This window comes from Butyricimonas sp. DFI.6.44, assembly GCF_022132345.1.
In the GTDB taxonomy this organism is placed as follows: domain Bacteria; phylum Bacteroidota; class Bacteroidia; order Bacteroidales; family Marinifilaceae; genus Butyricimonas; species Butyricimonas muris.
This window is the reverse complement of record NZ_JAKNJD010000011.1, coordinates 1-57,671: the sequence shown is the minus strand read 5'-3', so window position 1 is coordinate 57,671 and position 57,671 is coordinate 1. Positions and strand designations below refer to the sequence as shown.

At 43.1% G+C, this 57,671-nt stretch carries 41 protein-coding genes (1 of these 41 running past the window's edge); 7 read left to right on the top strand and 34 right to left on the bottom strand.

Annotated features, from left to right (window positions below):
- Positions 1-60 carry the end of an HAD family hydrolase gene (locus L0M98_RS15480; RefSeq protein ID WP_227216910.1) on the top strand. Its footprint begins 576 nt before the window's first position, so only the last 60 of its 636 coding nucleotides appear in the window; the start codon falls outside the window, past its left edge; it ends in the stop codon at positions 58-60.
- Between the two features lie 66 nt (positions 61-126).
- Here the strand turns inward: L0M98_RS15480 and L0M98_RS15475 are convergent, their stop codons facing one another.
- From L0M98_RS15475 to rimP, 27 genes are all read right to left on the bottom strand, one after another.
- Positions 127-2,739: a zinc-dependent metalloprotease gene (locus tag L0M98_RS15475; RefSeq protein ID WP_227216911.1), complete on the bottom strand. Its 2,613-nt coding sequence runs from the start codon at positions 2,737-2,739 to the stop codon at positions 127-129.
- Positions 2,740-2,777: 38 nt separating this feature from the next.
- Positions 2,778-4,022 carry a Calx-beta domain-containing protein gene (locus L0M98_RS15470; RefSeq protein ID WP_186974680.1) on the bottom strand — a complete coding sequence of 415 codons (1,245 nt, stop codon included), beginning with the start codon at positions 4,020-4,022 and terminating at the stop codon, positions 2,778-2,780.
- 24 nt (positions 4,023-4,046) lie between these two features.
- Positions 4,047-4,241: a hypothetical protein gene (locus L0M98_RS15465; protein WP_186974679.1), complete on the bottom strand. Its 195-nt coding sequence runs from the start codon at positions 4,239-4,241 to the stop codon at positions 4,047-4,049.
- Positions 4,242-4,266: 25 nt separating this feature from the next.
- Positions 4,267-5,655, bottom strand: a complete 1,389-nt coding sequence (locus L0M98_RS15460; RefSeq protein ID WP_186974678.1) for a RagB/SusD family nutrient uptake outer membrane protein — start codon at positions 5,653-5,655, stop codon at positions 4,267-4,269.
- 33 nt (positions 5,656-5,688) lie between these two features.
- The gene (locus L0M98_RS15455) at positions 5,689-9,282 is read right to left on the bottom strand and encodes a SusC/RagA family TonB-linked outer membrane protein (protein WP_227216912.1); all 3,594 of its coding nucleotides are present in this window, start codon (positions 9,280-9,282) and stop codon (positions 5,689-5,691) included.
- Positions 9,283-9,377: 95 nt separating this feature from the next.
- A complete protein-coding gene (locus L0M98_RS15450) occupies positions 9,378-10,520 on the bottom strand; it encodes a FecR family protein (RefSeq protein WP_227216913.1) in 1,143 nt (380 codons plus the stop codon).
- 531 nt (positions 10,521-11,051) lie between these two features.
- Positions 11,052-11,612: an RNA polymerase sigma-70 factor gene (locus L0M98_RS15445; RefSeq protein ID WP_099291086.1), complete on the bottom strand. Its 561-nt coding sequence runs from the start codon at positions 11,610-11,612 to the stop codon at positions 11,052-11,054.
- 450 nt (positions 11,613-12,062) lie between these two features.
- Positions 12,063-13,343 (bottom strand): thioredoxin family protein, encoded by a 1,281-nt coding sequence (locus tag L0M98_RS15440; RefSeq protein ID WP_227216914.1) that lies wholly within the window; start codon positions 13,341-13,343, stop codon positions 12,063-12,065.
- A 15-nt stretch (positions 13,344-13,358) separates the two neighbouring features.
- Positions 13,359-13,787, bottom strand: a complete 429-nt coding sequence (locus tag L0M98_RS15435) for a hypothetical protein (RefSeq protein ID WP_227216915.1) — start codon at positions 13,785-13,787, stop codon at positions 13,359-13,361.
- A 21-nt stretch (positions 13,788-13,808) separates the two neighbouring features.
- Positions 13,809-14,438 carry a fasciclin domain-containing protein gene (locus L0M98_RS15430; RefSeq protein WP_099291084.1) on the bottom strand — a complete coding sequence of 210 codons (630 nt, stop codon included), beginning with the start codon at positions 14,436-14,438 and terminating at the stop codon, positions 13,809-13,811.
- Between the two features lie 10 nt (positions 14,439-14,448).
- Entirely contained in the window at positions 14,449-16,077 is a 1,629-nt protein-coding gene (locus tag L0M98_RS15425) for a RagB/SusD family nutrient uptake outer membrane protein (protein WP_227216916.1), read from the bottom strand.
- A gap of 4 nt (positions 16,078-16,081) precedes the next feature.
- The gene (locus L0M98_RS15420; RefSeq protein ID WP_237961756.1) at positions 16,082-19,525 is read right to left on the bottom strand and encodes a SusC/RagA family TonB-linked outer membrane protein; all 3,444 of its coding nucleotides are present in this window, start codon (positions 19,523-19,525) and stop codon (positions 16,082-16,084) included.
- Between the two features lie 119 nt (positions 19,526-19,644).
- On the bottom strand, positions 19,645-20,808 hold the full coding sequence (locus L0M98_RS15415; protein ID WP_227216918.1) for a FecR family protein: 1,164 nt from the start codon (positions 20,806-20,808) through the stop codon (positions 19,645-19,647).
- 90 nt (positions 20,809-20,898) lie between these two features.
- Positions 20,899-21,465 carry a sigma-70 family RNA polymerase sigma factor gene (locus L0M98_RS15410; protein WP_186974674.1) on the bottom strand — a complete coding sequence of 189 codons (567 nt, stop codon included), beginning with the start codon at positions 21,463-21,465 and terminating at the stop codon, positions 20,899-20,901.
- 112 nt (positions 21,466-21,577) lie between these two features.
- Positions 21,578-22,765, bottom strand: a complete 1,188-nt coding sequence (locus L0M98_RS15405; protein WP_227216919.1) for a TolC family protein — start codon at positions 22,763-22,765, stop codon at positions 21,578-21,580.
- A 17-nt stretch (positions 22,766-22,782) separates the two neighbouring features.
- Positions 22,783-25,887, bottom strand: a complete 3,105-nt coding sequence (locus L0M98_RS15400) for an efflux RND transporter permease subunit (protein WP_227216920.1) — start codon at positions 25,885-25,887, stop codon at positions 22,783-22,785.
- A 131-nt stretch (positions 25,888-26,018) separates the two neighbouring features.
- On the bottom strand, positions 26,019-27,287 hold the full coding sequence (locus L0M98_RS15395) for an efflux RND transporter periplasmic adaptor subunit (protein ID WP_227216921.1): 1,269 nt from the start codon (positions 27,285-27,287) through the stop codon (positions 26,019-26,021).
- Between the two features lie 102 nt (positions 27,288-27,389).
- Complete coding sequence (locus tag L0M98_RS15390; protein WP_227216922.1) at positions 27,390-27,818, bottom strand: DUF6769 family protein; 429 nt, start codon at positions 27,816-27,818, stop codon at positions 27,390-27,392.
- Between the two features lie 86 nt (positions 27,819-27,904).
- Positions 27,905-28,282, bottom strand: a complete 378-nt coding sequence (locus L0M98_RS15385) for a methylglyoxal synthase (protein ID WP_099291077.1) — start codon at positions 28,280-28,282, stop codon at positions 27,905-27,907.
- A gap of 93 nt (positions 28,283-28,375) precedes the next feature.
- Positions 28,376-31,633, bottom strand: a complete 3,258-nt coding sequence (locus tag L0M98_RS15380; RefSeq protein ID WP_227216923.1) for a hypothetical protein — start codon at positions 31,631-31,633, stop codon at positions 28,376-28,378.
- Between the two features lie 18 nt (positions 31,634-31,651).
- Positions 31,652-31,990: a hypothetical protein gene (locus L0M98_RS15375; protein WP_227216924.1), complete on the bottom strand. Its 339-nt coding sequence runs from the start codon at positions 31,988-31,990 to the stop codon at positions 31,652-31,654.
- A gap of 47 nt (positions 31,991-32,037) precedes the next feature.
- Positions 32,038-32,664: a carboxypeptidase-like regulatory domain-containing protein gene (locus L0M98_RS15370; protein WP_227216925.1), complete on the bottom strand. Its 627-nt coding sequence runs from the start codon at positions 32,662-32,664 to the stop codon at positions 32,038-32,040.
- 177 nt (positions 32,665-32,841) lie between these two features.
- Positions 32,842-33,972 carry a CapA family protein gene (locus L0M98_RS15365; protein WP_227216926.1) on the bottom strand — a complete coding sequence of 377 codons (1,131 nt, stop codon included), beginning with the start codon at positions 33,970-33,972 and terminating at the stop codon, positions 32,842-32,844.
- A gap of 43 nt (positions 33,973-34,015) precedes the next feature.
- On the bottom strand, positions 34,016-34,477 hold the full coding sequence (locus tag L0M98_RS15360) for a protein-disulfide reductase DsbD domain-containing protein (protein WP_227216927.1): 462 nt from the start codon (positions 34,475-34,477) through the stop codon (positions 34,016-34,018).
- Between the two features lie 100 nt (positions 34,478-34,577).
- Positions 34,578-37,466 (bottom strand): translation initiation factor IF-2, encoded by a 2,889-nt coding sequence (gene infB / locus L0M98_RS15355; protein WP_227216928.1) that lies wholly within the window; start codon positions 37,464-37,466, stop codon positions 34,578-34,580.
- Between the two features lie 41 nt (positions 37,467-37,507).
- A complete protein-coding gene (gene nusA / locus L0M98_RS15350; RefSeq protein ID WP_099291075.1) occupies positions 37,508-38,746 on the bottom strand; it encodes a transcription termination factor NusA in 1,239 nt (412 codons plus the stop codon).
- 15 nt (positions 38,747-38,761) lie between these two features.
- Positions 38,762-39,226, bottom strand: coding sequence for a ribosome assembly cofactor RimP (rimP, locus tag L0M98_RS15345; RefSeq protein ID WP_099291074.1), 465 nt, complete (start codon positions 39,224-39,226; stop codon positions 38,762-38,764).
- Positions 39,227-39,502: 276 nt separating this feature from the next.
- On the opposite strand from rimP, the gene lpxD reads away from it, so the two are divergent.
- The 3 genes from lpxD to lpxA are packed head-to-tail and all read left to right on the top strand — an operon-like array spanning position 39,503 to position 42,773.
- A complete protein-coding gene (gene lpxD, locus L0M98_RS15340) occupies positions 39,503-40,534 on the top strand; it encodes a UDP-3-O-(3-hydroxymyristoyl)glucosamine N-acyltransferase (protein WP_227216929.1) in 1,032 nt (343 codons plus the stop codon).
- Positions 40,535-40,536: 2 nt separating this feature from the next.
- Positions 40,537-41,940, top strand: a complete 1,404-nt coding sequence (locus L0M98_RS15335) for a bifunctional UDP-3-O-[3-hydroxymyristoyl] N-acetylglucosamine deacetylase/3-hydroxyacyl-ACP dehydratase (protein ID WP_099291072.1) — start codon at positions 40,537-40,539, stop codon at positions 41,938-41,940.
- Between the two features lie 53 nt (positions 41,941-41,993).
- Positions 41,994-42,773 (top strand): acyl-ACP--UDP-N-acetylglucosamine O-acyltransferase, encoded by a 780-nt coding sequence (lpxA, locus tag L0M98_RS15330; protein WP_099291071.1) that lies wholly within the window; start codon positions 41,994-41,996, stop codon positions 42,771-42,773.
- 75 nt (positions 42,774-42,848) lie between these two features.
- On the opposite strand, the gene pckA is transcribed toward lpxA, so the two are convergent.
- Both pckA and L0M98_RS15320 read right to left on the bottom strand, forming a co-directional pair.
- The gene (pckA, locus tag L0M98_RS15325) at positions 42,849-44,456 is read right to left on the bottom strand and encodes a phosphoenolpyruvate carboxykinase (ATP) (RefSeq protein WP_099291070.1); all 1,608 of its coding nucleotides are present in this window, start codon (positions 44,454-44,456) and stop codon (positions 42,849-42,851) included.
- Positions 44,457-44,589: 133 nt separating this feature from the next.
- Positions 44,590-45,162: a DNA alkylation repair protein gene (locus L0M98_RS15320; RefSeq protein WP_099291069.1), complete on the bottom strand. Its 573-nt coding sequence runs from the start codon at positions 45,160-45,162 to the stop codon at positions 44,590-44,592.
- Positions 45,163-45,408: 246 nt separating this feature from the next.
- Between L0M98_RS15320 and L0M98_RS15315 the strand changes: the two genes are divergently transcribed.
- On the top strand, positions 45,409-47,760 hold the full coding sequence (locus L0M98_RS15315) for a S9 family peptidase (RefSeq protein ID WP_227216937.1): 2,352 nt from the start codon (positions 45,409-45,411) through the stop codon (positions 47,758-47,760).
- Positions 47,761-47,781: 21 nt separating this feature from the next.
- Here L0M98_RS15315 and L0M98_RS15310 read toward each other — a convergent pair whose 3' ends face one another.
- On the bottom strand, positions 47,782-48,309 hold the full coding sequence (locus L0M98_RS15310; protein ID WP_227216930.1) for a TlpA family protein disulfide reductase: 528 nt from the start codon (positions 48,307-48,309) through the stop codon (positions 47,782-47,784).
- A 154-nt stretch (positions 48,310-48,463) separates the two neighbouring features.
- Between L0M98_RS15310 and L0M98_RS15305 the strand changes: the two genes are divergently transcribed.
- Positions 48,464-49,027, top strand: coding sequence for a cysteine dioxygenase (locus L0M98_RS15305; protein ID WP_227216931.1), 564 nt, complete (start codon positions 48,464-48,466; stop codon positions 49,025-49,027).
- Positions 49,028-49,042: 15 nt separating this feature from the next.
- Here the strand turns inward: L0M98_RS15305 and L0M98_RS15300 are convergent, their stop codons facing one another.
- From L0M98_RS15300 to L0M98_RS15285, 4 genes are all read right to left on the bottom strand, one after another.
- Entirely contained in the window at positions 49,043-50,749 is a 1,707-nt protein-coding gene (locus L0M98_RS15300; RefSeq protein WP_227216932.1) for an O-antigen ligase family protein, read from the bottom strand.
- Positions 50,750-50,849: 100 nt separating this feature from the next.
- Complete coding sequence (locus tag L0M98_RS15295) at positions 50,850-51,740, bottom strand: hypothetical protein (protein ID WP_227216933.1); 891 nt, start codon at positions 51,738-51,740, stop codon at positions 50,850-50,852.
- 20 nt (positions 51,741-51,760) lie between these two features.
- Entirely contained in the window at positions 51,761-52,660 is a 900-nt protein-coding gene (locus L0M98_RS15290) for a hypothetical protein (protein ID WP_227216934.1), read from the bottom strand.
- A gap of 103 nt (positions 52,661-52,763) precedes the next feature.
- On the bottom strand, positions 52,764-54,755 hold the full coding sequence (locus L0M98_RS15285; protein ID WP_237961749.1) for a hypothetical protein: 1,992 nt from the start codon (positions 54,753-54,755) through the stop codon (positions 52,764-52,766).
- 489 nt (positions 54,756-55,244) lie between these two features.
- Here L0M98_RS15285 and L0M98_RS15280 point away from each other — a divergent pair, with 489 nt between their 5' ends.
- The gene (locus L0M98_RS15280; RefSeq protein ID WP_227216938.1) at positions 55,245-56,627 is read left to right on the top strand and encodes an MFS transporter; all 1,383 of its coding nucleotides are present in this window, start codon (positions 55,245-55,247) and stop codon (positions 56,625-56,627) included.
- The last annotated feature ends 1,044 nt before the right edge of the window (positions 56,628-57,671 follow it).

Here is a 57,671-nt window from a genome sequence, read left to right as displayed (position 1 = left end):
TTGCGAGAAAAAGGAATTGTATTGGAACGGATGGATATGTTGTTACACGAAGTTCGATAATTGAAATGAAAAAGCCTATAAAGTCAGACTGAGTTCTTTTGACTTTATAGGCTTTTAATCTGTTTTTTATTTCCCCTCTAATGCTCTGTTCAGAGAGAACAACAACATCCGGTAATGTTCCCGTGTTTCTCCTGTCGATGTGGGGATCTTACTTTCAAGTAGCGTTTTCACTTTATTTGCCATGGTAAACAAATACTGCTTGGAATTGTCAATCGCTTCTACATCCACCTCGTCTTGCCAGTTATAGCCATAACCAATGCCGTGCAGGCGTAGCTGTTCGGCAACGAAGCTGTCCCCGTGCTCCCGTTCCATAGACTTCAACGTTTTGTAGAATTTCCGAACCATACCCGATTCGTCCAGCCCATAGTTCTTCAACTCGTCCAGAGAGGTCAGGAAAAATTTCCCTTTCTTTTTCATGCTATTCCCGACAACATCATTGATCATCACGATAGCGTTCGTTTGCAGCAATTTATCCCCGTTCGTCAACGCTTTTTCCCGGATGGTATTTTCCCATATCCCGTTATACAAGTCGTCGAAATACGCTTTCAACGTGTAAGGATCGTCCGACACGTGGGCAGAAAGAATTACCCGTTGATAAGAGGACAGCAGACTTTGAGCAAGCACCGATCTCACGACATCCGCCTCGCTGATCCGAAGGGTCAACTTCTTGCTCAACGGTTTATTGTACAGCCAGTCGCAATCCCGGAATTGTTTCAACGCCCATTGTAAAGAAGCTTTTTGCACTTCTTTCGGCACGGAACGGTAACGGTCACCCGGGGTTCCCTCTTTCACGTCAGTCAAGTAAATACCACCCACGTTATACATCACGTTCGTGATATACCGGTAATATTGTTCCATCAACTGTTCCAACAATTGTTGCTTGTGCGAGCCGTCCGGGTCATCTGCGATCCACTCGTCCATGTGGGATAAAATATATTTCAGGTTACGGATGCCGTAATCTCCCGCCTTCATCGGGTCATCGCCCAAATCTTCCTCGATAGCACTCGGGTCATAGCGTTCCAGTAATTGTTGCCGTCCGTAACGGTAGCACGGGTCTCCGGCTTTCTCGTCGAGCCATGATTCGAGTACGGGGACTTCCTCCTGTGCCGTGCGGGCTTCCGGTATCGGTTGGTATGCCCAGCGGATTAGGAATTCGTCATAAATTCCCAAGTCGGGAGGTGTAAGTTTCACGCCTTTATCCCCCGGTTGTGCCACGTAATTGTAACGCGCGTAGTCCATGATGGAAGGAGTGGTCCCGTATTTTTGCGTGAACGTGACGGAACGCAACGAGTCCACCGGATAGGCAGCCGATGCGGCCATGTTGTGCATGAACCCGAGGCAGTGTCCCACCTCGTGTGCTACCACGTAAGCGATAGACTCTTTCACGATCTCATCCGGCATCTTCTTGTCGCGTACGGACGGGTCTATTTGTGCTGTCTGGATAAAACGCCATTGGTTGATCAATTGAATCACGTTGTTGTACACCAGTACCGATGCGTTCACGATCTCTCCGGTTGTCGGGTCTATCCACGAGGGGCCCATGGCATTGGCTGTGGTTGACGGTATATACCGGATACAGGAATATTTCAAGTTATCCGGATCGAAATTCGGGTCATCTTTCGGGAAGTCCAATGCCCGCACTGCGTTCTTGAACCCGATTTTCTCGAAAGCCTTATTCCAGCGTTCCGTTCCTTCCTTTATCGGCTGTTTCCACAATTCGGGAAACGCATCATCCACGTAAAACACGATCGGTTTCACGGGTTCAACCAATTCTCCCCTTGCATACGCTTCAGCATCTTTCGGTTCCAATCGCCAGCGGTGGATCATGGAATAAATCCCCACTTCGTCTTGTTCCGTCGAGAAATGTTGTTTGTCTGTCAGGAATATCCCGATACGGGTATCGGCGATACGGGGACGCATTTTCTCTTCCGGCAACAATAGCAGGGTACGGGTAACTTGTATACTCGTGGGCTCGTCCGCGCGTATCGTGAAAATACCGAATACCGTCATGGTCACCTTGTAGGCTAAGTCCGTCTTTATCGTGGCGTTATCCTCGAAAGCTTTGATTTCCCGCAGGGCTTCTCCCTCGCTGTTAGGACTGGATTTGATAGAGATAAATCCACCGTAACTCTTGGGTAAAGAGGGTAACATATCATTATGGCGGGCAAAGAAATCCGTCACGTCGAACACCACGGCGGTGCTGTCGTTATTATACGTTTCGATTTTAAATCTTTTCAATACCGGATCGGTAAGACTCCGCTCCAACGCGATCTTCATCCCCTCTTCCCGCTCATTATAGGTTGCCTTGGTATTAACCCTCCTCAGGTAGATAGAGCTGTCTGTTCGCGTAAATTTCACGTGCAGCGGGTCTTCCGGCTTGTAACCGACTTCACAAAGCAGGTTGTCGCTGGCACTGGTTAACGTGGAGGCCAGTAACATATCCCGTCCAAGGTACACCACGGGTAACTCGATATAGAGTTTTCCCCCTACCTTATGCAGGGAGATAAAATCTCCTTTTGCCGTTACGCGCCCGGCTTTCTGTACCAGTTTGTCATATTTACTGGTTTTTACTACTTCTTTTTCTTTCTTTTTCCTGTCTGCTGCGTTCATCTCTCCAAAAGAAAGTAAGAATAAACCGGAGAGTAGCGCCGAAACAATCTGTGTTGTTATTTGTTTCATATTATTCAATATAATCTAAAATATTTGTTTGTCTTGCGTTATTCTTTCACTTTTGCAAAACGGAATACTAGAGGGAACATTTCCATATCACCTTCAAACATTTCGTAGGTATCATACAAAAATTCGATAGGCTCATATTGCAGTATTCTGATCTCCAATACCTCACCGCCTTCCACGAGACGCATACCTATGGTGGTTTCTTCTTCTTTTACTTGGTTGGGTGAGAAATGAAGATTCACCTTATCACATCTGACAGAAGTAACTAAAGCTAGATCGGTAAGTGTTTCCCATAAATATTCCTCCCCTGTGGAACCGATATGGATTTCTGTGTCCCTGAAATAATTCCGTAAATCACCTGTCATGTGTACTTTTATCATATCCATTCCGTCTTCCGTAACAAATTCCAGAATATCCGTCGCAGAATTATTGGTGGGTAGGGCAGTCAGGTCGTCCGGGAAATCTCCTCCAACGAGCATTTCCATATAATCTTGACACATGAAAGCGGAATAAGTCCATTTCCCGGCTAATTTATTCATGGAGAGCGGGCCTACTATGGGAATTTCCATTTCGTTATAATTCCCGAAGTAGAAACTTTCGTCCGGTAGGGTCAGAGCTAACTCGAGTCGGTCGTGCCCTTCTTCTACCAGTAGATAACGGACTTTGATCTCTGCTTTGTCTTCGCCCGGCTTTATCACGAATGCATGCACGTCACCCTCTATCTCGTAATGGACTCCTGCTTCCGCCGTGGTCCCGTTGCCAATCACGAACGGGATTGAAAGAGGTTCGGTAGAATTGTATTTACCCGTGACGGCTCCGGCCACGGTTACTTTCACGATAAGTTCGTCTTCTAATTCCCGCCAATCTCTCTCGAATGAAATAATCATTTGTTCTTTGGTTTCAATCGGGATAATGACAACTCTTTTATCGCCCAATTGAAATCCCGCCACGGGTTCCAGTTCTAAACGGATTTCCCTGTCCTCGTTGTAATTTTCTTTCGGCTGGATTTGTATTTTTGCTCTATCTTGTCCGGCTTCCAGTACAAACTCGTCTGCGCTCAGTTCGTAATCTTCCCCTCTGACAGCTGAGCCTCCAACCGTGAATTTAACCACTGTTTGTTCCTCCACGGCACCATCGGCTCTCAATTCCACTTCAAGAGCGCCGTTCGCCTGTAATATATAAATTGATCTACCGAAAGACAATGATGCATCGTCATTATTATCGTCATGACAAGAGAGCATCCCGTATGTTAGTAGAGTCAATAAAAATATCCATATATTTTTCATGATATTTTATTTTTCTGTTAAATACTATCGTATTGCGTTATTGTATTCTTCTTTTCTCTCTTTGATGATTTCTCGGTCAGCCTCTGTCAGTACCTTACCTTTCGGCAATATATACCGGGAAGTAACCAAGCCTTCTTTGGGAGGAAGATCGTCCGTGTCATTGCATCCGGTCAAACCGAAGAACAAACATATGGCCAGTATAAATAATATTTTTTTCATGATTACTTTATTTTTGATTGTACACTTAATCTTCGTACCCTTCATTTTGAATCAGGTCGGGTAGTAATTCTATATCTTTTTTCGGGAGGGGAGCCGTGTAGAGATATTTACTGGTAATATATTTTTTCCCTTCTGCGGTTCCCCAGAACTCCGGTCGTCCGTTACGTTTTAGTTCAAACCACCGGTCTCCTTCCATGAACAATTCCTTGCGGCGTTCGGAAAGGATCACTCGCATCAGTTTGGATAGCGTCTTTCCGGTAGCATTAACTTGGATAAGGTCATTGTCTCCGATTTCCGGCAAATTGTCTTTCGTGTAGGCTACATAGTTCTCTATACGTTTGGAACGCAATAAATTCAAATATTCCAAAGCGTGGGATTCATCCTCTTGGTGCAAGTAACTCTCTGCCAGCATCAGACACATCTCTGCACTTCGTACATTGGCGCACACGTTTTTTTGAGCCAGACGTTGTTTGTTAAATGACAGTTCGTAACGGATATCCTGTTTTCCGTCCGTGAATAATTCCACGAGTTCTTTGCTCACCGGGCGATATTTGCGGTCTTCTAGTGCGAAACCGTATGTCATATCGGATACTCCCATTCCTCCTACTGTATAAGAACGGATGAGAACGTTTCCTTTTTTCTCGTTTTTACTTTGAATCATATCCACGTATGCCTGTCCTGCCAGTAAGGGGTATTTTTCAAGTAATTCTTGTGCCAAGGGAATTACCTTGTCCCATTTCTGGGCCCAGAAATAAAGTTTTGCCAAGTAGGCTTTTGCCACGTCAGACGTGAAAATCCAAACTTCATCTTTAACGTTGTAATCTATAGCCGCTAAAAGATCTTTTTCTATAAATTCGAAAGTTTTTGTCCAGCTTGACCGTAACGGGCGTTCTTCCATATCAAAACTTTCGACTAGCGGTAATCCGAGTAACTCGTTTTCGCGAGATTTGTCATATGGTTCACAGAAAGTGCGCAGCAGATTGTAGTAACATACCGAACGGAGACAATATGCCGTGCCTAACACGTTTTTTTCTAATGTTTCATTTCCGTCGTTTAAATTGTCAATGACAATGTTACAATCACGAATATACCCGTACAAGTATTCATATCCGTCAGAGATGTCGTTCAGTCCGTCTCCCACGTAGGTTTTTAGGGCTCCTCCTTGCGGGTAAAAAGTCAGTTTAGCATCTAGGTTATCAGAGTACATTTCGTAATCCAGAATAGATTTAGCATCTCCTAGAATGTAGTTTTCCATGGCTCCTTCGACACGATTCAAGTGGAGCTCAAGCATTGCCCGAAATTCTTCGGCAGTCTTTGGCAATATCTTTCCCTTCGGTTTCACGTCCAAATATTCCTTGCACGAGAAACAAATGAATGTAAGGAAAGCGATGATGTATATATTATACTTTTTCATTTTTCTCGAAATTTAATTGTTCTGAAGCTTGTATTAAAATCCCAAGTTTAATCCAAAAGTGACAGATCTTGTCAAAGGATAAGTTGTCGTTGGGGTTTCCGGGTCTATTCCCGAGTAATTCGTGAACGTGAAGAAATTATTCAAGGTTAAGGCAAAACTCAATGACGAGATCCTTAATTTTCTTGTCACGTTCTCAGGTAAAGTGTATCCTAGCGTGATGTCTCGAATTCGGGCAAATGCCACGTTTTCAAGATAAACTCCCCGGGTGACTTCCGTGTCGGTTACGTTATAATAATTCAGATTTAACGGTTCACCGTGATAGTCAATAATCCGGGGGTATTTTACTCCTGTCCTGTTAGTTTTGGTCCAGCGGTTCGTGGCATCTTTTTTCACGTTAAGATGATTTCGGTATAAATCGTTGTAATATGTTTGTTGCGATTCTCCGCTGCCCGTTAATGCTTGGTAGCTTGCCGGGGATTTCAAGTCTTCCCGGATTTTGGCGTCAAGCACGAAAGTTCCACCGATACTTAATGACAGGTTTTTGTATGCACATCGCAGGTTAAATCCTCCTGTGTAAGGAGCATTTTTTGTTCCGGCGTAAAAAAGGTAATTATCCGCATCATGTAAATCGGAGCCTTTATTGATAATGGCATCCGGACGTAATTTGAAGATGTACAATCCGGTTTCAGGATCAATCTCTTCCACTTTGCCCACGAAAATAGAATTGAGCGGGAAACCTTCACACAGATTCCCGTCCACGTATCCGTTCGGGGATTTGTAGTCAAGTACCTTATTCCGGTTCCAAGCGATGTTTCCGGAGAGGCGTACTTTTACGTCTTTTGTATCCATGATTAAAAAATTCAATGTGGCTTCAAGACCTTTATTTTCGATCACGGATGTATTATATCCTTGTTGCGTGAAACCTGTTGAACTTAATACCCGCACGGCTGTCACGACATCTTTACTCTTTCGGTAATATCCTTCCACGAGACCGGTGATCCGATCATCCAGTAAACCGAAATCAAGGGCTGCTTTTATGTCCCGTGTCTTTTCCCAGCGTAGATTAGGGTTCGGGGCGTTGGCAACTCTTCCCATGCGTAACATTTCATTTCCATACTTGCGGTATTCCTTGTCATAAGACATAATCAAACGGGGACTGTAAGTTTTGCTGATATTTCCGGTATACCCCCCCGCTACACGGAGAGTCATTCGGCTCACGATAGGTCTTAAGGATTGCATGAAATTCTCTTCTCCCAAGTGCCATGCAAACCCCAGTGACCACGTGGGATTGAATTGCTGGTCGTTACCGAAATTGTTTGACCCGTCCGTGCGGAACGAGAAACTGGTCACGTACTTCTGCTTGAAATTATAGTCCAGAGAAGCGAAGAATGAGGCGAAACGATTTTCCTCCTCCGTCTGTCCGGATAAACCGTCCACGATCTGGGCGAATATTTCCATCTGGGAATAGTCAATTTTGTCGCCTGTTACCGGTTTTGATGGTAACGGGATAGAAGAATTTCCTGTTACAGGATCGTAACCGTAGCGTTTTTCAAAGATACTTTTCGCCAAATCTCCACGTATCTCTGCACCTCCGAACGCCACCAGTTGGTGGTTTATGCCCAAGCGGGCAGTGTAACTCAAGTATCCCCGGGCGGAATAATTCGTGTTATTGGCGGATGTTTGATAAATTGATCCGTATGTTTTGTCTTTCTTGCTTTGATCAAAGGACAAACGGTCGTTATAGGCAGCGTATGTATCAGGACCGTTTATGTTGTCGGTCTTGTAGTTCGCGAAACCGTATGAAAACAAACCGTTAAATTTTAATCCCTCGATAATCGTGTATTCCAAGTTGAAACGAACCGTTGTGGCAAAATTATTCGCTTCACTGGAAGTTTCATTTAATTCTCTTAAAACGTTCAACCCGTTAGGTGGTAAGTTATTCCAATCCCTGCCGTTTATTTTGGACAAATTGCCATAAGTGAAATCAGCCCGATAACTGCCGTCCTCGTTATAAGGAGATTCATAAGGATTTGCGAAGTATGCATACCGGAAAAGATCCACTGTCCCGGAATATCCTTTGTATTTTTGTTGTGATAGATCGAGTCCGATTTCCATCTTTAAACGCTCACTGGGAGTAAGTGAAAGTTTGGTGTTTAACGTGTATCGGTCATAACCGGTTTTCTTAACCAAACCGTTATCTTTCGTGTATCCGAGGGAGGCGTAATACGCGACTTTGGGTGCACCCCCGGAGAGGGAAAGGTGGTGGCTTGTAGACACAGAATTCCTGAATAGTTCGTTGAACCAGTCCGTTGAATGTTTTCCCAGTTCTGCAATGTAAGCATCTTGTTCTTCTTTTGACATGGGTTCAAAGCCTTCTTCGTCCCAATACTTGTTATTTTTGCCTAATTTGCCGGCTCTTAACATCCCCACAATCCCGACAACAGGATATCTTTGTTCACCGGAATTGAAACGCTCTGCGGCAAATTCATCCCACAATTCTTGTTCCCATGCCAGTTTCTCGGGAGCATTCATTAAGTTGGGGTCATGTTGCGGTTTCAAACCCACGGAGATATTGGCGGCGTAATTTACTTGCATTTTCCCGATTTTCCCTTTCTTGGTTGTCACCACGATAACTCCTCCGGCTGCTCTTGAACCGTAAATTGCGGTAGCGGAAGCATCTTTCAGAATCGTGATGTTTTCAATATCATTCGGGTTTACTCCTCCGATACCATTCACGAAAATATCATTAAAATCTCCCGTTTTGATTTGGCTGGTTTTGTTTGTCGGGAAATTCCATTGCATCGGAACCCCGTCAATCACCCATAAAGGTTCTGCATCACCGCTTAACGTGTTTGTTCCTCGAATCCGAATTCGTGAAGTTTCTCCCGGGCGTCCGGATATGGCCATCACGCTGACTCCGGCTACTTGACCTTGTAGTAGATTATCAATACTTGGGTTTGCTTTATTGGCAAATATTTCCATCGGGACTACTGCGACGGATCCCGTGGCCTGTCGTTTCGTTGTTACTTGAAACCCGGTTACAACAATCTCATCCAGTTCGTCGGATTTTGTTTTCATCGTGATGTTTAATTCTTGGGAATCTTTAGGAATATCCATTTCAAGAGTTTCCATCCCGATAAATGAGAATAATAACTGAGTTACTCCTCCCGGGACATTTATAGAAAACCGTCCGTCAATATCCGTGGCATTCCCCACTGTAGTACCCTTGATTAAAACGGTCACTCCCGGCAGGGGTTCCCCTTTCTCGTCTCGAACCACTCCGCTGATTTTACGGGATACTTGTTTTTGAACTGTTTTCTCGGTGATGACAATAATCTTCTCGTGAATTTCATATTGTAAATTTGTCCCTTTGAGTACACGTGTCATCACGGTATCGATCGGGGCGTCTTTCACGTCCAGCGTGATGTCGTTCACCTCGCTGATGATTTTTTCATTGTAAATGAAATTAATACCGGATTGTTTTTGTATCTCCTCCAAAACTGTGACCAGCTTCACATGCCTCACGTTTAGTGTGATTTTTTGCGCCTGAGCCGTTACCGTAGAGGGTAGAGAAGTTAATCCCAGTGTCACCGACACCAGAAAAAACAGACTTACCAATTTGTTCATTTCTTTGTCAATAAAGGTTTAGTAATGTTTGTATTCTTCTTTTTCTTCTTTTTGCGTTAGACATTTTTTCCTCACGGATTTAGTCTGCAACCGACCTATCCTTTCCTTCTTATATGTACAACTTGATCAAGCAATTCAAATTTCACGGGAATGGTCATCTCCAGTACATCCAACAAAGTTTGTAACGGTTTGTTACGATAGATATCACCCGTGTAATATTCTTCCCGGTACCCCGCGTCATAAATGACTTTCACGTTATAGTAACGTTCTACTTGTTTCAGAATTTCCGACAGGGGAGCGTTTCTGAAACAGAACATATCATCGATCCACGCGGTATAGGCTTTTAGTTCTGTATTCGTGATTCGGATTTTACCGATCGTGTCGATCATTGCCACTTGTCCCGGTACCAGTCGACAAGGTTCTCCTGTCATTCCGGAGACTTCTACCGCACCTTCCACCAAAGCTGCCGAAACATAGCCGGCATCGGCGAAGGTATTCACGTTAAACTTCGTGCCTAGTACACGCACTTTCAGTCGGTCGGTATTTACGGTGAAGGGTGCCTGCCCGTTCTTTTTCACGTCAAAAAAAGCTTCTCCCTCTAAACGCACCTCCCGCGTGTTACCGGTGAAAGCAACCGGGTACGTGATTTTACTGTCGGCATTCAGCCATACCCGTGTGCCGTCACTCAATACAAGGTGAAAGGAGGTTCCCCTGGGAACGATCAATGTATTGAACTTGACTTCTCGTGACGTGTCGGATGGGGTATAAATGAGTGTATTTTGCTGTATATTGGCGATGGCTGTTCCCATCTCGACGGTGTCGGGGTGATAGGGTGTCGAGAGGTCAACTTGACGTCCGTCCGACAACACGAGGCTCACCCCCGCGGGGAGTGGTTTCATGGACGAAATCATGACCGGTTCCGTCTTGTTCATCATGTATAATGATATACCTCCCACCAGAAGGATGGCTGCTGCCGCACTCCAACGCCAAACAATGGAACGTGTAGTACGTTTACGGCCTTTGTGAAAGCGGGATAATTGATATTCTACGTCTGTTTTAGAGTAATAATCGTTGAGTTCTGCCAGATCGATATAATCGGTTGAATGGTAAAGTTCACGATTTTCCTCGCTCTCCCGTAGCCAAGCGTCCAACTTTTCCTCTTCTTGTTTGTCGGTTTGAGTAAGTCGTCGTTTGATAGCCAAGCGGCACATTTTGATATATTTTTCCAGTTTCTCCATAGGTCTTTTTTCATGGGGAGGTTGATCTGATGCTCCCGTTTGACTATAGAACAACTAAATTTTGGAAGGGTATGAGTTTTTTTTGAAATATTTTTTCAATAGTTATTGTTTCGTGATGAATTGATTACCAGTATTGCTGTTGATGTGAAAATATAGAATTTGGTGTAATAGATTGATTCCTATCGGTTTCTGTCCTGTATCCTATGGTTGGAAAACATTGATTTGATGAGGTGAGAATCTATATTATTTCTAAATAAATTCTGTATGAATTCTATATGAATTCCGCTTCACTTCCGTGTAAAACGCTATTAGAACCCTATTAAAGCGCTATTAAAACCCTATACTATAATAGCGTTTTAATAGCTCATTAAAAGGGTATAAATAACTTTTCAAGTACTACTGCACCGGAATTGATACGAGATTCATCATTGATTCATGTATTTCTTCAACATGTATTCGGTATGATTATATTTTGAAAACGACTTAAAACCAGAGGGATATGTTGATTGTTCTTGCTCGGTTTGTTCGTGATTAGTGCAGGGACGTGAGGAAAAGACAGAATATGATTTTGGATAAACTTTCTCGTAGTTGTCTGTAAGCAACCATTTTGTGGGATTTTACAGTCACGATGCTAATCTCCATAAGTTCCGCTATCTCTTGGTTCTTTTTCCCTTCCAAGTGGTAACGAATCACTTCTTTGCATTGCGGGGTAAGCGTGTCTATGGCCTTGTAAAGTAAATGGCGGGTTTCTTCATCCCACACGGATTTCACGAGAAAACTTTCACTCTCCATTTCCCTGCGCATTCGTTCATTGTATTTTTCCTGTATTTTTAAATGTTTCAGGTCATTCAAAATACGGTTGCGTATCACGCGATACATGTAAGCGGAAAGTGCCGGTTCCGATTCGAAAGTTAGGTCTGCCGTTTCCCACATCTGCACGAATGTATCTTGTACCACGTCTTCTCCTTGCTGAGTATCAACGAGAAAACGAGAGGTGAAAGCCACGAATTTGTTGAAATTACTTCTAAAGTATTCGTCGAATATAATACTTTCCCCGTTCGTAAAATGTATATGTTTACTTCCCCTCGGCATAAAGCATCCTTATAATTATAGTGGATTTATAAGTATCAATAGTACCGTATATGAGCGGTATAGCTTGTTGATTGAAGCTTATTAATCCAACGTTTAATGATAGTGGATTTTACGGCAATCGAAAGATTTTACCTCTGAAAAGGTAATATTGTTAATCTATTGATTTCCATGAAAATGAAAGAATCAACAATATCATTTTCTCTTTGATAGATTTTGATTAATTTTGCATTTAATAAACGTTCGTTTATTGCTACCTCTCTTTGTCTATCTGGATCAGGATTATACGGGGATAATTCTGTTGCTATTCGGAATAGGTAAAGTTACGCTTAAGGTTCCTAAATAGTGGTGGTTGATAACCCGTAAATATCGATATTAAAAATAAAACGAGCCAACCGGAGTTTTGTCACTTGGCTGGCTCGTCGCGGGTGGTTAGTTCCGCGTGTTGCTTGTTTATTTCTCGTTTATAGCGTCTAACTTTTGTTTTACTTGGGCTTGCAGGTTGGGGTTTCCCGATTGCATGGACAGCATGTAGGCTTGTGTGTAAGCCTCTTTTGCTTTGGTGATTTCCTTTAAAGTGACGAGGCAGTCGCCGCTTGTCAGGTAGTACCAGAATAGATTTTGAGGTTGAAGCTGTTCTCCGGCTTTTTGACCGAGAGTCAAGTAAGCGTTCAGCCATTTCAGTACGGTACGGGCAGCGTCGTCGCTCAAATCCCCTTTGGTTGCCGCTAATAAATCGGATATGAAACTTTGGTATTCCTGCAACATGACGTTGTCTCCCGTTCGCGTGAGATAGTTGTCAATGAGTTGGACATAGGTTGCTTGATCCTTGTGACCGTAAAGTGCGTTGTAGGCATCGCCTAAAATTGTCAGGAATTCAACGGGGGAATACGTGCTGTGACGTAACGAATCGAAGATGACTTTCATGTCCCCGTCCGCGCGTGCGATCTCTTTCTTGTAATCGAGGTCGTTTTCCTTGGCCAGTTTGTTGATCAGGCTCATGGTGTAGCTGAACATCGGGTTGGCTACACGGCGGAAGGGCATGATTTTCAAGTAGTCGTTCAGGTGACTGATGACAAATTCCACGTGCTCGTTGTTTTTCTCCATTTCGGAATATCCCATGATGATGGTGAAATCGGTGGGATTCAAGAGGTCTTCCCGGGGTTTGGTTTGCATGTATTGTTCGAATACTTTCTTGACTCGGGCTTCCCAACCTTGTCCCCGGCGTTCCTGTATGATATAAGGCGCTTCATGCAGGATTTGCTGCATGACGTTCACGTCGTTTTTGTTTTTCTTGTGCATGTTCCACAATTCGTCGAAAGCGGGGAGTTCTCCCGTGGCTTCCTTGGCTTTTTGCAGCAAGCGGGTTTTGGAGGCGGCTCCCGTTACCCGGGTGACGGCTTTCCCGTTGTTGTCCATGAACACGAGGGTGGGCATGGCTTGAATCCGGTATTTGCGGGCAAGGTCTTTTTCCTTATCCACATCGATTTGCACGCACACGAAACGGGCGTTGAAGTAGTCGCCGATTTCTTTGTCCGGGAATACTTTGGTGGCGAGTGTCTTGCACGGGCCGCACCACGTTGCCATGAAGTCCACGAACACGAGTTTATTTTCACTTTTGGCTTTTTTCAAGGCGTCTTGCAAGTTGCCGTTGAAAAAGTTGATGCCTTCTGCCCGGGAGGTTAATGTCCCGAGGCAACAAAGGATTAAGATTAAAAACTTTTTTACTAGCATGATTTTTTATTTGATTTATTCTACGATGATGACAGTTATCGCGTTTTCTACAACTTGGCTGTATCCCGGGTTTGTCAGGCGCACGGATATGGTGTAGGCTCCCGGTTGCGCGTTGTTTTCCAAGGGATATTCCAAGATTCCGCCGCCCCGGATGGATATTTCGTCACGGAATGTTTTAATGGCTTCCGTGCCGAGAGGGGAGGTGACGGATTCTATGGTGAAATAGATTTCCTCCGTTCCCTCGTATCCTTGCATGGCAATGCTTACCCACGGGGCTTTGTTCTGTATTCTCAAGGCATCGGTCACGGGATCGGGTGTTTTGTAAACGTACATGGTGTCCGGGACGTAGGCGGCGTTTTTCGTGATGAGGTATCCTTCCGTTTTCTCGTGGCAGGATAGGGCTATCGTTAATAGTATTCCGGCGAATAGTATTATTTTTTTCATAGTATTGTTTTTTGTCATGTTTTATTCTTCTTCTCCTATCGTGAATCTGTAATCCAAGGCGTGAACCAGACAGTTATCCGGTTCGATGTCCCCGGAAACAACTTGCAGCAGCCGTCCGGATTCCTCGAAGCGGATGTAGATGGGACGGGAGGCGTGTTGTACCACTCCGTTTTTTTCTTCTACCACGACGTAAGTCCAGATTTTGGTTCCGGCTAGCGTGGTGAGGGTTGTTCCCCCGGTACCGACGGTTTCATACAAGCCCGGTTCACCCGCGGGGATTTCTTTACGGTAGAGTTTACCGTCGATCAAGTGCTTCAAGAGGATGGTGCGGCACCACTCGGCATCCAGATCGCTGACTTGTTTCAGGTTGTGTTGCAGTAGATAACGGCGGATGGAATGGTTGGTCATCCCGAAGAAAGTGAATTCTTTGTGCCGCTCGTCTTTACCCTCGAATAATTTGACCATGTCGTCGCCGGCGTGGTGGATCATTACCCGCGTGGAATCCCAGTCGTAAGGGTGTGCCTGCATGTATTCCAGCATGTTTTTGCCTTCATGCCGACCGTCGCTGATCCCGGAGTAGTAGAAGTTGTCTTTCGTGCAGGAGGTTGCTCCCGCGAATATTATTAATACTATTAATATATTGAGTTTCATGCTTGTAAGATTATTGGTTATATCTGTTCCAAAATAGATTCTGTCTCATCAGGTCGTTGTTCGTGAAGAAGTTGGAGGATACTTCCGAGAATAAAGCCCCGTCCTCGATGTCTTTGTCCGTCAAGTACGAGAAGGCGGCGGGCAGTTCTTTCCGGATGTAGTCGTAACTGTCTTTATCGTGCAAGAAGCAGTAGCCGTTGCGCACGATATCGTAGAAGCGATGGTTCTCTTGGAATAGTTCTTTTTCTCTTTCCCGGAAGATGGCTAACTGAATGTTGTTTGCCAATCCTTTTTCCACGTCTTCGGCACAGGGATAGGCGTATTCGCTCTCTTTGGCCGCATCGACGATTCCTCCGGAGGCGGTCATGTTACCGTATGCCCGGCGACGGATCAGGTTGAGGTCGTCCACGGCGTCGGGTTTGTTTTGGCGGGCGCGACATTCCGCACGCAACAGGTAGATTCCTCCAAGGCGCCAGACGATTTCGTTTTGATTCAGACCGCGATATTGCGGTTCGGGGGTGTTGTCGGTGACATGGAAGTAGGGATACCTGAATTTATAGATGAAGGCTTGTTTAATTGTTTTGTTATCGTAGCTCTTCACGATGTCGTCGCCATCCTTGCGCGAGGTATCTGCCACGATGTTGCCGTTTACATTTTTCAGGTAGAGGAAGTCGGCATCCAAACCGTAGAAGTAGGCTTCACGGCGTTGGTCGTTCCGGGAATACATGTTGTTCACGGTTGTTTTGTGGATTTTACACCCGTAACTGTATCCCCCGACGGGGGCATAGCCGGAGGAGGTAATGATGGGGAAGCCGACGAAGTTGTTTGTTAAGTATCTGCTTTCCTGTGCGTTGTTTTCGAGTTCCCAGATATTTTCGCGGTTATTGCCTTTCATGACGTCCAGCACGACTGATTCGGGGTTGATGGCCAACTGGTAGGAACCTACTTTTTGGTCGATAATCATCGTGCAGTATTCTTCCGCTTTAGCCCAGTATTCGGGTTCGTTTGCCACGCCGGCTCTCCAAGCGTACAGGTGAGCTAACAAGGCTGCCGCGGCTCCTTTGCTCCCGTAGTTTTTGATGATCGGGCCATCCAGACCTGCCAGTTCATCGTACACGGGAAGGTCCATCGCTTTCAGTGCCCATTTTTCAGCTTCGTCAAGGAGTTCTTTTTGGGAACTTTTAGCAAGAGGGGTGAAGTCCGTGGTTGAGCGGAGAATAACCATTTCCCCGTAATCCCGTGCCAGTCGCCAATACCCGACGGCGTTAGCGAAGTAGGCTTGTAACAGGTAGGGTTTCAGTTCTTCTTCCGGGATTTGGAAACGGTGAGCGTTTTCAATGATCAGGCTTGCTTGATAGATCAACCGATAGACGGAGCTTCCGTCAGCCGTGAGTCCCGTTGCCATGTTGCGCATGGATTGGTAGCGGCTGTCTTCGTCGATAATCAAGCCCAGACCTAACCTGTTGGATTCTCCGTTGCGCAGGCGAAGCAGCAGTTCGGTCAACAGGGCTTCGGCGTCTTGGCGTGTCTGGAAGTAGTTGGTATATGTGGTCGCGTTTTCCGGTTGAACGTCGATTAAGTCCGTGCAACTGTTGAGCCCCAACACGATGGCTAATATAATACAGAATTGTTTCATCATCAGATTAAAAATTAAGGGTTAAACCTAATGTCCATTTTCGCGGCAGAGGGTATGATTTGCCGTCGTCCAATCCCGTGTAAACGTCGATGGTTTCCGGGTTGCCGTATGAATAGTTGCTCCAGCAGAATAGATTTTCCACGGTCATGAAGAAGCGCATACCGGAGAGTCCGGCTTTGCGTATCCAGTTGTCTTCGAAATTGTAACCCATGGTTAATTGACGCATACTTAGGGAGTGTACTTTTTCGATGTTGCTATCCAGCATGGGCTCTATTATTTTGCCGTATTTCGGGAAATCCGCCTTGTCCCCGGGAGCAGTCCAAAAGGTCACGTCCCGACTGTCGAAGAAGGCTTGCGGGATATTGGCGTAGAGTTGGTTGCCCGCGGTGCGAATGACTTTTCTGCCTAACGTGAAGCTGAATAACATGTTGATGTCGAAGTTTTTCCATTTAAGTTCGTTTACCCAGCCCCCGTAAGCGATAGGGAGGGGTGAGCCCGCATTGTATTTGTCAGCCGAGCCGTCATGATCGAAGTCCGCTAGGTTGTAGTCCCCGACTTTGCCGCTTGTCTTGCTGCGATTGGTGACTCCGCCGATGTAGGTGGCGTCTCCGTTTATCTTGTAGTAGACGGGTACTTCATCATCCGAGTTATAGAAGCCGTTGTGTTTGTACACCATCATCCCGAATAGCGGACGACCGATGACAAACCAGTCTTGTTGGTTGTTGCGCAGGATGGAGATGTCTTTGTCGCTGTAAGAGTCTTCCAAGCGGTTCCATACTTTAGCCACGTTGAATCTCGTGCGCCATGTTACGGCTCGATCGCGCAGGATGTCTGCCAGTATTTCAAGTTCGATACCTTCGTTGGAAACGGCAATAGCATTTTCTTTGCGGGAGCTCACGGGAAGGAATCCCCCGGGTAACCCGACGTTCATGATTAATGAACTGGTATATTTGTAGTAATAGTCCAGTTTCAGGTTGACGCGGTAGTTGAACATATCGAGGTCTAATCCCAAGTCGTATTGTTCGGTTTTTTCCCAAGTCAAGTCCGGTGCCACAGGTGTACCCGTGTACACGCCCGTGCGGAACTGGAAGGAGGTCATGTTGGCTCTCATCAAGCCGTGGGCGAGGTATGCATCCGAGAATATTTGTCCGGAGGTTCCGTAACTTCCCCGAAGTTTTCCCCAGTTTAACCAATTGCCTGTCCAGCGTTTTATAAATGGTTCCTCCGAGAAGCTCCATCCCAAGGCGATGGAGGGAAAGTTTGCCCAACGATTGCCTTCACCGAATGTGGATGAGCCGTCGCGGCGGAAGGTAAATTCCATCAAGTAGCGCTGTTTGAAGTTGTAGCCGATACGCCCGAAGTAGCTGACCATTACTTTTTCTTCGAAGTCGGATTCATAACTGGTAGTTGATTCCCATCTCGGACTTTGTTCTGTCCCGTAATTGTAAATCGGGGAGTTGATCGAGGGGTCGTAGTAGTTGACGTTGTCGCTGCTGCTGCGTTTCCCGTATCCCCCGATGTAATGGTTTTGTTCTTTGTTGATGTTTAAACCGAGCATGATGTCAATGTTGTGGATTTCGTTGAAGCTGCGGTTGTATTTGAACAGTTCTTCCGTGGAGATCATTAAGTTACGCATGATAGCTCCTTGGGATTTGTTTTCGTGATAGGATTCGTCCAGAGTGCTGGGCGTAAATTTGTTCATGTTGTTTTGGGAGTAGTCTATACTACCGGACGCGGAGAGGCTGAATCCTTTGAGGAATTTGTATTCAAGGAAAAGGCTGGCCATAGCCCGGTAGTCGTCAGTTCTGTCCTTGATGCCCTTGGTCGCGTCCAGCCATTCACTGACGATTTCGTCGCTGGCTCCTTCATAAGTTTTCATTTGTTCGGGGACGACGCTCATTTTCTCGTAGCGGCTGCTTCCGCTGCCCGATTTGTTCATGGTTCTGTCGACGTATGCCAGATAGATACGAGAGTCTAAACGCAGGCTTTGAGTGAGTTGAGCGGTTGTGTTGGATATGAGGTTGCCCCGGGTATAACCGCTATTGACCATGATACCTTTCTCGTCATAGATCCCGGCTCCGATCATGTACTGGAATTTGTCGGAACCGCCCGAAGCCTGAATGTTGGCATTCAGGACTTTTCCCGTGCGGAAGGCGTATTTCCACCAGTTGGTGCAATTGTTGTAGTAAGGGTCCAAGCTGTCCTGCAGGTTCATTTCTACCCGAACGTTTGACGTCTGTCCGTTTTGCCAAAAAGCGTCGTACACGCCGGCTTTATTCCAGATTTCCTCGTAGGAGGTAGGCCAGTAGAAGCCTCTGTTTACCCCGAATACCATGTAGTAGTTTGTTTGGTTTCTTCGGTTTAAAAGTTGCAGGTAACGATCCATGCGTCCCCCGGTTTGCACGGGGTATTCCATGACTTTAGACCAAGTGTAGGATATGTTGGCAGCGAATTTTGCCGCCCCGGCTTTTCCTTTTTTAGTGGTTACCAGAATGACCCCGTTGCCCGCACGGGAACCGTAGATAGAGGCTGCAGCCGCGTCTTTCAATACTTCGACGGATTCAATCATGCTCGGGTCGAGGTCTGCCAGTGTATTGGTTCCTGTTACCGGAGAAACGAACGAGTGCATGGGTACTCCATCAACTACCCAAAGCGGTTGCCCGTCGCTGGCTCCGTCCACGAGCAGGGAGTTGAAGCCTCGCACGGCGATAACCGAGGCACTGCCGGGGGCTCCCGATTGCTGGATAATGTTGACTCCTGCCAGACGTCCCTGCAACATGTTCGTGATGCTTGCAGACGGAAGTTCTTTCATTTCATCCGCTTTCACGGAAGATATGGCCGAGATCATTTCCCGTTTGTTTTGGGAGCCATAGGCCCGCACGACAACTTCGTCCAGATCGGCAACGTCTTCCTCGAGTTTGACGCGTATCGTGTCTGTCTTTTCGGTAAAAGGCACGGATTGTTTCCGGTATCCCACGAACGAAAATTCCAGAGCTCCGCTTGTCATCGGCAAGGTGATCGAGAACCAACCGTTTACGTTCGTGGCGGTTCCCACGGTGGTTCCGGCGACTCTCACGGTTACTCCCGGAAGCGGAACGGCTTGGCCGTCTGTTACAAATCCTTTTATTGTCACGGATTTTTTTTCATCCGCGAGTTTTTGCTTGATGGCAATCACGTTATCTTGGAATGAAAATATTAATCCGGTTCCTTGCAGGCAATGTGCCAGCACGTCTTTTACCATCATTTGGCGAGCGTTCACGTTCACTTTGCCCGCGGCACGTATGTCTTCGCTCTTGTACACGAACATGTAGTCCGTCAACTCTTCGATTTGTTGAAATACTTCGCTCAGGGTTACGCCTGACATCTGTAAATCGATGCGTGTTTCCTGTCCGTGTGCTACCGCGCGGACGGAACACAAGCCCAAAAGTGTAAATAACGCTAATAATTTCATTTCTCTTAGCGTTTGTTGAATTTTTGGTTTTTGTTTCATAACTTTGTTCTACTATTTTAATTAACATTTCGTTAGTATCGTGGAGTTACTAACGTGTAAGGGGATGTGGGGACATCCCTTTACTTTTTATCTAACACGTAAATTGTTTTTCCGACATAAGTGAATCGTACACCGCAAGTTGCTTGAAGGTGTTTCAGTACACCCTCTATTTCTGCATAGCGATTAGAGTGCAAGTAAAAGCGAACATCTTTTAATGACGGATCCGAGTAGATTACCTCGAAATCATACCAGCGGGAGAGTTCTTTGAAAATGTCTTCCAGACGGGCATCACTGATGGCGATTCTTCCATTGTGCCAAGCGAGTACCGTGTGAACTTTCACTTTTTGAACCGACAATGAACCGCTTTCCGGGTTAAACACTGCTTGAAGGGAAGGTGTTAACACGAGGCTTGTGTCGATACCCGGATAGTGTTGTATGACCTTGCCTGTCACGAGTGTGGTAATTACGTTTTGATCGTCCTCGTAGGCACGTATATTGAAACTTGTACCTAGTACCTGTACATTCATTTCTTTTGTCTGTACGATAAAAGGGATTTGTTCATCTCGTTCTACTTCAAAATAACCTTCTCCTTCCAGAAATACTTCCCGCGTTTTGCCACTAAAAACTTCGGGATACCGTAACGAGCTTCCCGCGTTCAGCCACACTCGGCTACCGTCTGATAACATTACGTTAAATTCACAACCATAAGGGACTGTCAATTTGTTGTAACGTATCTGTTTTTTGTCGTTATTTGTTTTGTTCGTGTACTCTAGTCGCCCGAAATCGGTCAGCCGGATATCTATTTCATCGGAACGCAGTGTTGTGGAATCACCAAGGGGAAGAATGATTTCTTCCCCGTTATTTAGGGTTAATACCGGCATTTGCCGGCTTGTCAAAGGTATTGTTACCGGACGACGGACTTCCTGTTTCGCTGTTGACCACCACCATGTGGTTATCCCGATGGCTATGAATACGATAGCTGCTGCCGCGTAGCGAACCTGTAATCTTTGTAATCTTCGGGAGCGGATTCGTTGCATGGTTCGTTTTTCCGCTTGCATGTCGTTTACCTGCTCCCACCGTTCAGCCCATTCGACACGCCTGAATTTTCGGACTTCTTCCCGGAAGAGTAGTTGTGCTTCTTCGTCTTTTTTTAACCAATGATTGAATGCTTGCTGTTTTTCTTCATCCATGGTTCCGGTCAGGTAGTCATGTATTCGTGTACGTTTTTCTTCTATTGTCATCATAGCTTTGGTTTCTGTCTATAAGATAATAGTAGAAAAGTGAAAATGGGTGAATGTATTTCTTCGTTTTTTTTTGAAAAAGTTATATCTTGCTTATAAACAGGATTGTCGGAATTGCATGAAAAGGAATATTGCCGGGTCGGGAAATTGTCGGCGAAGTTGTTGCAGTCCATGATTGAGAAGGGTTTTGACTGTATTGACGGAAACGTTTAAGGACTCCGCTGTTTCTTTGTATTTTTTCTTTTCCACGATAATGGAGAGAATAACGGCACGGGTTCTTTCAGGTAATTGGCGGATAGCTTCGCGGATAGCCTCAACGAGTTCGGGGGAGAACGTTATAGCTTCTTCCTCGGTGGCTTCGAACGAGAGAAGTTCGGCATAGGTGTATTCGCGGGTATTTCGAATTTTGTTTACACAGAGGTTGCGCACGGCCCGGAAGAGAAACGCGGCTAACGTGTCCGGGGTGACGCGGGTGTATGCATGGGTGTTGATGAAATGGTAAAAAACGTCTTGTACGATATCTTCTGAAAAAGTATCATCATTGAGTAGGGAGTTGGAAAATAGAATAAGAGGTCTATAATAACGCCGAAAGAGGAGACTTCCTCCTTTATTGACATTCTGTTTGAATGTATTGAGGATATCCGTGTCCGCGATTTGCATGTAGTTCCTTATTTTATTTTCCTCAAAGGTAGATAATAAAATTCAGAATATAAAATAAGGAAGAATTCAACCTTGCTGAATTCCTCCTTGTTTTAGTTGAGTTTCCTGTGCTCTATAGTTTGTATTGATACAATTGAGCCAAAATGTTGTGGTATTCTTTTTCCACGTCCAGATAGCTTTGTTGGCTGTCGTAGAAAGTGGTGAGTTCGACGAAATAGTCGATCACGGAGAGTTGTCCGGCGTTGAGGGCTTTGTTGAGCAGTTCCACGTTGCGCTGTTGTTCAAGGACTTTGGCGTAGTCTTCACGGGAGATCTGCAAGGCTTCTGCCTGATGGTAGAGTTGTTGCAGGCTGGTGCGAAGATTCAGCCGGTTGTCTTCGAGAGAGGCTGTGGCGAATTCTGCTTGGGCTTTGGCTTTTTTGACGGTGTTTTTGTTTTCGAAAAGGGGGATGGATACTCCCACGACGAAACCGTTGGACGCGACGTTACCCGATGAGGCGCTACGTTTGTAACCGACGTCGAATTTGGGCAAGGAGAGGGAGCGGTTGAGTTTCACTTCCCGTTTGGCAATCTCTTGCTCTTCGGCTAAGCCTTTCAAGTTCGGATCGGCGGCGATGAAATCGGCTTGCAATTGCTCGAAGTCGATTAAGCTTTCCCCTGTCGGGTATTCCGTGTTTTGGAACGGGATCGGGTTACCGCCGTTCAAGTTTTGCAGTTGTTCCAACGCGGCGTTCAGTGCGGCTTGATTCAAGCGGCTTTGGTTCTGGGCGTTGAGTAATTCCAATTGGATTTTATTTAATTCCAATTGGTTGGCGTCTCCTGATGCTAACCGTTTTTGATAGAGGGTAAACATGGACTCGGCATTACTTAATCGTTCGTTCAGCAGGACTTTTTGTTTGCGGAGATAAACGATCTCGATGCAGGTTTGTTTTGCCGTCAGAAGAAGTTGTTGACGGTAAGCCGCGAATTGAAGGTCGAATGTGCCGGACTTTAATGCGGCGATTTTGTTCTTGTTCGCGTACGTGTTGGGAAAGTCCAACGATTGTTTTACCGTGAATGAATATTCCGAACCGGGGTTATTCCGATTGCCCCACATTTGTTCCCACTCGAATGTCGGGTTAGCCAGAAATTTGCCGGTTTGAGATTCCAGTTTTTGGGCGTCGGTCATCTTTACGTTGGCTTGCAACGATTTGTTGTTGTTCTCGACGCTTTTCAGAACCTCGTCGATGCTGCTTTGGGCCCTCGCGGAGAGGATGCCCAACAGCATGATGCTTAATATGTATAATTTATATGTATTCATATTGTTTGTTTCAAAGGTTACGCTTCCAAGTTTTCGATATTTTTTTGCTTGTGGTTAAGCAATATGTACATGATCGGAACCACGAAGCCGTTCAACAAGGTAGAGCTTAATAATCCACCCAAGATAACTTGAGCCAGCGGGCTTTGGATTTCATTGCCCGGAAGGTCTCCCCCGACTGCAAGCGGAATCAATGCCAAGGCGGAGGTTAAGGCTGTCATCAGAATCGGGTTCAACCGATCGAGAGAACCGTGAATAACACTCTCGTATAACGAAAAACCTTGTTCCCGCAGGTGGTTGTAGTGCGACACGAGCAGGATTCCGTTTCGGGTGGCAATACCGAATAACGAGATAAACCCGATAATAGCGGGAATGCTGATGATTCCCGAGGTAAACCAGATGCTGATGATTCCCCCGATGATAGCCAAGGGCAAGTTCAGCATGATGATTCCGGATAAGGGCATACTGTGAAATTCGTTGAACAATAACAGGAATATCAACATGATAGAGATTAAAGAGGTAAGGAACAAGGTGCGTGAAGCCGCTTGTTCACTCTCGAATTGACCGCCGTATTCCACGTGATAGCCTTCGGGCAGGGAGATTTGTTCGTCTACTGTTTTTTGGATATCTTTCACGACACCGTTCAAGTCACGTCCTGCCACGTTGGCGGATACGACTATTTTTCGTTGCACGTTTTCCCGGCTGATGGTGTTCGGTCCCACGGAAGGGAGTATTTCAGCCACGTAGTGAAGCGGTACTTTTTGTCCGTTGGCGTCAATCATCAAGTTACCGATTTCTTCCATGTTTACCCGGTTGTTGTCGTGTACTTTCACGGTGAGGTCGAATACCCGACCGCCCTCGTACACTTGGGATATGACTCTACCGGAGAGTGCCACGTTGATGAACTCGGAGAATTCGGGCAAGGTAATGCCGTATTTGGCGAGCATATCCCGTTTCGGTTTGATTTGTAGTTGCGGGCGCTCGATTTGTTGTTCCAGAGTCAGATCGGCGATGCCGTCGATGCCTTGAATGGCGTCTTTGATTTGCCCCCCGATGGTGTACAGTTTGTTCAAATCGTTACCGAATAGCTTAATGGCTATGTTTGCTTTCGTTCCGGACAACATGGCGTCGATACGGTGGGAGATCGGTTGCCCGATTTCAATGTTCATGCCTTGTAGTTTACCCAATTGCTCGCGCACGTCGGCAAGAAATTCTTCCCGGGAGCGTTTGTCAAGTTCGAAAGGAGCTTCGATTTCCGATACGTTGACTCCCAAGGCGTGTTCGTCTAATTCGGCACGTCCGGTCTTGCGGGCAACAGTCTGTATTTCCGGGATACCCAGTAATATTTCTTCTGCCATTCGTCCCATCTTGTCGGATTCTTCCAGTGAGATACCCGGCATGGTGCTGGTATTGATGGTGAGCGACCCCTCGTTGAACGGGGGCAGGAAGCTACGTCCCAATCCGGTCATGATGATGATCGTGAAGATTAACAGGGCGGCACTGGTTCCGATAACTACTTTCTTGTGGCGGAGAGCCCATTCCAAGGCTTTTTTATACCATTTTTTCAGCGTGCGGGAAACAATGGGTTCCTTCTCGCTTTTTTTCAATGCTTTCGGGGTGGTGAGGATATAGCTGCATAATACCGGGGTTAAGGTCAAAGCTACTACCGTGGAAGCGAAAAGTGCCACGATGAAAGCGATTCCCAGCGGTATCAACATGCGTCCTTCCATGCCGGAAAGGAAGAACAGGGGCAAGAAGCAAGCCACGATGATTAGCGTGGAGTTCAGAATGGGCATACGTACTTCTTTGGATGCCTCGAACACGATTTTTAGGGAAGAAAGACGTTCGCCCGTCGGTCTTTGTTGATTTTCCCGCAGTCGTTTATACACGTTTTCGACATCGACAATGGCATCATCGACCAAGGAGCCGATGGCTATGGCGAGTCCTCCCAAACTCATCGTGTTGATGGTTAATCCCAAGGCGTGTAAGGTTAGAATTGCCACGAGTAATGACAAGGGCAATGCTACCAGCGATATAATGGTGGTACGTACGTTCATCAAGAAGAAGAAGAGTACGATAATCACGAAGATTGCCCCCTCGAACAGGGCTTTCTGTATGTTGGAGATTGAACTCTCGATAAAACGGGATTGACGGAAAATGTCGGAAGAGATTTGCACGTCCGAGGGCAATGTCTTTTGCAATTCCGAGATGGCGTTGTCCAGTTTGTCCGTTAATTCCAACGTGTTGGAATTAGGTTGTTTAGTGATCGTGATTAACACGGCAGGATGTCCCTTTTCGGATGCCAGTCCCAGTTTGGGTTCTTTTTGCCCGATTTGTACCGTGGCGATGTCCGATAAAAGGACAGGTATATTGTCTACTGTTTTCACGACTCCTTTGCCGAGTTCTTCAACATTGTCGGTTGCGAGAATACCTTGCACGATGTACTCGTTACCGTACTCGTAGAGGATGCCTCCCGTGGAGTTCTGGTTCATGTTATCCACCACGGCCAGTACTTCGTCCATGGTGATGCCGTAGTGTTTCATACGGGCAGGATCGAGAAGTATCTGGTACTCTTTGATATCGCCGCCGATAACGGTTACCTGTGCCACGCCCCCCGTGGAGAGCAGGCGGGGACGGATTGTCCAGTCGGCAATGGTACGCAAGTCCTGTAAAGAGGTCGTGTCGGAGGTCAATCCGAAAATCATCATTTCTCCCAAGATGGAGGATTGCGGACCGAGAGTGGGACTTCCCACGTTACCCGGAAGGGCATCTCCGAGGGTAGATAGTTTTTCGGAAACAATTTGTCGTGCAGTGTATATATTGGTGCCCCAGTCGAATTGCACCCACACGACGGAGAATCCTGTCGTGGAGGATGATCTCACGCTGCGCACGTCGGTTGCTCCGTTTACCGCTGTTTCGATGGGGAAGGTTACCATCCGTTCTACTTCTTCGGGTGCCATACCCTGTGCCTCGGTCATGACTACCACTGTCGGGGCATTCAAGTCCGGAAATACGTCCACTTCCATTTTGTGCGCCGTGTAAGAACCCCACAAAAGCAGGACAATCGACGCGATCATTACCACCAGTCGGTTGTGTAATGAATATTGTATGATCTTATTTAACATCCGAAATTAATTTATGATTTTAAATTTTAGATTTTAGATTTAAGAATTTCCCTCTCTAACTCCTCTTGCAGACAATTGATAACGCTGTATATCTTTTCATTTTCAATTTTCAATTCTCCATTTTCAATTGATTAATGTTCATGGCTATGTCCATGAGGTATTGCACCTGACGCGGAGGCCATTTTTACTTGGTAGGCTCCTTGAGTTACGACACGGTCGCCGGGGTGCAGTCCTTTTAGTACCTGTACTTCTTTGCCATTGTTGGCGCCAAGGGTAACCTCTTGTTTGCGGTAGCCTTCGTCGTCGATTTGCACGTAGACGTAGAAGAAGCCCATTTCATTTGTCAGCGCGGAAACGGGGATACTCAAGGTATTTTCTATCGGGGATGAAATAAGATATACTTCAACAAATGAGCCGGGGATGACTTCTCCCTTGTTGTCAAATTCGAATGACACGGGTACGAAGAATGAGTTGTTGTCGGAAGTCTTTCCGAAAGAGAGCAGGCGTCCGTTCAGGTCTGCCAGTTCGTACACGTGGTTGTCATACGGGGTTTTGAAGTTGGCGCTATTGATGCTCTTCAGTGCGTTGTAGTATCTTTGGGATACCTCGGCACGGAGTACTAACCGTTGGTTTTGTGAAACGGTTGCCAGTGCTTGTCCGGCTGTGATGTATTCTCCTTCTTTTACCAGTATGTTTTTGATATGCCCGTTGATCGGGGCGTTTACACTTACACCTTTCTCTGTTTTGGCTCCCGATACGGCCTCGTATGCTGTTCTGGCGTTCTCGTATTCCAAACGGGCGGCTTCGAATTCTTTTTGAGAGATGATTTTATCTTTCACGAGCGATTCAGCCCTGTCGTGATTGGCTTTTGCCGTTTCGTAGGTGGCTTTTACTTTCGTGTAATAATCTCCTTCTGCCATGTTCTTGGATGATATTTGGAATAGGGATTGCCCTTTTTTGACGGCGGTACCTTCACTCAATTTGTTGGAGGTAAAGGATACTATACCGTTGCTGGTGGCAACGACAACTGCTTCGTCACCGGGGGCTGCCATTATTTGTCCGGAGGTTTTTACCACTTGGTTGAAACTGCCGGGCTGTATCTCTTGTACTTCGAAATTTGTTTTAGCGGCTTGCTCTTTGGAAAAGATTATCTCGTCGCTGTGTTTTGCTTCTTCTGCCTCGTGGCTGTGTGCGGCGTGTTCTTCCGCGGTTTCGTGGTCGTGACTGTGATCGTGTTTCGGATCATGATCGTGCTCCTTGTCATGGTTGTGGTCATGAGCATGGTCGTGTCCTGCATGGGTTTCCGTTTCGGAATGTTTGTGTTTGTCTTGTGATGAGTTACTCTTGCATCCGACAAGTGAGATTGCTAATATTGTAATAGCATAAAAAAATGTTCTCATATGAATAAGTTATTTGTTATGAGTATATAAATCGAATAAATGTAGGTAATGTATTTTACCGGATCGCGGTGAATACAAAGAATGAAATCCGGAACGATTTCTTTAAGCTAATACGGTAGGTGGTGCACGTCCGGCAGAAGTCATGCTCCACGTGATGGCGTGGAGTCGTTCCCGATAGAATGTGGGCGGTGTTATTCGCGTGTCTTCCGGGAATAAGGATAAATAGTTTTCTCCTGTAATGATAAATAACGGGAGAAGTAGATGCTCCGGAGTCAGATCCGGACAACATGAACATTCATGATTGTGTTCTTTTATTATGTCTGTTTCAAAAAGCTGTTTTACTTCGCATTCTTTTTCACAAGAGTTGGAACTATGATTGTGTTGACAAGTATTTCCTTCTTGTTGTTCGATACAATGTGTTGCGGTGAAACAGATGAGAGAGCCATGATGGTGGTGAGGTAAAACCGTTGTCACCAGCATCGTGATGCAGGCAACAAGAAGCGGTATAATTGCTAACTGGCGTTTCCTCATGGCGCATATTATTAACTATCTGCAAATTTAGGGTATAGAATGCAGATATGCAAATGTTTGCGTGAGCTTTAATAAATTATTAACAATTACTTGTTCATGGTTTCGTATCCGCGAAGCATCAATTCTGCCGAGGCGGGATTGGTTGCCAATGGTACATTATGTACGTCGCAAACACGCATGAGCATTTGTACGTCCGGTTCATGTGGATGTTTGTCCAGCGGATCACGGAAGAAGAAGACCATTTGTACTTTATGTTCTGCGACCTGTGCCGCTATCTGTGCATCTCCCCCGATAGGGCCTGAAAGCAAACGTTCAACTTTTAATCCCGCGTCTTGAGCGTGTTTCCCGGTGGTTCCGGTTGCGATGATTTCAATGTTTGCCGAATGCATGAAATCATAATGCCTGTTTAGGAAAGCGACCATTTCTGCTTTTTTCCCGTCGTGTGCAATTACTGCTAGTTTCATAGTGTGATTTTTTTACGTTACAGCAAATATATAATTAAGTCGGGCAAAAATGAAATGATTCGGGGGAAAGTTTGAACAAAGTGTAAAAGTGAATTATTCCACTTTTACCCATTTTACGGCATCTGCAACAATGAGCTGTCTTTCATATACTGTTATTCGCATATTACTTTTCCAGTTCATCATTCGCCTCAAATTCAGACTATAATTATTTTCCTTTTTATCGCTTCTATCTCCCCGGTTATCCAAAACTACTTGAGTAATACCTTGAGCGAAATAAAATTTTCCTAAAGTAACCCAGCCTGCTGCTTTTCTTCCCGGAGAAAAGACAATTTCTTTGTCACCTTGGGTGCTACGTACGGTATAATAAACTGTACTGTTATATCCTGAAGAAGTGTGAATGTTTATTCCTTGATTGTCATAAGTTTGATATTTTACGTTATTTACAAATACTTCATAATTTCCTGCCTCTTCTATATGAGTTTCCCATATAGCTTTACAATCTCCTTTGCCTGCATATGTATACCAAGCATCACGTTTCCCATATCCATGACATGAATTAGTAATTAAATTTGACCAATGTGCAGTATGATAATTTTCGTTCTGATTTTTGTGTTTGAACCAAGTTATAAATAATTTTTCCGGTGGAGAGATTAATTGGAATCCGGGATCTGTATTATCCACAATAATTTCACCATGAACGGGGGTGAATTCACGTTCATTAATATCATAAATTCCTGAAATCGTATCATGAGAATAATCCGTTACAGCATCACGCCATTCATAAGAAAAAGAAGCTGGAATATTCAAAGAATTTCCTGTATTTACATGCAAATTATATATTTTCCCTTTTATAGAAATTTCTTTACATGCTCCCCGTTCTAATAAGTAATAATATTTTTGTTCTCGGTTATCATGCATGTTTGCAGTTAAGGAGACAATTCCGTCGGAGAAACCCACGTTCCTTATTTTCAGACGGGTAAAGTGTTTGTCTGGTTCTTCCCCTCTCAAACGGCGTACATCTTTAATCTCAAAAAAAGGTAGAGATGTTGAATTATACCACTTGTGGAGAAAGTCTGTTATGTCAATATTAAAATATTGTTGAATTTTTAGTTTAAATTGTTCCCAATTGTATTTTGGTGAATACATAAATTCTTGACAAAATAATTCGAATTGTTCTTCTGAAGAATGTAAACGTAAATAATTCGCTAATTCTTGTCTTTTCAAATAAATCACGGCATCCAAGATGTTCCTGTCCATCCCCTTTTCATGTAAGGCGTCTTTGAGTGAATGATTTTCAGTTAAATATAATTGAGCGAGTGTTATATCCATATCTGAGCATGGGTTCGGCGCTTTCAAGTTTCTCATGATGACATTTAAAATCGGGAATTCCAAGGGGGTCACATATCCTGTTATGAATATAGGTCGTAAACAATATTTATGTTTTTCACGATACTCTATTTCTTGGGAAGAAAATGTTATAGAATACATCACATGATTTCTACGCTTATGTGGAGATTGTTGTGTGAAATAAGGATCTAATAAAGAATTGATATGATACCATTCTATTATCTTTGGATCTTGGAATTCTTCTTGACCTTTCCATCCCGCCTCTTTTCCTTCTTGTAGTAAAACCATTCCCGGTTGGACTAATTCACTTGAATTTTTCCAAGAACGAAAATAAGAAGTAACCGAAGCGGGTACTTCTATAAAGAATAGGTTCTCAGTAGGATAGGTGTATCCATAATCCTCCACGTGAGGGAAAATCTGTGTTGCCATAAACTTTGTTGAATACGGCCATATTGTATGTTCTTTAACAGGCATGCTTGTTATTCTCCAGTTACTATTCACTTGGGCTGATGTTTGTTCAAACGGACCAATGCAAAGGGTAAGCCCCGGAAGTTTTTCGGAGGTGGTAAAACATACGGTATCTCCGCGGAATGATTTACTCCCTTGAGAAACAATGGTATTAGTAGTCGTTTGTAAAACTTGAAGGTTATATTGACACAAATTTATCGCTGTTTCGTATGGAGATTTTATATTTATAGGCGGTTGGGTTACAGGATACCATAAACACTCCGGAAGTAGTAATGTAAAATTATCGGAAACAAAGCTAAAGCGTCGTTCAGGAACATAAGCCTGCCATTTATAACCGGGATGATAATAATCTTTGTCAGGTATATCCAAATAACAGATTCTATCATCCACTTTTCCTTCGTATTCTAACACAAGAGAGGTCTTTGCCCCCGGCATTAACGGGATATCTATTATAATGGCTTGTTTATCGCGTTTAAAAGATATCGGTTTATTGTCATTCGTCACATGGGTTACTATTAAAGATGGATTTAAATATAATACCACTTGTTTTAAGGATACTGACTCAAGGTTTTCCACTATAAAGTTACTTTGCATATATATTTTTTCTTTATGTAGGCGACAGGTGATTGAATGATAGGAAATCGTTGTCTTGTGGGAAGATGTATATTTATTATAAACATTTCTGAATTCGTTTCGAATGGATTGTTCTTCTTTTAAACGATATATGTTGGAATATCCCAAAACATAACCAACCAATATTAAAAGTAAGCCTAGCAAATGGAAATAACTTCCCTTGTGGCGACAAGAATCCAATCGTCGTTGAAAACTAAAAGAACTCAATAATAATCCGGTGCCTACGAAGAAGAACGAAAAACGTTGTGCTAAATACCCTTTTAGAGCCATGAGTCCTGTGATATTTGAATAACCATTTGGTAATTCTCGGGCAAATAAATCAAGGGGTAATAACGATTTGCAATAAGCGATAATTAGGTATAATATGCAAAGTAAAATCAATATAGCAAGCATGCGATTCCGCAATAACTCAACGATCCAAATAGATAATCCCAATACAAAGATGAATGTTGGCAAAGAAAAGGTCAACGGGTAGAAAAAATAAAGCCAGCCACAAAAAGGAGAGTCACTCATGAATACATGAATGAAAAGAGCAACTCCGGCTGAAGCCAAGCTTAAAACAAAATACAATGAAACAAATCCGAATAGCTTTCCTAGGAAATAGCTTAAATTGTTGTAAGGGCGAGTTCGTATTACTTCCAAGGAATCTATTTCTTTTTCTCGGGAAAATAAATCCACTACGACAAAGCAAAAGAGAAGTGATTGTAAAAAGTTGAAGAGGAATGAATTTATTAACGGAAAAGAACTCGGAAGAGTAACCATCTCGTAGCTTGCAGAATACGTTTGTAAATACAAGTGATAATAGCTTGTTACGAAAATAATCAAGACTAAGAAAAAGCGAAATAACCAATTCCTTCTTCCAATTTTGAGTTCATATTTAGCAATAATGAAAATAGTACTCATCCGAATCTTTTATGAAATTTATACTCCTGCTTCCGACATAATGAAAGGAGCATTATATGTTTTAGTGGTTCCTCCCTCTGCATTTACGGAGGTTTGTAACTCATTATACCCGTCCTTCATGAATTTCACTTGAAAATGTTTTAGTTCTCCTTTATCTAACATAAATTTAAGTGTAAAATTTCCGAACCAATTAGTACTTCCAATCCGTGCTCCACTTTCATCAAGAAAAATTTCCACATCAGAAACTCCTGAGCCTTTGCCATTTTCTACTTTACCATTAACGAATCCCGGTTCCTTTATTGCCTTCGATCCCATTAGTAAACAAGTCATAATTGACAAATAAATAAAAATTTTCATAATGTTTGTTTTTGAATTAATAATAATAAATCATGTATAAAAAAATCTCATTCTTTTACTTTTTGCATTACAACATCCGGTGCGAGCATGATTACTCCCAATGGCTGTAAAATTGTATCATATTCCACCGTGATATAACCTTCTTTTTGGAAAAATAATTTTTGCTTTGTTTGCCCTTTGCAGAACCCTAAAGCATACTTACCTGCTTTAGATGTTGTAAAAAGGATTGAGCCACTAACCCCGACATTTACTTCTGGAATAGGTTTTTGATTTGAACTATCAACTACCCTTCCTCTATAATACACCATGTGTGGAGAGTTTACGATATTCAGCATGACATCCGGACTTTTTATATTTCCCTTGTTGTTTTTATATTCTTTTCTTGGAATTTTAGTTTCTTTCAACACTCCTCGATAAGGATTGAGTGAATATCCAATTTTGACGATAGAATCCAGATAGGGGAAAACTAACTTATAGTACCCATCAGAATTAGTTTTCACGTTTACAGCATTTTTTTCTTTTTTTGTTAATAACGTAATATTTACTTCATTTAAAGGTTCTCCGGTTTCTGCGTCTCGTACGTACCCTTCGTATGTAACCTTATCATTGGTACATCCATATACCATTGTGCAAATTGCACACACGATAATAAGCAAGATTTTTTTTGTTTCCATAGTTTCAATTGTTAGTTTCCGTATATTATAATCTGCTATTTCAAAAACGCAATATCTTTTTATATAAAACACATAATATTGATTTTATGGAGTGTTTTAATATAAATATTTAGCAAAAATTAAATATAGTTATATATACTTAATGATAGCTTGTGGCAGAGAGAATAGGATTGGTTGTTAGTTTTTGTGTGAATTAAAATGGCTATTCAGTATGGAGTCGGTTTGTTTGAAAAAGCGTTTGCTTTTGATGAGGTGGTAATATTTTATGATGCTGTCGGAGAGGGCTTCGGGGACGACGTAATAGCGGGTGCGTCCTTCCTCGAACGGGCGGTATGTGTAGAACTTGATTGTTTCCATGGTGTAACGGGTGGTTTTTGCTTCCGGGCGGGTTAAAGTTAAGCGGATACAAATACCTCCGTCGGTACCTTTATAAGATTGGTTTGAAATGAAATTGCCGAGTGAATAGGCGGTAACTCCAACGGTGTCTTTGCCCGATAAGATGTATTCGATAGGTTGTACCACGTGGGGGTGTGAACCGATGACGATGTCTGCCCCTTGTGCGTGTAGCCATGTGGCGAGGGCTTTCTGTTCTTTATTGGGGGAGGTGTGATACTCGTATCCCCAGTGCATGAAAGCAATGATATTGGTCGCCGAATCTCGTTTGGCTTGCTGAATATCCCGTTTGATAACCGTGGTGTCGATGAGGGAAACGACAAAACCTTTCGGGATGGGAAGTCCGTTTGTACCGTACGTGTAGTTTAACAGTGCGATTTTGAAATTGTCTTTCCGAAGGTAGAGCGGATTCCTTTTTTTATAACTTAACGTATCCATGAAGATGCCCGTGTGGGCGATGCCCAGCGAATCGAGGTAATAAATTGTTTTCGTGATGCCTCGAGCCAGTTGGTCGCAACAATGGTTGTTCGCCGTGACGAACGTCGTTACTCCCAGACGTTGCAGATCTCTTGCTATTTGCCAAGGAGAACTGAAACGAGGATACCCGGAGTATTCTTTATCGGAGAGGGTAGTTTCCAAGTTCGCGATTACAAAATCCGAGTCGTGCCAATAAGGTGCGATATACCGGAAGCATTTCAGGTATTTGTAATCTTTCTCGGTCGGGTTGTGTGCGTCGTATATCTGGGGTAGATGTTGGATGATATCCCCGCAAAAGAATAAAGAAACGGTGTCGGGTGTTGCCGGTATCTGTATAGCATGATCTGCTCGTGCGGGTTTCTTCTCCTCTTTGCAGGCGAGAAGAAGGATGGTAATCCATATGATCAGAATGAGGGTATGTCGAATCCTCGATGCCATACGAGAGAGGTATAAAAAAAGCCGTCCGAAGACGGCTTTCAATTTATTTCTTCAATTCAAATTCAAATTCTTCTTCGGCGGGAGGAATACATTGAGAGCCTGAGCAAGCCATGTATTCAACAGTACCTACCAGTTTACCGGTGTCCTTTTTCAATTTCACGCGTTGAACGAAAGTAACTGTTTCCTCGAAATATTTCAATTCCATGTTGAATGCTTCGCTTTTTTCTACTTTCGCTTCTGTGGTAGCCTTGAATTCGCCAACTAATTCAATATCGGATGATTCGTCTTCGTCCATGATGAAAACGGTTGGTTGAGGACCATTCTCCGGAAGTTTCGTATCATACAGGTGCCAGCCGCTTTCAATGGTAGCCTTGCAGATGATGTCATAAACACCTTCGCTGACTTTCTTGAAAGTAATTTGCCATTTCACCGGTTTTAAAACCTGTGAGTTTGCAGCTCCAACCATCATGGTTAATATTGCTGTAAGAATTAAAAGTCTTTTCATGAGTAAATCAATTAGTTTTTAAAATAATTCCTCTCTAATATTTAGTGACGCAAAGTACAAAATTATCGAGAGAATTTGTCTTAGCTTATAGTTAAAAAAATTATAATGTTTTTTTCACCGCTACTTGTTCAAAGCTTTCCACGAAATCTCCCGTTTGAATATCGTTGAAATTGTTGATGTTCAAACCGCACTCGAATCCTTTGCTGACTTCTTTCACGTCATCCTTGAAACGTTTCAATGAACCGAGTTCTCCGGTAAAGATCACGATACCATCACGGATCACGCGTACTTTCGAGTTACGGGTGATTTTTCCGTCTCTCACGAGACATCCGGCAATGGTGCCCACCTTGGTAATCTTGAATGTTTCAAGTACTTCCACGGTAGAAGTGATTTCTTCCTTGAATTCGGGTGAAAGCATACCTTCCATGGCAGCCTTGATTTCCTCGATAGCCGTGTAGATGATGGAGTAGAGTCTGATGTCGATCTCTTCTTTCTCCGCCAGCTTGCGGGCACTCAAGGAAGGACGAACTTGGAATCCGACGATGATGGCGTTGGATGCTGCAGCCAGCATGACATCGCCTTCGGAAATTTGTCCTACCGCTTTGTGGATCACGTTCACTTGTATTTCTTGGGTCGATAGTTTGATCAAGGAATCGGATAATGCCTCGATAGAACCGTCCACGTCTCCTTTCACGATGATGTTCAGTTCTTGGAAGTTTCCGATAGCGATACGTCTTCCGATTTCGTCCAGCGTGATATGTTTCTGGGTACGCAGTCCTTGTTCGCGTTGTAATTGTTCGCGTTTGTTTGCCAATGCACGCGCATCTTTTTCGTTCGCCATCACGTTGAATTTGTCACCGGCTTGCGGAGCACCGTTCAACCCGAGGATTAATGCCGGGCATGAAGGTCCGCCTTCTTCCATTTTGGCGCCGCGTTCGTTGAACATGGCTTTCACGTGTCCGAAATATTGTCCGGCAAGCACAACGTCTCCGACGTGGAGAGTACCGCTTTGCACGAGTACGGTAGCCACGTATCCCCGTCCTTTATCCAAAGAGGATTCAATGATAGACCCCGTGGCTTTTTTATGCGGATTGGCTTTCAGTTCAAGGATTTCAGCCTCGAGTAATACTTTTTCAAGAAGTTCCTCTACGTGTAAGCCTTTCTTTGCGGAGATTTCTTGACATTGGTATTTACCGCCCCATTCTTCTACCAGATAGTTCATGGCTGCCAGTTCTTCGCGAATCTTGTCGGGGTTGGCTCCCGGTTTATCAATTTTGTTGATAGCGAATACAATCGGAACACCTGCCGCACTCGCGTGGTTGATGGCCTCAACGGTTTGCGGCATCACGTTGTCGTCGGCAGCGATGATAATGATAGCGATATCGGTTACTTGAGCTCCGCGGGCGCGCATGGCGGTAAATGCCTCGTGTCCCGGGGTATCAAGGAAAGTTACCGTTCTTCCGTCTGCCAGTTTTACGCTGTAAGCCCCGATGTGCTGGGTGATTCCTCCCGCTTCTCCGGCGATTACATTTGCTTTACGGATATAGTCGAGCAAAGATGTTTTACCGTGGTCAACATGTCCCATGACCGTAACGATCGGGGGACGGGTTTCCAGCATGTCTTCTGTTTCTTCCTCCTCTTCATCAATGGCTTCTTGAATGTCAACACTGACAAATTCAACATCGAATCCGAATTCTTCCGCCACGATATTGATGGTTTCCGCGTCCAGACGTTGGTTGATGGATACGAATAGACCGAGTGACATACAAGCCGAAATGATCTCCGCCACGGAAATATCCATCATGGTAGCTAACTCGCTAACCGTAACAAATTCCGTGAGTTTAAGAATATTCTTCTCCAGTTCGGCTTGTTCTATTTCAGCCTGCATTTTTTGATGCACGGCATCCCGTTTGTCTCTCCGGTGCTTGGAAGATTTGGTTTTTCCCTTACTTCCCAGACGCGCAAACGTGTCCTTGATTTGTTTTTGAACATCTTCTTCTGAAATCTCAGCCTTGCTGGCTTTTTTCTTCTTGATTTTTTTGAGTTTCTTCTTGTTCTCTTCCTGTTTAGCTGTTTTAGGAGCATCGATAGTGATTCTTTCATCCTTTTTCAGAATACGTTTCCGTTTTTTACGGATCTCCGTATCATCAGAATCTTCTTTTCCGTCTCCACTGACCGGAACATTCTTCTTGAGAGCAAGTTCATCCGTGCTCTTGGGTGGAACAAGTGATTTCTTTTTAAGTTCCCGTTTATCTCTTTCGCGCTCTTGTTTGCTTTTTTTCGGGGGACGGGTACGTTGATTGATGGCATCCAAGTCAATGGAACCCACTACTTTCACGTCCTTTATAGTCGGGGTGGAAGATTTATAGTTGACTTCCTGTCTTCCGGTATCGGTATTTTCTTCCTCTACTTCCGGTGCGGCCTCTTGTTTTACTTCCTCTTTCGGTTGTTTTATAAGAGTCTTCGGGGAAGATTTGAAAGGAGCTTGATTTTCTTCACGCTCTTGCTTTTGCGCGTGAACCGGAGTTTCTTTTACCGGAACTTCAACAGGTGTTTCCTCTTTTTTTTCTTCTATTTTCTCCACTCTTTTTTCTTCTTTTTTCTCGACAGGCTTTTCCTCGACCTTTTCTTCGTTTTTGGGCTTATTCAGTTTATTCAGGTCGATGTGATCCACGACTTTTATCTTGCTTTCCAGTTTTATCTCGTCTTTCACGGAAATAAATTCCGTTTGATGAGATTCCGTATTTCCCATGTTGTCGATGCTCACGGTCTCTTTTTTTAGCCGGGTATTTTTCAAGTCCACGCGATTGGATTCTTTTTTAGCCTCGCTATCCGTGGAGAACTCTTTGGCAATCAAAGAGTATTGGTCATCAGTTAATTTTGCGTTTGGATCAGATGAAATCTTAATCCCCTTCTCTTGTAGGAAATCCACTATCGTGGACAAGCCTACGTTAAATTCTCTAGCAACTTTACTTAGTCTAACTGCCATATTAAGATTTTATTTACAAGCATTCATAATCTTGAGCGTCCTTATTCAAATTCAGCTCTTAAAATTCTGAGAACATCCCTGATGGTTTCTATCTCAAGATCAGTCCTGCTCTCTAATTCCGACTCACTTAATTCCAGTACGCTCTTGGCTGTATCACAACCTACGCGATTCAGTTCCGCAATGATCCACGGTTCTATTTCATCCGAGAATTCTTCCAGCTTCACGTCTTCTTCTTCCTCTTTCTCTAATTCGCGGTACACGTCGATCTCGTATCCCGTGAGCTGGCTTGCCAGTTTGATGTTTAAACCGCCTTTACCGATTGCCAGTGATACTTCTTCCGGATTAAGGTATACGTTTGCTCTTTTATTGCTTTCGTCAAGTTCAATTTTGTTGATCTTGGCGGGGTTCAAAGAACGGGTTATATAAAGTTGTATATTATTCGTGTAATTGATCACGTCGATATTCTCGTTTCTCAATTCCCGGACGATTCCGTGGATACGTGATCCTTTCATTCCCACGCAGGCTCCAACGGGGTCGATGCGGTCGTCATAAGACTCTACGGCCACTTTTGCACGTTCGCCCGGCACCCGAACCACGTTTTTAATGGTGATCAGACCGTCGAATATTTCCGGTACTTCGTTCTCGAACAATCTTTCAAGGAACACGGGTGATGTTCTGGAAAGAATGATGTAAGGAGAAGCGTTTTTCATCTCCACCCGGATTACCACGGCACGAATGGTGTCACCTTTCTTGAAGAAATCACTCGGGATTTGTTCTTGTTTGGGTAATATCAATTCGTTGCCTTCATCGTCCAGTACCAGAATCTCTTTTTTCCATACTTGGTAAACTTCCCCGGTCACGATCTGTCCCACTTTCTCTTTGTATTTCGTGAAGATGTGGTCTTTCTCCAACTCGAGGATACGGGCAGAAAGGTTTTGCCTTAATGCTAAAACCGAACGGCGTCCGAAGTCTTTGAATTTCACCTCGTCGGTTACTTCTTCTCCCACTTCGTAATCCGTGTCTATTTTTTTCGCTTCGGTCAATGATATCTGTGTATTCGGGTTCTCAAATTCTTCGTCTTCAACCACGACACGATTTCTCCAGATCTCCAAGTCCCCTTTGTCTATATTGATAATGATATCAAAATTTTCGTCCGTCTCATATCGCTTGATGAGCATATTTCTGAAAATGTCTTCCAACACTCTCATCAAGGTAGCTCTGTCAATATTTTTTAGCTCTTTAAATTCTGCAAATGAATCAATCAAATTAATGTTTTCCATTTTATCTCGTGTGTTTTAGAAAATAACAATGTCTTTTACCTCCTTTATGTCTTTGAACTGAATGCTCTTATCTATTTTTACAAGGCTCTTTTTCTTTTTCCCTTCAACCGCGACTTTCTCTTCACATTCAAGTACGATGCCTTCGTCTGAATAAGATTTTAATATGCCTTGTATTTTTTCACCCGTTAGCAGCTTTGCCTCAACTTCTTTGTTCAGGTTCTTCTCGTATTGCTGTGCTACTTTGAACGGGTAACCGATTCCGGCACTTGCAACGGTTATGGCGAAATCTTCGGTCTCCCGGTCGAGTTGGGCATCCAATTTTTTGCAAACCTCTCTACACTTGCCCACGTTGACACCTGTCAACGAATCGATGTAGACCTCGAGCGAATTATCCGCGGATATGGATACATCCACCAGAAACAATTCGCTTCCTTCCAGAATGGATTTGATAATTTCTTTTATTTCCTTTGTGCTTTTCATTCAATCCTTTAGTTTAAGATAACAGAAGAGGGGACGTCTCGCCCCCTCAGTGTTAATAACCGCTTGCAAAGATACAATTAATTCTTTTTATTCCAAAGGGTTCGCTGAAAAATCTAAAGAAAAATAGCTATTCGTCGCGTAAAACGAGCGGATTCCGGAAGAATGCAGTAGATTAGCGGCTTACGGAAGAAAATGGTTGAAAAAGTGAAACATATTTGTCACATTCCGTCTGTTGTTCCAAATAAAATTTGTAAGTTTGCCGAAATTTTGTGAATTATGGAGTTTAAAGCAAAGGATATAGCAGCTCTGCTTGGCGGGGTTGTGGATGGAGATCCGGAAGTTATTGTGAATAACGTTTCCAAGATAGAGGAAGGAAAACCCGGTACGCTGGCTTTTCTTGCCAATCCCAAATACGAGCACTATGTCTACACGACACAGGCTTCAGTCGTTCTGGTAAACAAGACTTTTGAACCTGCCCACGAGTACGCCTGTACATTAATTCGTGTAGAGTCTGCTTATGATGCAATCGCGACCTTGTTGCAGATGTACGAGGATATGCGCCCGAAACCACAGGGGATAGAACAACCGTCTTATGTTAGTGAAAGTGCCACGATAGGAGAAAAGCCTTATATCGGGGCATTTGCTTATATAGGAAAAGGTGCGAAAATAGGTAATAACGTTAAAATATACCCGCAGGCTTATATCGGTGACGGGGTGACCGTCGGTGACGATACGATTATCTATGCCGGGGTAAAAATCTACTCCGGTTGTGTTGTCGGGAAATCATGTATCCTGCACGCGGGAGTGGTTCTGGGTGCTGATGGATTCGGTTTTGCCCCGGAAGGCGATCATTATAAAAAGGTTCCGCAAATCGGAAACGTGGTGGTCGAGGATAACGTAGAGATTGGTGCCAATACTTGTATAGACAGGGCTACGATGGGGTCTACGCTTATTCATAAAGGCGTGAAACTGGATAATCTGGTACAGATCGCGCATAATGTTGTCGTGGGAAGTAACACGGTTATTGCCGCCCAGACGGGAATTGCCGGGACAACGAAAGTCGGTGAGAATTGCGTGTTCGGCGGACAGGTGGGACTTGTCGGTCACTTGACAATCGGGGCGGGTACTCAAATTGCGGCGCAGAGCGGTATCACTTCCAATATCCCGGAGAAATCCGTGTTGCGCGGTTCGCCTGCTTTTGATTACCCGAAATATCAGAAATGTTACGTGATGTTCCGGAAATTGCCGGAAATGTACGGGCTATTGAGAGATTTAGAGAAAGAAGTTGCAAATTTAAAGTCAAAATAGAAATGTCAGTAAAGCAAAGAACTTTGAAGAGTGAATTCTCTTTGAGCGGAAAAGGCTTGCATACCGGTAAAATGGTAACGGCTACTTTTAAGCCGGCGGAAGAGAACTTTGGGTACAAAATACATCGGGTAGATTTGGAAGGAGCCCCTGAAATTCCCGCTTTGGCTGAATATATTAAATTGATGGATCGTGCCAGCTGTCTGGAAAAAGACGGGATTTGCGTGTTCACGATGGAACATGCCATGGCTGCTCTTTACGGTTGTGGTATTGATAATTGCTTGATCGAGTTGAACGGGGAGGAATTCCCGATACTGGACGGGAGTTCAAAATATTTCGTGGAAGCCATTGAAAAAACCGGAATCGAGGAACAATCGGCAGAACGGAAATATTTCGTGGTGAAGGAACAAATGGAATATTGCAGTGAAGATGGGCAAACCAAATTGACCTTGTTGCCGGATACGGATTATAACGTGAATCTGGTGGTGGCTTACGATTCTCCTTATTTGCAGATGCAATATGCGGCCTATTCCGACAAGACGACGGATTTTGCCAAGGAGATAGCTCCTTGTCGTACTTTCGTGTTTTTGCGGGAATTGGAGATGTTGTTAAAACATAACTTGATAAAGGGAGGAGATTTGGATAACGCTATCGTGATTGTAGACCGGGAAATCTCTCAGTCAGAGGTAGATCATTTGGCGAAATTATTCAATCATGATTCCATAGAGGTAAAACAAGGGGTGTTGAATAACTTGACCTTGTATTTCGATAACGAGCCGGCTCGTCATAAATTATTGGATGTTATCGGGGACTTGGCATTATGCGGACGTTTTATCAAAGGACGCGTTATAGCTGAAAGACCGGGACATAAGGCAAACACGACGATGGCTCGGAAAATGTATAAAGCGATAGCACAAGCGGAACGCGAGGATGTTCGTCCGGATGTGGATACGGATTCCGAGCCTATGATGGATGTGAACAAAGTACGTGCTTTATTGCCTCACCGTCCTCCTTTCTTGTTGGTGGACAAGATTTACGAGGTAACGGATGATATCGTGATCGGTTGCAAGAACGTGACCATGAACGAACCTTTCTTCGTGGGACACTTCCCGGAAGAACCTGTTATGCCGGGCGTGCTGATCGTGGAAGCCATGGCACAATGTGGAGGTATCCTTGTATTGAATCAAGTGGAAGACCCGGAGAATTATTCCACTTATTTCGTAAAAATTGATGGAATTAAATTCCGTCGTAAAGTAGTTCCGGGAGATACTTTAGTGTTCAAATTAGTCAAGATTGCTCCCATACGGCGCGGTATCGTGACGATGAGGGGATATGCTTTCGTTGGTAAAAATTTAGTTTGTGAAGTAGGAGAATTTATGGCGCAAGTTGCAAAAACCAAGAAGGATTAGTAAACTTGCACCCGCTAAAATGAAAATAATATATACTATTAAATAAAAAACGAATGAAACAACCGTTAGCTTATGTTCATCCTGAAGCACAAATTGCTGATAACGTGGTGATTGATCCGTTCGTGACAATTGACAAGAATGTTATCATCGAGGAAGGAACAAGGATTGGCTCGAATGTTACTATTCTGGAAGGGGCACATATCGGGAAGAATTGCAAGATATTTCCGGGTGCTGTTATTTCCGCTATTCCCCAAGACTTGAAGTTTAGAGGGGAAAAATCAATTGTCGTTATTGGAGATAACACAACCATACGTGAATGTGTTACTGTAAATAGAGGTACTGCCGCGAAGGGCATTACCCAAATTGGTAATAATTGTTTGATAATGGCTTACGCGCACGTGGCGCACGATTGTCGAATTGGAAATAATTGTATTGTAACGAATGCCTGCCAGTTGGCCGGAGAGGTTGAAATGGACGATTTCGCTATTCTGGGCGGAATGAGTGCCGTGCATCAATTCGTGCATATCGGACGTCACGTGATGATTTCCGGTGGCTCATTGATCGGAAAAGATGTGCCCCCGTACGTGAAAGCCGGAAGAGTACCATTGTCTTATGCCGGTGTAAACTCTATCGGGTTACGTCGCCGCGAGTTCTCCAACGAGAAAATCAATGAGATTCAAGACATCTATCGGATTCTTTTCCAGTCCGGTCTGAATAATACAGACGCTATCGAACGGATTGAGGCAGAAATGCCGGCATCAAAAGAGCGTGATGAAATCATCATGTTCGTGCGGAATAGCAAACGGGGTATCATGAAGGGATATATGGGATAGCCTTATTTATAGATTAGAACAATAAAAAAGCACTTCTTGCGGGAAGTGCTTTTTTTATTGTGCTAATCCTGATAATTATAATTTCGGACCTGCTGCAACCAATGCTTTTCCGGCTTCGTTGCCTTCGAACTTCTTGAAGTTCTTGATAAAGCGTTCAGACAAGTCTTTTGCTTTTGTTTCCCATTCGCTGGCGTTGCTATACGTGTCGCGAGGATCAAGGATTTTCGGGTCAACTCCCGGTAATGCGGTCGGAACTTGGAAGTTGAAGTACGGGATGTCCTTGGTCGGGGCTTTGTCGATAGAACCATCGAGGATAGCGTCGATGATACCGCGGGTATCTTTGATAGAGATACGTTTTCCGGTTCCGTTCCATCCGGTGTTCACCAAATAGGCTTTCGCTCCTTCTTTTTCCATCTTTTTCACCAGCTCTTCCGCGTATTTGGTCGGGTGCAATGACAAGAATGCCGCACCGAAGCAAGCGGAGAAGGTCGGGGTCGGTTCGGTAATACCACGTTCCGTACCTGCCAACTTAGCCGTGAATCCGGACAAGAAGTAATATTTCGTTTGTTCCGGGGTTAAGATAGATACCGGGGGTAATACTCCGAACGCGTCAGCAGACAAGAAAATAACTTGTTTTGCAGCCGGGCCCTTGGATACCGGTTTCACGATATTCTTGATGTGATAGATCGGGTAAGAAACACGGGTGTTTTCAGTAACCGATTTGTCGTTGAAGTCAATCTTCCCGTTAGCGTCTACCGTTACGTTCTCCAGCAACGCGTCACGTTTGATAGCGTTGTAGATATCCGGTTCAGCCTCTTTGCTCAGGTTGATAACCTTGGCGTAGCATCCGCCTTCGTAGTTGAACACGCCTTCGTCGTCCCATCCGTGCTCGTCGTCACCGATCAGAAGACGTTTCGGGTCGGTAGACAAGGTGGTTTTACCCGTACCGGACAAACCGAAGAAGATAGCGGTATTCTTACCGTTCATATCCGTGTTGGCGGAGCAGTGCATGGAAGCGATGCCGCGCAACGGGTTCAAGTAGTTCATGATAGAGAAGATACCTTTCTTCATTTCACCACCGTACCAAGTGTTCAAGATAACTTGTTCTTTGGTCTTCAAGTTGAAAACGGTAGCGGTTTCCGAATTTAATCCTAATTCTTTAAAGTTATCCACTTTTGCTTTAGCGGCATTGAAAGAAACGAAATCGGGTTCACCGTAGTTTGCCAATTCCTCCTCTGTCGGGCGAATGAACATGTTCTTTACAAAGTGAGCCTGCCATGCAACTTCCATGATGAAACGCACTTTCAGACGAGTACCTTCGTTAGCCCCGCAGAACGTATCCACCACGTACAATTTCTTGTTGGACAATTCTTTCACGGCTTTTGCTTTCAGGTCAGCCCATGCTTCTTCCGAGCAGGGTTTGTTGTCGTTCTTGTATTCGTCAGTCGTCCACCACACGGAGTCTGCGCTGGCTTCATTCATCACAAAGAATTTATCTTTGGGAGAACGTCCGGTATAGATGCCGGTCATCACGTTCACGGCTCCGAGTTCGGTTACATATCCTTTTTCGTACCCTTCCAAAGTAGGGTCTGTTTCAGCCTTGTATAATTCTTCGTACGAGGGGTTGTGTAAGATTTCTTTTACCCCTGTAATTCCATAAATGCTTAAATCTAATTTTGCCATGGCAATAAATTTATGTTTGTAAATTAATTAATTCTTTTTTTCTGTAATCAGACCACAAAAATAGGAAACATTTTTATAAAAACAATCAAGATTCCCACTCCAGCGAGTCTTTATATATAATTAACACCTCATCTTATCCGTCCCTGTGTCGTACTGTATTTATCCTGTTGTATACCATTTGTACGTGAGGGTCGATGAATTTGTTCGGGTCGATCTCCTGTATGTAACTGTCGGTAAATACGGGATTTAATTTATTGTCTATCCGGTTTCGCCCGATAGCGGTCAGTGCTGCGCTTTGCAGGAAAGGAGAGTCGGATTGCAGGTATCCGTCTACCCGGCTTTTCAAATCTTTACCTTTTGCAAGCACCAGCGTCCCGAAATATTCGGCGATCTCGAAGCTATGACAATGCTCTAACAATTGTGTAATTTTTTCAGTAATCAAATCCTCGACGGGGAACAAAAAGCACGCGACGATTTGTTCTTCCCGTCTTCCTGTACCCCACAAGAGTTGTGCCAATTTTTGTTCTTTAGGGTAACGGGTGGCCAAATTTTTTAAAGAGAGATAACTAGCCCCGATTTGTCCTCGGGTGTCAGCCCCCACGTTCTCCATACTGTCGAGGCTTCTTCCGTTTTGCAGGCGGAAAATACGGCGGCTGATTTCCTTGAAGGTTTGTTCCGTTTCTTTGCTTATCGGGTATACTTCCATTATTCCTCGGTGTATTAATGAAAAATTCGCATCGCAAAAGTAGAGATAAATAAATGATTCGGGGAAAGAAATTATATATTTTACAACATATACAAACGTTTGTGTAGAAGTTGCTTATATTAAAGTTTCTAAATGTGTTAAATATTTATTAAGATTTGGACGTGCAATCGTTCTATCACGAGATATCGCTAATTTCGTGCGGTGAAGTTGTAATATGAGTATATCAATATTTTAATAATACGAATGATGATAAAGTTTTTCACGAGTGCATTGCTTTGTTTTCTTGTTTTGACCGGTGTGTGTCAGAAGGCGAATTTCAAGCAGGCAGAGAGGTTTATGAAGATGGACGCGAAGAATCTGACCGGTTCGACGGTTGTCTATCCGAATTATTTGAAAAAGAGTGACAAATTCTGGTACTCGTACCGGAAGGCGGACGGGACACGCTATTTCTTCGTGGACCCCAAGGCAAAATCACAACGGGAGATGTTCGACCGGGATTTTATGGCGGCAGAGATCAGTAAAGTGACTCATAAACCCGTGAACAAAAGCGAACTCCCGATCACGGGCATTTCTTTCAAGGAAGATCAGAAGACGATGAAATTCATGGTTGACACGTTCCGTTTCGAGTACAATATTTACACGAAGCAACTTGTCAAAATTGATTCCGCCCGGAAGAAGCCGACTCCACCCGCTAAACCGAAAAGAACAGGATTGTTCGGGGCGTATTCCCCGGATAGTACCTATATCGTGTATGCCAAGGGGCATAATTTGTACATGTTGCGCGTGAAAGATTCGGTTGAAACACAATTGACTACCGATGGGGAGTTGAAGTACTCGTATGCCGCTTCGGATTCGGATACTTCTACGTCAAGAAAGTCGGCACGTGTAACTTGGTTCGAAAATTCCGAACGTTTCTACGTGCGCCGTACTGACCGCAGGAAGATTAAATCCTTGTTTATCGTCAATTCTCTGAGCCAGCGTCCCGCGCTCAACGAGTACCAATACGTGATGGCGGGTGACGAGAACGTGCAACAGGAAGAACTTTATCTTTTCGATACCCTGAACAAGAAAGAGATCAAAGTCCCCGTGGAGAAATGGAAAGATCAGACTATTCGTTTGTTCACTCCCGGGAAGAAAGTGGAGAGTCTTTATTTCTTGCGGAAGAAAAGAACGTGTGACGAGATAGACTTCTGTCAGGTAAACCCTGAAACGGGAGAGGTTAAGGTGTTGTTTAACGAGATCAGCAAGCCTTATTTCAATAATGAATTTTTCCATTTGTCATTATTGAATGACGGGAAAGATATTATCTGGTGGTCAGAGCGTACCGGGCACGGTCATTTCTATCTTTACGACGGGGAAGGTAATTTGAAGAACGCGATATCTTCCGGTGCATGGACTTCCGGGAAGATGGTTAAGATAGATACCGTCGGGCGTACCATTTATTTCGAGGGATACGGTCAGGTGAAAGGGGAATGTCCTTATTTCGCCCGGATAAACAAGGCTCGTCTGGACGGGAACGGTCAGGTGGAGATGTTGACGCCGGAGCAGGCGACTCACGAGGCGGCTTTCTCCGAGTCGGGACGCTATTTCGTGGATAATTACTCCCGTGTCGATCTGGAACCCGCGAGCGTACTGAGGGATAACAAGGGAAAGAAGATTCTCGATCTGGCTTCGCCCGATTTAACGGCTCTTTACGAGACGGGATGGCGGATGCCGGAACCGTTTACAATCAAGGCGGCGGACGGGGTAACCGATCTGTACGGTTACATGTGGAAACCGGCTGATTTCGATTCCACGAAAGTGTATCCTATCATTTCGTATGTTTACCCGGGGCCCCAGACGGAAGCTATCCCCTTGAAATTTAGCGTGAAATCGGCTTATAATACCGCATTGTCGCAAGTAGGTTTTATCGTGGTGACTTTCGGGCACCGGGGTGGCAGCCCGCTACGGGACAAGTGGTATCATACCTTTGGTTATAACAATCTTCGCGATTATCCTTTGGCGGATGATAAATTCGGGATCGAGCAATTGGCGGATAGATTCTCTTTCATCGACAAAACGAAAGTGGGTATCTTCGGTCATTCCGGCGGCGGATTTATGTCCACGGCGGCAATATGTACCTATCCGGATTTTTACACGGCAGCAGTTTCTTCTGCGGGGAACCACGATAATAATATATACAACCAGTGGTGGGGGGAAACACATCACGGGATAAGGGAAATCAAATCGTTCGAGAAAAAGACCGTGAAAGATTCCGTGACGGGAAAGGATACCACGACCACAGTGGAGAAAGTGAAATTTGAAACCCGTATTCCCACGAATATCGAGTTGGCGAAAAATCTGAAAGGTTATTTGATGCTGGTAACGGGTGATGCGGATAATAACGTGCATCCGGCGAACACCCTTCGCATGGCTGATGCCCTTTTGCGTGCCGGAAAGAATTTCGATTTGGTGATATTACCCGGTCAGAGTCACGGTTTCTCGGGAATGCCGCAAGAATTTTACCAACGGAAAATGTGGTTCCATTTCGCCAAGTACCTGTTGGGTGATTTTTCTTCCGATCAGTTCCGGGAGATTGACGCTTTCATGCGACTATAAAAGAATGAGAGCCAATGGCTCTCATTCTTTTATAGTCGCATTGATTTTTTCGATCAATTGTTCTGTGGTTAACTCCATTTTTTCAATTGCCATCCAAGTTACGATGTTTTCCCGGTTCGACAAGTAGAGGCGGGGGATCGTGCTATTGGCGAAAAGCGAGAAAACTTCCCGCTTGGAGTCGAGGAAGAATGGCATCGTGAATTTTTCCTTTTCCCAGTATTTGTTGACCGTGGAAGCGGTTTCTTCTCTGGAAACAGCGACAAGCCTGAAATCGGGGTTCTCTTTCAATTTTTTCCATACTTCCTCGATTTTCGGTAATTCCCGTTCGCAATCCGAACAAGTGGTCACGAAGAACACGAGCAAAGTCACCTGTCCTTCCAGTTCCTCGCTGTTCAATTCTTCCCCGGCAGCGTTCTTCACGGTAAAATCCGGCAGTTTGTCACCTGCCTCGATATAGTTTTCAATTTCAACCTCTTGGTCTTTATCTTTCACGCAAGAAGAAAAGAGCAACGCGAATAACGTAAGCAATATAACAGATATAATCTTCATAATCTTGTTTCTAATTTCAGCGTGAAGATAGTGAATTACATGGAATTATAAAAATATTACGTGTTTTATGCATCGAGAAGTAAGTATATATGCATAAAAACGAAAGCGGAAATTCTTGTATGTTTGCGTGTGATAAAATAAACGATTACTTATTATGGATAAAAAAGAGAATATTTTGCGAGAGGATTTTGCGGCTGCTCCTTGTCTGGTTGCCGGGTACGAGAACTTTATGGACGGATTGCTGGATATCGTGCGTTCCGGTAGGGTAGATGCGACAATGGGCGAACAGGTGAAAACGTACGTGTTGGATTTCGTGAGGAATAACCCGTTGGCTGCATTTGACCGATTCGCGGATGATACGTATGTTCGCGACTATATCGGACGGGATGCCCGCACGGGATGGGAAGCTATCGTGATGTCGTGGAAGAAGGGCAATCGTACCGCCATTCACTCGCACCCGCAGTTTGCCGGGTATACCTTTGCCGACGGGGAGTTCCTTGTCGAGATATTCGAACCTTGTGAAGGGGGTATCCGTTTAGTCGATGAATTGAGAATCAATGATGTTTTAGGATTATACGCCATCGGGGAAGCCGGAAAATTCGACAATCATATCCATCGTATCACCTGTCTGAGCGATACGGCGCACAGCCTGCACGTGTATTCGGACGATGCATTAAAGGGTAAAAAAATGGATGGGGTGAAAATATATCAAGATTAATGGGAAAGTGTAAAGTCAATTATCTATTATTCCAGAGTTCATAATCTTAGCTTTTATTCTCAAAAAACTTGTGTTTTCTATTTTGACAGGAGAATTTAAAATTTGATTTGCGACTTTTTTTGCATTTAAAGAATCTCTTTCATGCAGATAAAGCTTGAATAATTTATATTTTGGTGTTATTCGAGAAGGAATCATATTTAACGCAATGGTGTAATAAGTCTTTGCTTCTTGATATTTCTCTTGTTGGTGATAAATCGTACCTAAATCACAATATATTTCTAGACAAGGATAAATCAATAATGCATCTTTAAGAACTGGTAAAGCATTATTCCAATCCTTACTCTGAAACATTTGTTTTGCAAACCACATCATAAATTGGGGATGATATTTCAATTTATGATATTGTTTAAGAATATCGTCTTGACAAAAAGGCTCATTAAAATTATTGTATTCTTTCACGCGTGTATCTATTAAATAATAATAGTGCATTTTACATACTCCCAAAAACATAAATGTCGGAGCGATCCATAATATACCTATTAATAATTGATGGGAAATATCAAATAACAATAGTGTTTTGTGTGGCAAATTAGCTGTGAAGAAACAAAATATCAGTAGAAATATATATGCATCTGAAGGATATGAAAATAATGAAAATACAATCAAAACGATTAAACCATTATAAATAATAATATTATCATATTTTTTCAACAATGAAAATAAAAGGATCAAGAACAATATTAAGCCAGCAATACCCATCTCCACGGAAATCTTAATGAGTTCATTGTATGCATATTCGACATTATCCGCTAACATTGAATTATTAGATTGTGGATTTTTCTCGAAATAGTCAGCTTGATAGTGCATATAATTTCCTCTAAAACCATTAATTCCATGTCCCCATAGTGGTTTGTCCCTAATCATTTCTAAAGATCTTTCCCAAATGAACAGTCTGCCATTTGCTGAAATTGGTTTATATTGATACAATATAATTGACAACAAGATCACAATTATTCCACATCCTAGAAAGAGTAACAATTCCTTTTTTCTTGTCCATCTATGCCATCTATTTTTTAGTGGCGTTAGTAGTATGCAACTAAAAACAGCCAGCCATGCAGTTCTAGAATCGGACAAATAAAGCCCCCAAACCATAAACATGGAGCAGGTAATAAAAATGTACCCTTTTTTATTTTTCTGTTGCAAATAATTTTTACCTACACTCAACGCCATGATGAATGAGATTGCGAGAAAGCCACCTAATAATGCAGGGTTATGAAATGTTCCCGTGGTATTGAAAAACTGATGATACCCATAAATAACAAATTGGGATTGAAGAATAACTAAAATTGTTTGAATAACGCCACAAATAACGAGTAAATAGGTTATAACCCAGAAGAAAGATTGTAATCTAAATAATATGTACCAACAAGTTAGTGATAGCAATTTTAATGAATGTAATTCATGACCACCTTGCGAGGTAAATAATCTACCGATGTAAAATACACAAAACACGAGTAAAATAATATCTATCGAAGATAGATGAATACTTTTCTTTAAAATCAATTGATAGATAACGGGTGGAGTAAGGATAATTATTAAAAGTAGGCTTATCTGGTTTTCTATAAAAATACCAGAATAAAAAATAGGAGCAAAAACAAGTATAAGGAATGCTGAACTTGAAATTCCTTTTGTCAAAAGATATGTAAGTAAAACTTGTTTCATCTTAATTCTATAAGGTTGGTCAGAATATAGCATAAGAACATTCTATTACAATGAAATGCCTAAATATTCTCATGGGCTTTATTCTGACACAACTTTATCTTTATTTTTCATCAAGTACAAAGCAATCCCAAGAAAATTCATTATTATCGTAATCTATAATGGCTTTTACTTGTACACTTACAGGTTTTCCATCTAAGATTGCCGGAGCCCATTTTACTTCGGTGCTAAATAAGCGTCCCGGGAACATTTGCCCTGTAATAATAGGTTCAATTTGTCTGTGATGTAAATCATCTGTGTATTCCAGATTTGAAAAATAGCCATCTTTATTTACTATAAAACTGAATTTTATACTTCCTAATACGGGAGATGCGTTTACGGGATATTCAATTTTTTCCACGCTATAGCTGTTTTTAGAATAAATGTGCATAGCAACTTGGTGAATATACCTAGTCAAGTTGTATCTTTTCCCGTAAAATCTTTTATCCGGTTCTCCCCATTTTGGTCCTTCGTCAAGTATGACAAGGTCACCTTTTGTGTTCAAACTGATAGAGAAGGTTAAACTGGAAGTTATTTTTTTGCCATTTTCTCGACTCGCTTTCCAATTTCGTGAAATTGATATTACTCGTTTTATTTCGTTTACAAGAGCTGTATCAGAAAGGTTTTCAACAATACAATTTTTAATTTTTCCTCTTTTAGTTACAGAAAAATCAGTCTCAAAATTAATTTTACGTGAAATGTTGTTCGAATAGGCTGTGTTACTAAATAATAGATCAGATTCCGTAAGATTAACACGAAATGGTATATGCTGATGCAGTATTTGGTTCGATAACCAAATAGGGAACGAAACTGTAGCTTCTTTGCTTTGGAACATGACGTTTTCGTTGTTCATTTTTTTGCATTTTCTATTTTCAGCTTGCGTTGATAGAGTATGAAAGCTCAAGAAAATAGCAAACAGAAACCATGTACTTGTTTTGAATGTTTTAAAAATCATGTTATTGAATTTGGAATTGTTTATTTTTTACGTCCGCAACGAGCACAATATCCCCCGGATAGGGTGCCTGTTTTTTGGCCACAGTCGTTACACGTACTTAAAGTCGGGAAACAAATAGGACAATCCCACATACTCTTATTTGGGTTGTTATGATGGGTGCAATCACAATAACGTAACATCTTTCCGCAATACGTGCAGAAAGGATAGGGTTCGGTACTACCACCGCCACCGCCTTCTGAAGAACTGTACATCGCTACCGCATCATTCTTAAAGAAATCGTATCCTTCAAGGAGATTGTTCATTGTTTCACCCTCGTGATGCTCTTCGCTTACACTTGTGGTTTCTACGACTTTTCCTGCTTCGTATTTCTCGACTTCAGTGATTGCGCCATCCAGCGTCGTGTATATAACAATCCCTGAATACTCGGTGTTTTTTTGAGACAGATTGAATGAGTTAATCTGGCTTTCGCTTGATTTGCCGTTTTCGGGAAGAAGTGTCATGATCCGGCATATCATTTCACCTGTTGTTTTTTGAGAGATGACCATTTTTTGAGCTAGAGAAATCATGTCCTTGGAAGATTTTTTTTGGACATAGTATTTTTCTAAGGTGGTAATTGGAATATTTACAAAACTCGACTTTTCGTTAACAGTAACCACGGCGTTATTCCATTTAGGCGTAAAATTCACCGGGGTTAAGCCTGTGAATTCTGGAATATTCTCTTCTTCTTCGGAATTTATACCTCTTGACAAAGATTTTTGCAAGATGTTCTTTTGAATAGAAGTTTCAAAAAACGTTTTGGCGTCATTTACTGTCAATTTTGTAGAATTAATACGACTTGAAGATACGTTTTCTTTATTACAAGCATATACTATTAAAGAAAGTATAGTTGAAATAATAATAAAATAATTTCTATTTTTCATAGGTTTTGATTTTTGAAATAATACATAAATTTTTAATAGATGTGTTTTTGTTTTTTATATTTCCTCCTTTCTTTTTAGTTTGGTATTTATCCCGATTCTGAAATTATTGTTGATTATTTGTTATAATGTCATGATATATAAACAATTGCTTCCCATTTCTGTAAATGAAAGGGAGTTCCTCTATACCTTGATCCAGATTTTTCAACCAATATATCTTGTTTAATGGTATGTTCTTAAATTTTAAGTAGTTATACTTTGCGGTTATCGTATCTATTTCAATCCATCTATTATCCCAATACAATAATTTATACCGGTTACCGGGTATTATGGAGTTTTCTGCATTTAATGGAGCCATCCTGATCGTTTTTACTCTGACAGGAGATTCTAGGTGCAAATAGATATCGGGTTGTGAAGAAGCGGTTTGCATATTCTGATCGAACATTCGTTGGCTCTTAAAGTCGTATATATTTTTTTCAATAACTTGCAATTGTTGTTTATATGGACAAAGAGTGTCCGCATCGTCCATAATGGGTAACGGAGAAGCTGGCTCAGTGTAAGGATAATGAAAGGTGGAGTCAATTAAGAATTCCAACCAAGAAATATTAGAACGACGATTAGTGGCAGGCGAAGCATACTTAAAGTATTTAAAACTTCTCGACTCTGATATTTTGAAATCCTGCAAATAAGGTTGGGGGGCGTGTGATATTGTATACAGTAAAACAGAATCAGAAAAATCATCACGGTTGGCTCCATAAAATTTTCCTCCAATCATTTTTTTGGCGATATCAATCATTTTTCGTTTTCGTGGATATTTTCTACTCACAATAATGTCCCCTGTACTTTGAGATGAAGAGATAGGTGGAAAAGGTATGATTTTATAGCGACTGGCGCGTAAAGAATCTTTTTGTATATAGAATGGTGAGCTGAAATAAACAATCTCATTTCCCCTGAAAAATGCAGGAAAGTATAAGGTGTTGTACATGGCATTTATATATTCTACTTTATTCCTTTCATGATCGATTTTACCCCAACACACGGGTAATATACCAGAAGGGTTGTTATTAAAAGCGTATAAATAGGCTAAATTATTATCTGATTCTTCTTCAAATGGTAATTCTATTTTTACTGTCTCGTAATAACTACTTGTTACATCTTTTATACAAGGTGAGTCAAAATCAGTCGGAACTAATTCATTGGAAGATTTGGTAAAATAAGGACTATCACTTTGTGCAGCGTAAGTATTTCGGATAATATTCAAAGATTCTCCTTGTAGAGGTTCTATTGTGTCTAAACAATTGGTTTGGGGATTGAAATGTCGCCATTTCTTATTGTTATCTAAAAACGAACAGAAATAATGTCTCCCTTTCAATTCTTTGTATGCTGTATTGAAATTTACCATTAGAGGTATGCCGCATGCTCTTAAGATATTACATGCGTTATTCGCCGTATTTATACAATCTACATCTTGCCCGACAAATAAGTCATAGAAACCGATATGTGAGTTTAGAGGGGGGAAGCTAAAAAAGGATTGCATACTTGACACGTAATGGTGATAACGTTTCAAATAACCTGAAAGCTTTTTGTGATTCGTTTTTTCAAGGTGTTTAAACATGAGTTTGTTTAAAAAACGACCATTCTCAAAAAACGAAATTGTTTGAATTGAGCGATACGGTAAAATACATTCACAAAACTCGTTGAAAGACAAATGTCGGCATAGAGGTCCTTTTTGCCATACTTCAAAAGCATTATCAATATGTTGAATAATAAAATCGGCTGAAAGATGTTCGACATCCCAAACGAACGAAGAAGATAATTTAGGAGCTTTAATTATTATTCCTTCGTTTTGTTTAAATGCTTTATAGCTCAATTCTTGCAACTGATATCGTATTGTAGAGTCTTCAAGTTGCTCGTCTTTATAATCCTTGATAATCGTATAATATAAAGAGTCATACTTTTGATGATAGGTTATAATTGCAGTATCCATACTCGACACTTGTACTGTTGTGTAGTGCCATCTCATGTTTGAGAGCAAAAAACAAGCTGCCTTGTATTTCTTTGTTTCTCCTTTGTAATGATTCAGAACTTTTTCAAGCATTATACGATTATTTCCTGCCAATGCGAATGAATCATTAAGATCATAAGATGTAGATTGACAATTATAATTTATCAATATAATGGTGTAAATTAAGCTATAAACAGTCAAATTGTACAATCTAGGACTCATTGTATTAATAATAATTTGTTTTATATTTCATATATAAATACACGATCGACATAGAAAAGGATTAAATAGAAATTAAAAATATTTATTATTTGTACCTTGTGAAGATTTAAAGAGCCTTAGTATTTGGTATATAGCGATGTTTCTGGATATAAGTATTGTAGATAATCTTATCAAGAGTAATTTTTTTTACTCCTTCCTGTTAATATTGTATGTGTATTTAGTCAGCTTTTAATAGTTCTGTATGGTCAGAATTTAAAATGATTCAGTGATTCAAGTTGACATGAGTCATTTGGTAGATAACCAGAAAATATTATTTTTGCAGGCGTGTGAAAATGTTAGTAATAAATTAATTGTATGAGTGTGACAACAAAAAAGAAAGAGAGAGTAAAGTTTAGTAAAGCGTTTTGGGTTGCCAACACGGTAGAGTTGCTGGAGCGTGCCGCCTATTACGGGGTATTTGTCGTGATCACGTTGTATTTGAGCAACGTGCTGGGTTTCACGGATATTCAGGCTGCCACGATCGCGGGAGTTTTTTCCGCTTGTTTGTATTTATTGCCGACATTTTCGGGGGCTCTTGCCGACAAGATCGGCTTCAGGAAATCGATGCTGTTGGCATTTGCCCTGCTGTCGCTGGGGTATTTGGGGCTGGGGTTGTTCCCGAGTTTCCTGTCCACGACGGGGTTGGTTGAATACGGCTACGTGACCAAGTTCACGGGGTTGCAGGAAAGCGGTTATCGTTACGGGATTATTCCGGTTATGATACTGATTATCGTCGGGGGCTCGTTTATCAAGAGCGTGATCTCCGGTACGGTGGCGAAGGAAACGGACGAGAAAAACCGTGCCCGCGGGTTCGCTATTTTTTACGGGATGGTGAATATCGGGGCGTTCTCCGGTAAAGTGCTGGTGACTCCCTTGCGGGATGCCATGGGGCACGAGGGAATGATCGTGTTGAATTATTTCTCGGCGGCGATGACTTTTCTGGCTTTAATAGCGATTTATTTGTTTTACAAGAGTGATAAACACGCCGGGGAAGGGAAAACTTTCCGGCAGATATGGACGGGTTTGGTAAAAGTGTGTTCCAACGGGCGGTTGATCGTGCTGATTTTGATTATCACCGGATTCTGGATGGTGCAACACCAGTTGTACGCCACGATGCCGAAATACGTGACGCGCTTGGCGGGAGAGGCGAGTGCCATCGGTTGGTACGCTAACGTGAACCCGCTGGTGGTCGTGTTGACCGTGAATCTGGTAACTTCATTGATGCGGAAGAAATCGGCCTTGTTCTCGATGACCTGCGGTATGTTTATCATGCCCGTTTCCGCCTTGTGCATGGCGTCCGGGAATATGTTGGGGGGCGGGGAAATCCTCGGGCTGCACCCGGTGGCGTTTATGATGATAGTAGGTATCGTGTTCCAAGGATTGGCGGAAGTGTTTATTTCTCCCCGTTTTCTGGAATATTTCTCGTTACAGGCACCGAAAGGGGAGGAGGGGATGTACCTCGGTTTTAGCCATCTGCATTCCTTTTTGTCATCCATTTTCGGGTTCGGGTTGTCGGGATTCCTGTTGAGCAAGTATTGCCCCGATCGAGCTTTGTTCAGCAGCGAGGCAGAATGGGCTGCCGCTTCGGCTAACGCGCATTATATATGGTATTATTTTGCCGCTATCGCTTTGGTGTCGGCTATTGCCTTGATTATTTACGGTCGGGTGGTACGGCGCATGGATGCCAAAAAGGCTGTGGCATAAGGAATTGTTCCCAATTAGATACAAGACGTCTTCCGCTTTTGCGGGAGGCGTTTTTTGTTTTCGTGGTATTCATGGTTATGGCTTGTGTCACGGACATTTAATAGTAGTGTTTCTCTCTATTAGCTGTATAAGATAGGTTAATAATTAATATAATAGATAGTTTTACTAAATACTATCAATAAATGAATCTCAATTTATTTCCTATTCAATTCCTATTTTTTTACCTTTATAATAGGAGTTGAATGGGAGTTGGTATATAGAAAGTATAACTTAGATTATATGATAATACTTTTTTCAGACTTGTCATCTTCTTGTTAATTACAGTTAATTGGCAGGTCGTGTGGAGATAAACGTGCTGCTCTTTACCGTGATTCCGATAGTGGAAACAGCTTCTTTGTTTTTTGGGTATAAGGCTGTTCACGTGTGAACAGGAATATAATTTCGCGCGGAAAGTTGTAAAAGAATGAAAATTTTTTCTACCTTTGTATTATGGACTGTGCGGAGAGCCGCTGATGATGTCCTGTTTACGATGTTGAGGTTATAATTTGCGTTTCCTTGAAGTAGGATTCAAGACGATTAGTCACGGGAAACGGGATTGCAACACTCATGTCGTTGTATTCGTATATTCTTTATGGATATATAATATAGCGGCGTGGGGTTGCTTTTTCGTGGTGGCGTTCCTACTTCACACGATTAAGTCAACCCCTTTGCCGTTATACTACAGCTCCGGGTTGACTTGTTCAGTCCGGAGTTTTTTTTGAGTTCCGGCTGGAATATAAATACTGGATAACCGGATGATTTTAGCATCAGGTTGTTTTTCAACAATGTAGACAAATTAGAAAAGAAATGGGTGCGGTTTTACATTGAACTTACAATGTTTGCAACCAGCTACTTGATCCCGTGCCCGGAAAGGGGAAAGTTAGCTCCTCCCCTTTCCTTATTTTGGAAAACGAGAGAGGGGAATAACCGGTAGGTAATACCTTGACAAGCTTAGAATACAGGAACGCGGGAGCCATACGCGACTACCACCCGCGTAAAGGGAGA

What these genes read in the sequence shown, in the direction of transcription:
- L0M98_RS15465 (WP_186974679.1), bottom strand. Translation starts at nt 4,241, where the DNA reads ATGAAAAAAATATTATTTATACTGGCCATATGTTTGTTCTTCGGTTTG.
- L0M98_RS15435 (WP_227216915.1), bottom strand. Translation starts at nt 13,787, where the DNA reads ATGAAAAAAATAATACTATTCGCCGGAATACTATTAACGATAGCCCTA.
- L0M98_RS15445 (WP_099291086.1), bottom strand. Translation starts at nt 11,612, where the DNA reads ATGCCGAGGGGAAGTAAACATATACATTTTACGAACGGGGAAAGTATT.
- L0M98_RS15440 (WP_227216914.1), bottom strand. Translation starts at nt 13,343, where the DNA reads ATGCTAGTAAAAAAGTTTTTAATCTTAATCCTTTGTTGCCTCGGGACA.
- L0M98_RS15285 (WP_237961749.1), bottom strand. Translation starts at nt 54,755, where the DNA reads ATGCTTGAAAAAGTTCTGAATCATTACAAAGGAGAAACAAAGAAATAC.
- L0M98_RS15430 (WP_099291084.1), bottom strand. Translation starts at nt 14,438, where the DNA reads ATGAAACTCAATATATTAATAGTATTAATAATATTCGCGGGAGCAACC.
- L0M98_RS15415 (WP_227216918.1), bottom strand. Translation starts at nt 20,808, where the DNA reads ATGATGACAATAGAAGAAAAACGTACACGAATACATGACTACCTGACC.
- L0M98_RS15390 (WP_227216922.1), bottom strand. Translation starts at nt 27,818, where the DNA reads ATGAGGAAACGCCAGTTAGCAATTATACCGCTTCTTGTTGCCTGCATC.
- L0M98_RS15420 (WP_237961756.1), bottom strand. Translation starts at nt 19,525, where the DNA reads ATGAAATTATTAGCGTTATTTACACTTTTGGGCTTGTGTTCCGTCCGC.
- L0M98_RS15315 (WP_227216937.1), top strand. Translation starts at nt 45,409, where the DNA reads ATGATAAAGTTTTTCACGAGTGCATTGCTTTGTTTTCTTGTTTTGACC.
- L0M98_RS15370 (WP_227216925.1), bottom strand. Translation starts at nt 32,664, where the DNA reads ATGGAAACAAAAAAAATCTTGCTTATTATCGTGTGTGCAATTTGCACA.
- L0M98_RS15365 (WP_227216926.1), bottom strand. Translation starts at nt 33,972, where the DNA reads ATGGCATCGAGGATTCGACATACCCTCATTCTGATCATATGGATTACC.
- L0M98_RS15310 (WP_227216930.1), bottom strand. Translation starts at nt 48,309, where the DNA reads ATGAAGATTATATCTGTTATATTGCTTACGTTATTCGCGTTGCTCTTT.
- pckA (WP_099291070.1), bottom strand. Translation starts at nt 44,456, where the DNA reads ATGGCAAAATTAGATTTAAGCATTTATGGAATTACAGGGGTAAAAGAA.
- L0M98_RS15450 (WP_227216913.1), bottom strand. Translation starts at nt 10,520, where the DNA reads ATGGAGAAACTGGAAAAATATATCAAAATGTGCCGCTTGGCTATCAAA.
- L0M98_RS15385 (WP_099291077.1), bottom strand. Translation starts at nt 28,282, where the DNA reads ATGAAACTAGCAGTAATTGCACACGACGGGAAAAAAGCAGAAATGGTC.
- lpxA (WP_099291071.1), top strand. Translation starts at nt 41,994, where the DNA reads ATGAAACAACCGTTAGCTTATGTTCATCCTGAAGCACAAATTGCTGAT.
- L0M98_RS15380 (WP_227216923.1), bottom strand. Translation starts at nt 31,633, where the DNA reads ATGAGTACTATTTTCATTATTGCTAAATATGAACTCAAAATTGGAAGA.
- L0M98_RS15455 (WP_227216912.1), bottom strand. Translation starts at nt 9,282, where the DNA reads ATGAACAAATTGGTAAGTCTGTTTTTTCTGGTGTCGGTGACACTGGGA.
- L0M98_RS15460 (WP_186974678.1), bottom strand. Translation starts at nt 5,655, where the DNA reads ATGAAAAAGTATAATATATACATCATCGCTTTCCTTACATTCATTTGT.
- L0M98_RS15400 (WP_227216920.1), bottom strand. Translation starts at nt 25,887, where the DNA reads ATGTTAAATAAGATCATACAATATTCATTACACAACCGACTGGTGGTA.
- infB (WP_227216928.1), bottom strand. Translation starts at nt 37,466, where the DNA reads ATGGCAGTTAGACTAAGTAAAGTTGCTAGAGAATTTAACGTAGGCTTG.
- L0M98_RS15405 (WP_227216919.1), bottom strand. Translation starts at nt 22,765, where the DNA reads ATGAATACATATAAATTATACATATTAAGCATCATGCTGTTGGGCATC.
- lpxD (WP_227216929.1), top strand. Translation starts at nt 39,503, where the DNA reads ATGGAGTTTAAAGCAAAGGATATAGCAGCTCTGCTTGGCGGGGTTGTG.
- L0M98_RS15395 (WP_227216921.1), bottom strand. Translation starts at nt 27,287, where the DNA reads ATGAGAACATTTTTTTATGCTATTACAATATTAGCAATCTCACTTGTC.
- L0M98_RS15410 (WP_186974674.1), bottom strand. Translation starts at nt 21,465, where the DNA reads ATGCAAATCGCGGACACGGATATCCTCAATACATTCAAACAGAATGTC.
- L0M98_RS15470 (WP_186974680.1), bottom strand. Translation starts at nt 4,022, where the DNA reads ATGAAAAATATATGGATATTTTTATTGACTCTACTAACATACGGGATG.
- L0M98_RS15295 (WP_227216933.1), bottom strand. Translation starts at nt 51,740, where the DNA reads ATGATTTTTAAAACATTCAAAACAAGTACATGGTTTCTGTTTGCTATT.
- L0M98_RS15425 (WP_227216916.1), bottom strand. Translation starts at nt 16,077, where the DNA reads ATGATGAAACAATTCTGTATTATATTAGCCATCGTGTTGGGGCTCAAC.
- nusA (WP_099291075.1), bottom strand. Translation starts at nt 38,746, where the DNA reads ATGGAAAACATTAATTTGATTGATTCATTTGCAGAATTTAAAGAGCTA.
- L0M98_RS15300 (WP_227216932.1), bottom strand. Translation starts at nt 50,749, where the DNA reads ATGAAACAAGTTTTACTTACATATCTTTTGACAAAAGGAATTTCAAGT.
- L0M98_RS15305 (WP_227216931.1), top strand. Translation starts at nt 48,464, where the DNA reads ATGGATAAAAAAGAGAATATTTTGCGAGAGGATTTTGCGGCTGCTCCT.
- L0M98_RS15335 (WP_099291072.1), top strand. Translation starts at nt 40,537, where the DNA reads ATGTCAGTAAAGCAAAGAACTTTGAAGAGTGAATTCTCTTTGAGCGGA.
- rimP (WP_099291074.1), bottom strand. Translation starts at nt 39,226, where the DNA reads ATGAAAAGCACAAAGGAAATAAAAGAAATTATCAAATCCATTCTGGAA.
- L0M98_RS15360 (WP_227216927.1), bottom strand. Translation starts at nt 34,477, where the DNA reads ATGAAAAGACTTTTAATTCTTACAGCAATATTAACCATGATGGTTGGA.
- L0M98_RS15475 (WP_227216911.1), bottom strand. Translation starts at nt 2,739, where the DNA reads ATGAAACAAATAACAACACAGATTGTTTCGGCGCTACTCTCCGGTTTA.
- L0M98_RS15290 (WP_227216934.1), bottom strand. Translation starts at nt 52,660, where the DNA reads ATGAAAAATAGAAATTATTTTATTATTATTTCAACTATACTTTCTTTA.
- L0M98_RS15320 (WP_099291069.1), bottom strand. Translation starts at nt 45,162, where the DNA reads ATGGAAGTATACCCGATAAGCAAAGAAACGGAACAAACCTTCAAGGAA.
- L0M98_RS15375 (WP_227216924.1), bottom strand. Translation starts at nt 31,990, where the DNA reads ATGAAAATTTTTATTTATTTGTCAATTATGACTTGTTTACTAATGGGA.